Source organism: Terriglobus albidus (assembly GCF_008000815.1).
Lineage (GTDB): Bacteria > Acidobacteriota > Terriglobia > Terriglobales > Acidobacteriaceae > Terriglobus > Terriglobus albidus_A.
On record NZ_CP042806.1, the window covers coordinates 5,238,792 to 5,296,462 of the forward strand.

Consider the following 57,671-nt stretch of genomic DNA (forward strand, 5'->3'; position numbering starts at 1 on the left):
TGCAATGGAAAGACCTGGCGCAAGAAGCCGAGGCCGCGCCCGGGATCTACCCCATTCATGCTGGTGAAGTGATTCTCTACCAGCACCTGTCCGGGGCCGGCAGTTGGGACAGGTACTTCATCCAGGTGGAGAGCTGCCCCATAGTCGTTGATGCGCAGTGCTTTCATATACATCTCCCTTCGAATGGCGCCGCCAGGATCGCGGTCGCTTCGATAGAAGAGATTCTTTGGCATGAGTACACGAGTCAACATGTACTGGAAAACAGAATTGCAATTCTGGAACAAATCAAGAAGGCTCGGCGCCTACGACTTTCTACGGGAACTCAGATCATTCAGCGTAGTTTCGAAGTGTTCTTTGATGAAGCTAACGAGCTTTCGAACGCGGACAGATTGCATTTCCGCCGGCGTTACCGCAAAGATGTGGGCCGGAACGCCTTCCCAATCTTTGAGTAGCCTCGTCAGGCCATCGCCGAAACCCGGATGAATTGCCAGAAAATCGGAAAGGAGTGCGATCCCCATACCGTGTTTGGACAGCTTTGCCAGCATTCCAACAGAGTTTGCGCTAGCCGCGCCACCCACCGTCACAGTCCTACGTTCGTGCTCGCGGCGCAGTTCCCACTGGCTTAGGGCTTCGCCGTGAATAAGACGAAGGCACGAGTGTTGGGCCAGTTCCGCCGGGTCCTGGATCCTCTTGTGCTTAGCGAGATATTCCTGGGAGGCAAACAGGTAACGAGGAAAAGTGCCGACCCGCCGGGACCAGAAAGAAGAGTCAGGCAAACGCAACTGGTGACTTACCATGATGGCTAAATCGAGACTCTCCGTCAGGAGATTGGGATGGCCGCTTATGGAAAGCACCTCGATGGAAATATCAGAGTGGTCAAGCATGTAGCGGGCGAAAAGAGGAAGGAAGATGGTCTGCGCCAAATCGAATGGCACACCCACGCGGATATGTCCTGACGCCCTGGAGGCGATCCCGGCAACTTCCTCCTGAATGCGCTTCGCTTCCGCCACAAGAGTTTTGGACTGCTCGTAGCAAGCCTGGCCCGCATCGGTCAGCTGAAAGGCCCGCGTAGAACGATAAATGAGATGGAAGCCCAATTCTCGCTCGAGTGCGCTTATGCGACGCGAGAGCGTCGATACGGGCATTCCCAGCGCTGCTGCTGCCCGACTGAAGTTGCGTGTGTTGGCAACCTCAACGAAAAGCGCCAAATCAGCCAGGAAACGCATGGGGATCCTTTCTATTGCTCAGGCTCTGGATGAGGCTATCCATTATTTTGGAAGTCTCCGTCTAAGCATCCGCGATCACCGCCAGAATCGCATACATCTGGGTCTGGATTGGGCTTGGATCTCATTTGATGCTGACAAATGGTCCCGCATTTCGTCAGTGACTAGAGTATTTTCCCTGGCACTGGGTATCCCGGAAAGGGCGTGCAGTGGCGTTTTCATTGCGGAAAACGTCCATAGAAAGCGCGTGAGAGCATCGATAGAGCATTTCTCCTAAAGGTATAGAGCGGAGCTTTGACTGTTTGCGCCGTTTTCCTGCGAAGAAAACGGCATTCACAGATTTATCCAACACCACAGTATTAGGAGAATTGCTCTAGAGTCATTTACTCGCAGATGGAGAGCACCGGATATGGAGCAGCCATAATCATGCGGAATCCTGTAAGCGGAGCCATGTGAGTGGTCATCCCGCGGCCCTTGTGAACAAGGATCAGCAGGAGCTCTGCATGGACCATCTTCAGGTGACGCTCTACCGCTCGGGCAGGATCATCCCCTTCAACGTCGCCCCGGCATCCCCGAGCCGACAAACGTCCGCCCCTCCCCTGCCGGCGGCGTCTTCTTCTTCACCACCCACGTCGTCATGCATCGCTGCTCCTGCACCACGGTCGTCTTCAGTGGATCCACCAGCTCCCCATCCAGACCGCGCGTTAGTTCCATCAACAGCGCTTCATCCACCAGCAGCCACTCCACTCCATGCGACATCTTGAACCGCCGTCCTCCCATCGCCTCGAACGCCATCCCCTGCGTCGCTCCAATCGTCGACGCCAGCCGGCAGAACAGCATTCCACCCGGCCGCAGCACCCGCCACAGCCCTCGCACCATCGCCTTCAGTTGCGCCTCACCCTGCGCAAAGTGCAGCACCGAGTTGCACACCACCACGTCCGCAAACTCATCCGTGAAAGGCATCGCCTCTACGCCCGCCACCTGGAAGTTCTCAGCCGGAAGCCTCGGCGCCAGCTCACTTGCCATCTGCCGCACCTCCGCCACAGCGTCGGCGCTTATATCCACGCCAAACACTTCATACCCTTCACGCAGCAAATACTGAATATTCCGGCCGCCGCCGCACCCCGCGTCCAGCACCCGCCTGCCCGGCGAAATATTCCCGCGCAATATCTGGTCGAACAGGTAGATATCAATCTGCCCAAACTGCTGCTGCAGCGTCATCCAACCCCCTCTTCTTCACTCTGCCCGGGGGAGCACTTCACCCCGCTACTTTCATCGTAGCTGGGCTCCGTTCTGAGATGGATGATCTGCTAGAGCATTTTCCCTGTTTCTAGGTAGCCCGAAAGAGGAGTGCAGCGGCGTTTTCATTGCGGAAAACGCCCATAGATGCGGAAGCCCTATCCACACCTACAGGAAACATGTTCTATCGTTTCGCGCGCGCGGCCTCAATTGCGGCAATGTCGATCTTTCGCATCGTCATCATTGCGCTCATCGCACGCTTCGATGCAGCGCGATCCGGGTCCGCCATCGCCGCCAGCAGGGCGCGTGGCGTAATCTGCCATGAAAAACCCCAGCGGTCCTTACACCAGCCGCACATGCTCTCCTGGCCGCCGTTACTTACGATGGCGTTCCACAGGCGGTCCGTCTCAGCCTGGTCGTCGGTAAGAATTACAAAGCTGACCGCTTCGTTCGGGATAAAGTTCGGGCCGCCATTAAGGCCTATGAATTTGCGGCCGCAGACGGTGAACTCAACGATGAGCTCCTGGCCTTCGGGGCCGGATGGGGTATCGATGGGCGATATGCTTGTCTTCCCGACGTGGCTGTCGGGGAAGGTGGCGGCATAGAATTCGGCGGCTTCGCGTGCTTTCCCGTGGTCGAACCACAGGCAGGTGCTCATCTTCTCGGACATGTTGCTCTCTCCTCTGCACGTAAGTTCGGCAGCCACACTTCTGGAAGAGAAGAGCGGCTGCATCGGATGACGGACTTCGCGGTTACGATTTTGGTCCCTGCATCAAGGCAAAGTGGCCATCCTGATCATCCAGGGCCTGCATGATGCGTGAACCTCCGGGTACCTCCATGGGAGGCATAAGGACCTTACCTCCGGCATCGATCACACGTTGCTGCGCAGCTTCAATGTCATTGACAAGGAAGTAGTACTGCCAGTGCGGCGGAATTCCTTCGGGCATGCCCGGGCCTTTACGAGCCATCATTCCGCCGGTGTAGAGGGGCTTATCGGTCCGGAAGGTCTGGTAGATGCCCATGGGCCCCATGTCATGCGCATAGTCTTTCTGCCAGCCGTAGTGTTTCGAATAGTAGTCGAAGGCTTTCGCCGGATCATCGGTGAGCAGTTCATGCCAGCCCACGTTTCCCACTGCCATTTGATCCAGACGAGGTGGCGCCTCTTGCTTACCGGGTTCGAAGAGCAGGTATTTCACCTGCTGAGGGTCAAGCACGACGGCAAAACGGCCTACACCCGGGATCTCCTGGGCCGGCTTCACGATCGTGCCGCCATCGGCTGTAACAGACTTAAGCTCCTCGTCGAGCTTTGCGGTATGGATATGGCCCATCCACTGCGTGGGAAGCTCAGGAGCGCCTGCTCCGGCCCAGGTCATCATGCCACCGACATCTTTGCCGTCTTTGCCAAAGATCATGTAGGTGAAGCCAGGCATACCGGCATCCTTGATGTCCCACCCGACTACCTTCTTGTAGAAGTTCACTGCCTTGCCCATATCGTTGGTGACAAGTTCGTACCAGATGAAACCGTCTGCCATTTCATACCTTCCATTTGCGACGTATCGCTACGAAGTAAACATCGTCCACATACGCTATCACCGCAAGTGGACACTGTCCACTTTTACTCGTTACGCGCTACACTCTTCTTGAATACACCATGAAAAACAACGCTTCTCCTCAAAAGCGCAGGACCTTCCGCCACGGCGATCTGCGCAACGCATTGGTGACTGCCGGGCTCGAGATGGCCCGCGCCGGAGGGCCCAATGCGGTGATTCTCCGGGAGGCGACCCGGCAAGCGGGTGTCGCTCCGAATGCGGCTTACAGACATTTTGCCGGCCAGGCGGAGCTGCTGGATGCCGTACGTTCGGCATGTCTGTCGCGGGTCGCCGCGGCGATTGAAGATGAGATGAAGAAGCACAAAGCGGGACGCAACCCGCAGGCATTCGCGCGAAAGAGTCTGCACGCTGTGGGCATGGGCTACCTGGGGTTTGCGATGAGAGAGCCGGGAATGTTCCGCACAGCTTTCTCGGTACCGCCACCGGTTCATTCTCCTGACCCGGCGAATACGGCGTCTTTGGGCTTGAACCCCTTTCAGTTACTCTCACTAGCCCTGGATCGCATGCAGGAGAGCGGCTTGCTCAACAGGAAAGATCGCAAGGGTGCGGAATATCTGGCGTGGTCGACAGTGCACGGTCTGGCGCTGCTGGCGCTTGAGGGGCCGCTGCACAAGATGCCGCGGGAGATGGTGCTGGCGCTGGGAGAGAGACTAGTCGTCATGGTGGAGCGCGGACTCAGCTAGAGCCCAATCGTTCGAAATCGACGACTGCATTTCGAGACACTCTTCCGCTGAGAGGTCTCGCTGCGGGCGAAAAATCGGTATCCCGCGAGGTAACGTTCCTCCAGAAATACACGTACCCTGCACATGGAGAGATGATGCATACCGTTCAACCATTCCGCACAGGAATTCCAGGAATCGAGGCGTTCGGCCTCGCCTCGACGCGGCAGTTTCCGCGTCACTCGCACGACCAGTTCGGAATCGGCCTGATCCTATCAGGAGCTCATCGATCATGGAGCGGGTTTGGCTGGGTGGATGCCAGAGCAGGCGACATCATTATGGTGAATCCCGGAGAGATGCACGATGGCAGTTCGCAGGACAGCAACGGCCGTCGTTGGCAGATGATCTATTTTGCCCCGGAATTGATCTCCGAACTGTTTGACGGTGACGCGGCCGGGAGTGCCGCCGTTCTGCTGCCCCGAATCCGCGACTCACGCCAGGCGCTCCGCTTTTCACGCCTGTTCGGTGCACTCACAGAGCGCTGCCCAGACCCAGGACACACCGAAGAGTGTCTTCTGCATACAGTCGTTCATGCTTTCAGGCACCACAGTACGCGGCGTCCCGGGAAGCAGATACTTCCACCCAGCATCGACAAGGTGAAGAGGCAGATCGATCTGTCACCGGAACTGCCGCACTCTCTTCAGGAGATGGCGATCCTGGCCAATACGAGTCGATTTCAATTCCTTCGAGCTTTTGCTCACGCAACGGGCGCCACACCTCACGCCTACATGCTTCAGCAGCGAGTGCGGCTCGCGCGAAGACTGATTGCAAGCGGAAAAGAACTGGTTCAAGTGAGCTGCGAAGCAGGATTCGCGGACCAGAGCCATATGACCCGCGCCTTTGTGCGGCAATTCGGGGTAACCCCTTCCCGTTATCGGGCAACGGTTTGCACGAACCGGTCACGCGCAATTTCGTTCAAGACGAGATTCAGGCAATGAGCTGAGGATGAGGCATGATCCGACGCTGTGAAGAAGCCGACTTCGACCAAATCTGGACCGTCATCAACGATGGCGCCGAAGCCTACCGCGGCATCATCCCCGAAGACCGTTGGCACGAGCCATACATGACGCGGGAAGAGCTCCGTAACGAGCTCGCGAATGGTGTGGCGTTCTGGGGATACGAACAAAACGGGACACTTCAAGCTGTGATGGGGATGCAAAACGTACAGGATGTCACCTTGATCCGGCATGCATACGTTCGGACCAGAGTGCGGCGCTGTGGCATCGGAGGTCTCCTGCTGGATCACTTGAAAGCGTCGACCCAGCGCCCTCTACTCGTCGGCACCTGGGCAGATGCCGCCTGGGCGATTCGCTTTTATGAGAAACATGGGTTTCAGGTCGTCGAAGCAGGCGAGAAGAATCAGTTGTTGCGGAAATATTGGGACGTCCCCACACGTCAAATCGAAACCTCGGTTGTCTTGTGTCAGTGACTGGCTCATAGACAACATGGGAGCTGAACAGTTCTCGCCGGCCATCTAAAAGACTTTTTTACTGGACCGATTCGGTTGCCACCTTGGGATCGTCTTCATGGTGCGGGACAGAAAGCCACGTCCCAGGGTACTTTCCAAGGGTCGCAGCCCTGGCCGCGTTCGATAGCTTCGCCGGCGACGTTGTCTACAACCATCACGCCTGATACCCGCAGAAAGGAGGACACGATGAACATCATGACTAAGAGGAAGAACATCTATGTCGCTCTGGCGATCCGCGCGATAGCCTGGATCCCGGGTACATCCTTCCCTCAAACCACCCAGGCCGCTGTTAGCCCGCAATCGCGGGCTAACAGCCCGGCGCCCAGCGGGTAGCACGACTTTGACTTCCGCTTTGGCACCTGGAAGACGCACATCTCGCTGCTCGCACTTGGACCTGAAATCCAAGATGTCTAATCTGTATCTTCCCTATTCGCAGATGGAAAGCACCGCGCATGGAGCAGCCATAATCATGCGGAATCCTGTACGCGGCGACAGGTGAGCGGTCATTCCCCGGCCCTTATGCACGCCGATCAGCAGGAGATCTGCATGAACCGCCTTCAGGTGACGCTCGACAGCGCGGGCAGGATCATCGTCTTCCAGCGTCTTGAAGTCCACTCGACTCTCCAGTACGTCGGCGGGAAGAACACCGGCCAGGCTGTTGCGAACGGTGACCTCCCACCCCGCTGACGCCGGCGCGTGCGCCTGGTCTTCCCTGACATGAACCACTGAGAGCCTGGTATCTCCGGCCATCAGGAGAGGCAAAATCCGGAGCACGCCGAGTGAACGCGCGCTCAGATCGGTGGCATAGACCAGGGTTTGGATCTTACGGCGGCTATAGTCCTTGACGTGTGGCCCGACCACGATCACTGGCAGAACAGCATGGCGCAGCACTTCCTCCGCAGTAGACCCTACGAGAAACCGCTCCACTCCGTCCCGTGAATGTGTCCCCATCACGATGAGGGACGCGCCTTCGGAGACGGCGGTGTTGATGATCTGCCCAGGGATGTCTCCAGCACTATCGATCACCGAACAGCGAATGCCCGTACCGGCCGCAAGCACCTTCGCCTTTGCCGCCATGAGCCGGCGACGGCTTCGCGCACGCAGATCCGTCATCATCCAGCCGACCGGCGCTGCGTAGCGATGATGGGCCACGTAAGGAAAGATATGAATCAAGCTCAGATCGAAGCCGTACTGCTGAGCCAGGGACTGCGCAAATCCGAGGGCAATCTTCGATGCCTTCGAAAAATCCGTGGGGATGACAATTGTTCCGAGCTGCACCTTTCGCATCGCGGAGTCCTCCTGCAGATAGGAGCTTACAAAGCCTGTCCTGCCGGCTCAGTGATGGATGTCACAGGAGGAAGGATGGGAATCCGCCTAGTATCACGATCGGAAGGTGCTGTGTGTCCAGATCGATGTACTTCGACAAGAGGGCTCCGCATGCGGAATCCGCGGAAACAGTACTGCGCCGGCTGCGCACCGATCCCCATTCCGGCCTTTCGACAGTCGAGGCTGATGCCCGCCTCAGTAACGGCAGAAATGAGATTCAGACGAAACACGCCTACTCGGGCTGGCGGCTCTTTCTCAGACAATTCGCGGATCCGCAGATGTACCTGCTGCTCAGCGCAACGGTTCTGTCGCTCGTGGTTACTTTGTCGAAGCACGGTGGAGCTCCCTGGGAAGCATTACTGATCTTGTCCGTGGTGTTGTTGAACGCCATCCTCGGTTTCCTGCAGGAGGATCGGGCAGAGAAGGCGCTTGAACAGCTAAAAGTCATCTCGCCGGCACTTTCGCGTGTAATCCGGGACGGCACAGCGCAGGACGTTCTTTCGGCCACGCTTGTCCCCGGTGACATCCTCCTGCTGGAGGAGGGGAACATCGTGCCTGCCGATGCCCGAATCATTGAAGAAGATGGAATTCAGGTAACTGAGGCTCTCCTCACGGGAGAGAGCCTCAGCGTCTCGAAACAGCCGGCCCCTCTTCCGCTGACTACGCCCACAGCAGATCGAACCAATATGGTCTTCAGCGGTACCGGCATCCTCTCCGGGCATGCCAGAGCAGTGGTTGCTTCAACCGGGCCAGACACCGAAGTCGGGCACATCGCCTCCCTGCTGGCCAAAGCGGAGAAGGATGCGACCGCGTTACAGAACCGCCTCCACGGACTCAGCAAACAGATCGCCATTGGTGTCTTTCTAACTGGGTCGCTCTGCGTAATCACCTTCATTCTCCTTCTCCCTGAAAAGACGTTGGACACCCTCATCGAGATTGCTCTCTTTGGAGTCTCTCTTGGAGTTGCAGCAACACCGGAGGCGCTCGGCACACTCGTTACTCTCACTCTTGGCTTCGGCGTACTACGGCTCGCCCGGCGTGGCGCGATTGTCAGAAGACTCAACGTGATCGATACTCTGGGCGCGACAACCGTTGTGATGTCTGACAAGACGGGCACGCTGACGCAGAACCGGATTGAAGTTCATTCCTTCTTCACCGCGGCCGAAACGATCTCATCGCAGTCATCGACCGGACCTATCCACACCGGAAGCCCGATAGAAGCATGTCTTCTGAGTGCCGCGCTAGCGAATGCCGCCAATTACGTTCGGGAAGGGACCGCCTTTAAGTTTCATGGTGACCCGGTCGACACTGCCTTGTGGATGGCCACAACACATCGCGGAGTTTCACCCGATGCCATCGAGGCCAGATTCGTTCGCAAATGGCGATTTCCCTTCACCTCGGAACGCAAGATGCTCAGCGTAGCGGTACAGGATCGGCATCGACCGGACGCGATATTCCTCTATCTGAAGGGAGCGCCGGAGTCGGTTCTGTCTCGCAGCACGCATGAAATGGCTGGTAAAAGAGTCACGGAGATCACAGCAACCAGACGAGCCGAGTTGTCGGCCAAAATTGACGCCCTCGCCCTGGAGGGGTGGAAGATCATGGCCCTGGCACGCCGTATTCTGCCGGTATCAACCGACCAACCCGCAAAACCCGAGCTCGTGGAGAGCGGCCTCACCCTCACCGGTTTCGTCACGTTGTTCGATCCTCCAAGGACGGAGGCGAGCGAGACCATCCGGCAGATGACCGCCGCCCATATCCGCACAATTCTCGTCAGCGGCGACCACCCTAAAACTGCGGCTGCTATCGCAAGACAACTCGGCATCGAGTCTGGCGCCACCGTTCTAACCGGAGCAGAGATTGAGCGATCCAATGATGCTGAGCTCCAACAGCAGCTTCGCGGCACTACCATCTGCGCGAGAGTCACACCCGCGGATAAACTCAGGGTGGCACAGTTGCTGCAGCGGTCGGGAGAGGTCGTTGCGATGACCGGCGACGGCGTCAATGACGCGCCAGCATTGAAAGCTGCCGATGTCGGCATCGCAATGGGCAGTGGCACTGAGATCGCCAAAGATGCAGCCGATATTGTCCTTACCGATGACAGCCTTGCGACCATTCTGCACGCCATCCGCGAAGGCAGAATCATGGCGGCAAATATCCAGAAGGCCGTGATGTACCTCTTCACGACGAACCTGTCTGAGGTCGGCACGATCTTTCTCGCTGCAGTTGCTTCCATGGCGATGAAGCAGGCTGCACCTGCGGCGCTGCCCCTGACCGCGGCTCAGATTCTATGGCTGAACCTGATGACCGATGTCGCCCCGGCGATCGCATTGGCGCTTTCGCCTGCGCGTCCGAACGTGATGGAAGGAAGCGGCCATCGGAACCTTAAACAAATTCTTTCCAAAGGATCGGTGTACCAGATCCTGGGGAACAGTCTCGCGCTCACTGCCGTCACCCTGGGAGCATTCTTCCTGGTTTCAGGCGACCTGATCCACCGCCGGACCATGACGCTGACGGTCATCGCGCTTTGCCAGTGCGCCTATGCACTGACGCTGCAGTCAGAATCGGCCAGCATCTTCCGGTATCTTTCTGAACTGCGATGGCTGATACCTGCAATCGCATGGTCGATTGTCGCGCAAGTACTCATCGTAAGCTTTGCCTTTACGCGTGAGGTCTTCGGCTTGTCACAGCTCAATTGGCAAGATTGGCTGCTATGTTTTCTGGCGACCTCGTCTGTTCTTGTTCTGAGTGAATGCCGCAAGTTCCTTCTGAGAAGGCAAAGAAAACACAGCAATCTCGGAGTCGAAGGCACGGCTTCGATTCCCACTTCCCGAGCCACCTCTCATGCGAACTAGGTCCAAATCTCACACCGGGAGCAGCGCGATGGTGTTTGCGCTGACAGCAGGGTCTCTATTCCTGTGCGCTCTATTGTTGAAACCGTTCATCCCCGCTCTCACCGGTTCATTGCTCATTGTCACAATGACCCAACCGCTTGCGAAGCGGCTCAGACAGATCTTCTCGCACCGTACAACCGCGGCAGCCGTGGCGACCGTCATTGTCGCCCTATGCATTATTGTGCCCGCTGCATTCATTCTGCGTATGGTAGCGATGCAGGCGCTGGGCGGACTACAGCTTCTTCAGGACGCGGCCTGGCTCGATAAATTACAGCATCTTATCGATCAAATAAGGTCCTATCTCTCCCTGCGTGGAATCCCTCTCATGGGAAACGACCTCCCGCAGATCATCAAGACCGGCGCTGGTTTTTTGGGATCGACCTTTCTTACGCTCGTCTCTGGATCGGTCGAAGCCTTTACCCAGATCGTCGTCATGCTGTGTCTACTCTTCTTCTGGTATCGCGATTCCGACGACTTGTTAGCCCATCTGCGCAAAACCTCTCCCCTCAACTCCGGCGAGGAACGGCTTTTCGTGAAATATTTCAAGCGGACGATCCGGGCAAGTGTCGTCGGCAGGCTCTGGATCGCCGCCATTCAGGGGTTTCTTGCATGGATCGCATTCGCCGCCCTCGGCGTGCCGGGAGCGGTTCTCCTGGCTAACCTTACCTCGGTCTGCGCTCTGATCCCCGCCTTCGGTGCATTTCTTGTATGGCTGCCGGTTGTCGGTTATCTTCTGGCGATCCACGCGTGGACGAGAGCAGTGATCCTCTTCACCATCGGCTTCTTCCTCCTGAGCACCGTCGACAATCTTCTGTACCCATTTTTCGTCGGCGCACGAGCGCACCTGCACACCGCAAAGATGTTGCTATCGGTCTTTGGGGGGCTTTGGCTTTTCGGCATCAGCGGCCTGGTCCTTGGGCCGCTCGTGTGGGTAACAACTGAGCTGCTCGTCGCAATCTGTATGCGGCGGGCCTCTAGAGATGAATCGCGCAACGCCGGAGATACCTTATGAGCGGCGCTGCTCTATATCGAGAGGTGTCGCATGAACACCAGGTCTGGAGCGCTTGAAAACCCGGCGTTACACTTGTATCCACTGTCCATGGATAAGACGCCTAAAAGTAGCGGTACCCCCATCCCAGCAACCTGGGTCGATCCTGAACGCTGGCTCGCAGCGATTGTCGAATCATCCGATACGGCAATTATGGGCGAATCGCTCGACGGCATGATTACAAGCTGGAATCGCGCGGCCGTCCAGATGTTCGGATATTCAGCCGAAGAAGCGATCGGTAAACCGGTCTTCTTTCTTGCATGGCCCGGCGAAGACGAGAGAATGCATGAACTCCTCCGCATCGTGCGGAACGGTGAGCGCATTGATGGATTCGAGACAGCGCGCAGACACAAGGACGGCTCACAGGTCTTTGTCTCTCTCAGCATGTTTCCCGTTAAGGATGCTGACGGGACGATCGTAGGTATCGCCGAGATTGCCCGGAATATTACCGACCGCAGACTGGCCGAGGAGCAGATTGCGCGCTCTCATGCGGAAGTGCTTGCAGAACGCAAGTTCCGGGAGATGATCGAGGAGGCTCCTGATGCAATCCTCGAAGTGAATCAGACCGGGTACATCGTGATCGCCAATAAGACCTCCGAGACACTTTTCGGGTACACACGCGAGGAGTTGCTCGGCCAGCCGGTCGAGATTCTTGTGCCGATGCCCCATCGGGGCAATCATGCTGATAATGTCGCGAGGTTTGTACGGAGCGGCAAGACCCGTCCCATGGGACAGGGACTGGACCTGAATGCGCGGCGAAAGGACGGATCGGAGTTTCCTGTCGAGATCAGCCTGAGCCCTATCAGAAGCGCGCAGGAGGTTCTGATCGTTGTCGTCATCCGTGACGTATCGGAACGCCGTAAAGCCGAGCAGCAGCTGCGCGCGCTCCAGGAGGGTTACTTCAATGAGCTAGTGGCCCGCCAGCATGAGGCGGAGCGTCTGAATCGCCTGAAGAGCGAGTTCATGGCAAGCGTAAGCCACGAACTGCGAACTCCATTGCATACGATCATCGGGTTTACCGACCTTCTAAAAGAAGAGAGCAACGGGACTCTGAACGCGAAGCAAACCCGGTTTGTCGAGCATATCCAGCGGGATTCAGAGCATTTACTCGCCTTAATTAACGACGTGCTGGATCTCAGCCGTATTGAAGCCGGCGGACTTTCCCTGCAGACCGAACAGATCGACGTTACCGATCTGCTCCATCAGACAACGGAGTCAGTGCGAGGCCAGGCGGCTGCTAAAGGAATCATCCTTCAAACAGAGTACGAGGCGGACCTCTACGCCTCAGCAGACCGAACCCGGGTACGGCAGGTCCTCTTAAATCTCCTCAGCAATGCAATCAAGTTCACCCCTGCCGGCGGATCGGTAACCATCACAACCGCCATCGAGGATGAATGGATCCGAATCTCAGTCCGTGACACTGGAATCGGCATCGCACCTGAGGAACATGAGCTGATCTTCGATAAGTTCTATCAAGCCGCCGTTACCACCGGCGGCGTAAAAGAAGGAACTGGCCTGGGTCTGACCATTAGCCGGCAAATCGTGATGATGCACGGGGGACGGCTGGAGGTGAACAGTACCGAGGGAGCTGGAAGCGAATTTACCTTCACATTGCCACAATGGGTCCAGTGATTTGCATCACTGCTGCCCTTCGGCCTGCATCATAGACTTGTACTTGATTTGAGTCTCTCAAGGCTCATTTTGAGGTGATTCCAGTGAAGTGTCTGATAGCCGATGATGCAGACGGCGCAAGAGAGCTGCTTCGGTATGTTCTCGAAGGCCAGGAAATCGAAGTGATCGAAGCCCGCGACGGTCAGGAGGCCATTGATCTGGCTCTTGAGCATACGCCGGATTTCGTCATCCTCGATATCGGAATGCCCAAAGTTGATGGCTTCGGAGTTGTTTCAGCACTACGCGGTATGCAGATTTTCAACGCCACCCCAATTCTGGCACTCACGGCAGCCAGTGGTGACTTGAACCGCCGCGACTTCGAAAAAGCCGGGTTTACCGCGTGGCTTCCGAAACCCATTCGGCCGGCCATTATCCGGCAGGCGCTCGCGGATTTCACCTGCTGAGTGCAGGGCGGGAACCGAGCCCGTATTTTTTCATCTTGTATCGCAGGGCGTCCCGTCCAATGCCCAGCTTGCGGGCGGCCTCAGATTGATTCCAGTTTGTCTCGCGCAATATCCGCTCCACCACAGCACGTTCCTGACTATCGAGCACAGAAGCTCCCGGATCGTCTACAGCCCCGGCAAGCGCCTCACTGGAAGCACCGACAATGTTCTCAGAAAGATCTTTCACGTCGATCGTCACATTGTCTGTAAGCATGCAGGCGCGTCCAACCACGTGTTCAAGCTCACGGACATTTCCTGGCCACGAATACCGTTCCAGGACACGGAGAGCTCGCTGTGAGATGCCTTCCACCTTCTTTCCGAAGTCGCCGGCGAACCTTCGCAGAAAGAACGAAGACAGCAGAGAAATATCTTCCTTGCGCGCAGCGAGAGGCGGCAGCGTAAGCTCAACCATCGACAATCGGTAGTAGAAATCTTCGCGAAATCTCCCTTCCTTCACTGCCTGCCGTAGATTGCGATGGGTCGCGGCTACGATACGAACATTGACGCGCTTTGCATGTAGCGAACCGACCGGCATCACCTCCTGATTCTGAATAGCACGAAGCAATTTGGCCTGTGTATTGAGTGGCATGTCGCCGATCTCATCCAGAAAGAGGGTGCCGCCGTCAGCTAATTGAAAAAGCCCTGTCTTATCGCGGTCGGCGCCGGTGAAAGCTCCGCGGACATGACCGAATAGTTCACTTTCGAACAAAGTTTCCACCACGGCAGAGCAGTTAAGAACGACAAATTTACCCTTCAAGCCGCTTCGTTCGTGGAGCGCCCGGGCAATCAGGTCCTTGCCGGAGCCTGTCGGTCCCTGAATTAACAGCGACCGGAAATGGGGCGCGACTTTCTCCACCATAGCGAAGAGGTTCCACATCGCCTCGCTTTTGGCGACAAGTCCTTCAAAATGAAAATCCCCGGATTCGTCGCTTCCACTGCTCGCAATCCTTCGTTTTTCGGCGGCTTCCAAAAGGCGGCGGACACGCTCTCGCAGATCGGCGATCTTGACCGGCTTTTGCAGATAGTCCGCCGCACCGTTGCGGATGGCTTCCACCGCTGTTTCCGTCGTGTAATGTGCAGTCATCAGCAGCACATCGATGGTGGGGTCGATGTGCATCACCTGCCGCAGGACCTCCAGCCCGGTCATCCCCGGCATGACCAGGTCCGTAATAACCATGCGCGGGCGAAGCGAGCGTATGAGCTCCAGCCCCTCCCTCGGGTCATTGGCGGTGTGGATCGACAGCCCTTCCCGCTCCAAAGCGGTGCTAAGCAGCTCGAGGCTGCTCATGTTGTCGTCGATGATGACTATCCGGATAACACCACTCATGGCCGTAACTCTGCTGATGGTAATCCATTCAATGGCGTCCCGGGCACCTGCGTCAAATGACGCAGCCTGGGTGGGAAGACGCAGTCCAAATCGGCCGCGCAGGTTGCCAAGTGATTGAAATCACTGGACGCTATGTTTGGCATCACAGGTGCCCTAGAAGAAGCAGATCAGCGACCCTCAAGGAGCCACTATATGTCGAACTGCCAGAACTGCCCCCAAGCCGGAAAACATCCATTTTGTGGGCTTGGTTCTCAAGCCCGCGCCTTCCTCGACGCGAATTCGACAGTCGTAGATTATCCTCGCGGCGCTTCGCTCTTTCACGAAGGAACCTCCAGCGACTCCGTTTATATGCTCTGCTCCGGGCGCGTGAAGATCACAGCCAGCTCATCCGAAGGAAAAACGGCAATCCTCCGCATTGCCTCCGCCGGCGACGTCGTCGGACTTAGCGCGGCACTTAACAAAACTTCCTATGAGACCAGTGCGGAAGCGATCGAACCCTGCAAGATCAGAATTCTGCAGAACCGGCTGCTGATGCAACTACTCACTCAATTTGGCGACGCGTCGATGGCTGCCACAAGCATGATTGCCCAGCACTACCGGGCCGCGTTCCAGGAGATCCGGCGGATCGCCCTTCCTGACAGTCCGGCGGGCCGCGTTGCACGCCTCATTCTCGACTGGGCGGAGAGCGGACGTACGATGCCGGCGTCGACCATCACAATCCCTTTGACGCATGAGGAGCTGGCTTCCATGACCGCGACAACACGTGAGACCGTGACTCGCACCCTGAGCCGCTTCCGCAGGGAAAAGCTCATCGCAACCAAAGGAATCTCGCTTACGATTCTGCAGCCCGCCCAGCTCCGGCAACTCTGTGCATGCTGACGGAACGCGAGAAAGCAGATTCAAACCGGGTTATGCTCTTCCGGATTTTGCCAATTCTGGTTTGCCTGCTCCTGCCGGCGGCGAAAAGTGCCACTGCCTCCTGCGTACCTAACCTCACGCTTTCACTGCCCATCCAGCAGGAGCTGGTACACGGACTGGTAGCGGACACGCCTGTCGCCGCCTTCTACCGGCGATGCCAGTTTGCCCTGGCATGGAATCAGGGGGGACATCCCACCGTTCAGGCCCGGACACTTGCGGCTCAGATACAACGAGCACCTGAATATGGACTCAGGACCGCGGACTATCCACTGCCCACAAACGTTACCGTACCGGACCAGTTTGATGTGGAGTTCACAGCCGCGGTGCTTCGCTTTGCCCACGATCTTCGATGTGGCCGGCTCACACCTGCACGAGCTAAAGCCGATATCGCTGACACCTGCACGGGCTTCGATCTCATCGGATTTGTCTGGAATCTTGCCTGTTCGGACCAACCTGCGATGCAGATCGAAAGTCTGGAACCGGACGCACCTGGATATCGGCGAACCAAGGCTGCACTGCAACTGCTCCTTCAGAGAAGTGGCGTCAGCGTTGCTCTTTTGCCTCCGTTCTCTCGCACACTGGCTGCCGACGACACCCCCTCACTCCGAACAGCCCTTCTGCAAAGAATGACTCTGGAACTCGGCGACTTTGCTGAAGGTGCAGCCGCAGCCACTCCCTCCCTCTTTTCAGTGGCAATGCAGACCTACCAGGAACAGCACGGCCTCGCTACGACCGGCAAACTCGATCAACCGACATATACGGCGCTCTCCATCCCACTGTCGGAACGGGTGGAACAACTCGGCCTGACCCTCGAACGGTGGCGGTGGACAGCGCGGTCCTTCGATCGTCCTCCAATCGTGGTTAACATTCCTGAGTTCCGCCTCCGTGCCTACGATGACCGCATGAATATCCGTTTCTCGATGAAGGTCATCGTCGGAGGCGCATATCGGCGGCAGACACCGGTCTTTGAAAACAGAATCGCCGCGGTCGAGTTTCGCCCATACTGGAACGTTCCTCCGAGTATTCAGCGCAATGAGATTCTTCCTGCGGAAAAACGCAGCCCGGGATATCTGGCAAGGCACAACTTCGAAGTTGTGCGTAGCCCGAACGGATCCACTCGGATCCGTCAACGTCCCGGCGAAGAAAATGCCCTTGGACTCATCAAGTTCTCGCTGCCGAATGTTCACAACGTCTATCTGCACGACACGCCCAAGCCTGAATTATTCGAGAGAGTTCGCCGCGATTTCAGCCATGGGTGTATTCGCATTGAAAAACCGGATGAGCTGGCTGTCTGGGTTCTGCGCGACCAGGATAACTGGCCCCTGCAGCGGGTACAGGATGCGATGCACGGAAATACCAGTTTTTCGGTGAAGCTGTCGCAATCAATTCCGATTCTGATTGTTTATGGAACGGGCTTCGCGGCGGAGAATGGACGAGTTTACTTTCTCAACGATCTTTACGGCGAAGATAAGAGACTGATCCATCTTCTCCAGGATGTAACCGATCAACGTTTGGCGGAGAATTCCACTCTCTCGGCGATATTTGCCATGTGACAAACCAACATGACAGAAACAGACATCGAACACGAGTGGGCAGGCTTAACCAGCGCTGAAGCCGAGACACGCCTCGCACAGTATGGATTCAACGAGCCTGCAGGAGAGAAACAGCAGCATTGGGTTCTCCAGTTCCTCAAACTCTTCCTGCAGCCTCTCCCGCTCATTCTGCTGATAGCAGCTTGTATCTCTTCATTTATCGGACAATTGCTGGATGCTTCCATCATCGCCGTAATGGTCACGGCAAGCGCCATTGTTGACTTCTACCAGACATATCGATCCCAGGTCTCCATGGAAAAATTGCGCCGGCTGGTCGCACCGACGGGGACGGTCCTGCGCGATGGAGCGTGGGTTGAGCTGGATCGCCGAAACATTGTTCCAGGAGATGTAGTTAGGATGGCTGCCGGTGACCTGGTTCCCGCCGACTGCACGTTACTGGAAGTCTGTAATCTCTACGTGCAGGAGGCCGTCCTCACAGGCGAGTCGCTGCCTTCAGTAAAGGCAGCGGCATCCGACACCCGGAATAAACGACTCAATCAGGTTTATCTCGGGACCTCGATCGCGAGCGGGTCAGCCATCGCCTCTGTTGTAAAGACCGGGGCTGCCACTGAGTTTGGCGAAATAGCGCAACAATTGTCGGCAACGCAGGAAGAGACTGATTTTGATCGGGGCCTGCGGCAGTTTGCCCTGCTCATCAGCCGGGTTGTCCTCTTCCTCGTACTGTTTGTCTTGCTCGCGAATCTAGCCGTTCATCGCAGCGCTTTTGAGTCACTGCTCTTTGCCGTAGCCCTTGCGGTCGGGTTAACACCCGAGCTGCTTCCAGTACTCACGTCCATCACCCTGGCAAAGGCAGCGATACAGTTGGCGCAGAAAGATGTGATCGTAAAGCACCTCTCCGCCATTCAGAATCTGGGAAGTATCGACATTCTTTGCAGTGACAAGACCGGCACACTCACTCTCGGCGAGATGCATGTCTTTCAATCGCTTGACTACAGCGGAGTAGAAGCTCCGGAGCCGTTGCGCACCGCGAAGCTTAACAGCCTGTTTGAGGCAGGTGTTCATAGCCCGCTGGACGCAGCGATTCTGGAGGCGCCGCCCCCCGCCGGCGAGGCAGCAACAAACGAAGACTGGGAGAAGCTTGACGAGCTCCCCTTCGATTTCGAGCGCCGTCGCCTGTCGATCGTCCTCAGCAATCGTCAAGAGATCCGCCTCATCTGCAAAGGAGCCCCGGAGGGTCTACTTCCGCTCTGCACAAGCGTGGGCGTAGCAGGACATCCAGTCCCCTTAACTCCCGAGGCGCGAAAGACTGCAGAACGGACCCTCGTGAGACTGGCAGACGATGGCCTCCGGGTCCTCGCTGTCGCAGAACGAGGAATACCATCGAAGCCTCATTACGTCCCCTCCGACGAGTGCGATCTTACACTGGTCGGTTTCCTTACCTTCACAGATCCGGTCCGCCCGGACGCTGCAGGCGCCATTCAGGAACTCGCCGAAGATGGCGTCGCCGTAAAGATCATCACCGGTGACAACGCGGATGTCGCAAAACATCTATGTCAACAAATTGATTTCGATACAGGTGAGGTTCTCCTTGGAGACGATCTGGATCGCATGACCGATACGGCTCTCGCCATCCGGGCCGAAAAGTCGAACCTTTTTGCTCGTGTCTCACCCGCCCAAAAAAGCCGCATCCTCCGGGCGCTCCGCTCGCGAGGCCACGTGGTGGGGTTCATCGGGGACGGAATCAATGATGCGCCTTCCCTCCGCGCTGCAGACATTGGAATTGCCGCTCCTCACGCCGTCGACGTAGCCCGGGCTGCCGCTGACATCATTCTCCTCACCCCCGGTTACAGCATTCTGCACCAGGGAATCAGGTCAGGGCGCAACGCCTTCGGCAACGTCATGAAATACCTCATGATGGGCACCAGTTCCAACTTCGGCAACGTATTAAGCATGGCCGTCGCAGCCGTCATGCTGCCCTTCCTCCCCATGTCTCCTACCCAGGTATTGTTGAATAATTTCCTCTACGACATGTCCCAGATCCCAATCCCCACTGATAACGTAGATCCGGAATACTCCGCTGTTCCGCGGTCATGGGATATGACATTAATCCGCCGCTTCATGCTGCTGGCCGGTCCTATCAGCTCTATCTTCGATGTCGTGACCTTCTATGTGCTTCTGCACTTCATGCATGCAGGTGAAACAGAGTTTCACACGGGCTGGTTCATCGAATCTCTGTTTACCCAGATCATGGTGCTGCTTGTCATCAGAACTACCAAGGCTCCCTGGAGGAGCCGGCCGAGCCGGCCGTTGGCGATCAGCATGCTCGCAGTTCTGGTCATTGGATTTCTACTGCCGGTATCCCCTGCCGCTGGGTATCTAGGTTTTACGCCACTCCCGGGGGGATATTATCTCTTTCTGCTGGTGACGATTACGCTCTATCTGGGCATGGTCGAAGCCGCAAAGCGCTGGCTGCTCGCTCCGGCATCGCGGCGTCTGCCGCGAGCTGCAGTCTCTCAGGCCTGACAGTTCGAGGTGGCGCGACGAGGATTGATGCCTGTGTCTGCCTGTCACCATACCCGATTCGTCAGCAAGGACTGCATGCATGAAAGCATCGGTATGCAGACTTCCTTTCATCAGGGCTTCCGCTTCATCCCGGTGGCACCAACTCACATGCGAGAGCTGCCGCGCTCTCCGGGGTGTCGGCTTCGATGATTGCGAGGTCTTCCTCGTCGACTGATAGCTGAGCTGCCAGTTTCCGCAATGTGCAGCGAGGACCTATGAGTAATGGGCGGATCAGGCGTCTTCGCTCCGCCTCTAACGCTCCAGCCAGCGCCTCGAGACTGCAGGGCCAGCAGACCGCCATCGATAGAGGTTCCCGTTCCTGCGCACAGCGCAGGATTCTATCGAAGAAAACCGAGGTTGGAGAGAGCAACTCCGTAGTATTCATATACGCCATGTAGGATCGACCTCCTGCGATATTCATTGTTCGCTGGAGGCAATTTCCATGACGATACGGCCATCGATCTTACCTGCCTTCATTTGATCGAAGATGTTGTTGATGTCTTCGAGTGCTGCGGTCTTATAGGTAGCCTCGACCCTGCCCTCCGCGGCAAAGCTCAGGCTCTCGGCCAGATCGCTGCGAGTGCCTACGATGGAGCCGCGCAATGTCTTTCGATTGAGCACCAGGTCAAAGATCGATACCGGAAAATCCCCCGGCGGCAGGCCGGTGAGAGACATGATTCCCTTCCGTCTGAGCAGGCTCGTCGCAAACGAGAAGGCCTTTGGAGAGACCGCGGTAACGAGCACACCATGTGCTCCTCCGCCGGTTGCATCGATGATGCGCTCCGCGGCGCCTTCCGATCCTGCGTTGATCGCAAAATCAGCGCCCAGCTTCATCGCCAGATTCAGCTTGTCCTCGGCGACGTCAACCGCGGCAACATGTAACCCCATTGCTTTGGCATACTGCACTGCCATGTGACCCAACCCGCCAATGCCGGAGATCACCACCCACTGTCCAGGACGGGTCTCCGTTTCTTTCAGCCCCTTGTAAACCGTCACACCGGCGCAAAGAATTGGGGCAATGGAATTGAAGTCTATATTCGCCGGAAGATGAGCTGTGTAGCCTGGGTCAACGAGAACATATTCAGCGAAGCTTCCATTCACCGAATAGCCGGTATTCTTTTGCTGTTTGCAGAGAGTCTCCCATCCAGTCAGACAGAACTCACAGGCGCCACAGGCACTATGGAGCCAGGGAACGCCTACACGGTCGCCTTCTTTTACCGTTTTGACTCCGGCGCCCACTTTCACAATGACACCAGCGCCTTCGTGGCCAGGGATAAATGGAGGAGCAGGCTTAACAGGCCAATCGCCCATAGCGGCATGCAGATCGGTGTGACATACTCCCGTCGACATGACTTTCATCAACGCCTGTCCGGGACCGACCTCCGGTACCTGAACCTCTCGGATGTCAAGCGGCTTTCCAAACTCAGTGACGACCGCTGCTTTCATCTTTGCCATTGAGAACGCCTTTCCATGTATGGGGTCTCCCGAATACCACGGGCATTTTCAGCTTGCCTCTATCCAGCTAACATCGTGAACGCCAAACAATCCCGCTCGCCGCGATCGCCGGCCAGTAGAGGTATTGGGCGAAGAGCGACGAGCGGGCGATTGGATCTTCAATGGCCTTTATGGTGGGCATGTGCGGCCGGCTGGCTCTTTTCCATGTGTAGCCGATCGCCGGTTGGGCGGGAGTTCCAGATCCGCCGCGCTACTTCTATTGCATTCGATGCATTCTCCCGTGGATGCCGGCTTTCAGCAGCTACCCGGGGAGTTCTGTTGTTCGCTGGTGCCGGTTGCCAATACCAGGGCGTGTGCTGTGATGGTATGTGCTCCGGCATCACATATTCCGATATCTCTATGCGGGGCTGCACCTGTTCCCCAGTAGGACGCCAGCACTGAACCACATACTTCGGTGTGCAAGCACTACAGAACCAGATCATCTTTTTTGTCATCCGCTCTTCTTTGGCCGTATCAACAATTTGTAGAGTGCCAGACTGCAGGAACTTCTCCTGAGCGTCACACCCGGGAATCGCGCATTTCAGCATGGTCTCCTCCTCTCCATGAGAGCGTTACAGCAGTTGCCGGCAGAGGCAGTGATGGAGGTCACAGACCTCGATGGAGGTCACAGAGACCTCGATGGAGGTCACAGACCTCGATGGAGGTCACGGCCCCTTACGCCGGAGCCCCTTCTCCCAGGCGTCCATTGACGACAAGGATCGGGCACTCCGCATCGTGAATCAGCTTGCTCAATGTGCGCCAGGCTGCGTGATCTCCGAGGGCGCCGTTATGCCGACATCCGGTTAAGATGAGTTCGGTGCCGCCCAGGTTTGCCGCTCGAAGAATGCGCGGCGCCGCCTGGCCATGATCCACTTGCACGTGTGCCTTGAAGTACATAGCGGCATCGCGAGGCAGAAGATGCATCAAACGCTCTTCCAAATCTTTGCGAAGCTCCCGCTGAGGCGGACCGACACGATTCACAACATGCATCACGGTAAGCGTCGCCTGCATCGTCTTCCCCAGAGCGGCGGCATACTGTGCGGCTCGCAACGAACCGAGCTCAAGATCCGCTGCGAACAGGATCGACTGCAGTGAATCGACTCGCCTGGCGTTGGGACCAACAATCAACACGGGGCATGGCGCCCGGCGAATAAGAGATTCCGCTGAGGAGCCGAACAGCAGCTTATCCAGCCCCTGCGCTCCCCGCGAGCCTGCAACCACCAGATCGACATGATGCGACCGCACCACCTGTTCGACCTGCAGATCGAGCGGCCCTTCTTCGACACGCGTCATACATGGAATGCGGGCGAGATCGGGAATCGATTCGACCTCCCGCGCCATCGCCGTTTGAGCCGCTGCCATAGCCGCCTGCCGTGCTTCCATTCCGAGGACGTCGCCATACCGCACCTCCATGGACGGTAACGCATGCAGCACAAAGATCTCCCCGGCGAACAGCGTGGCCAACCGTACGGCATCCACCAGGGCCATATGCGCCTGTGCCGAAAAGTCAGTCGTCACGAGTATTCGGCGAAATGAGACGGGAGTTGTCTCCAGGTGGGCTGAGTCGAGGATCATAGTGGCCATGGCAGAGGAACCTCCTGCCCTTATGGTGTGGAATGAGGATAAATTCTGCGGTGACGCCCGTCACTTATGAGCTGCAAAACTAGCGTGGTGAATCTAGTGCCGGGTACCCATTCATGGGAACCCGAGTGGAACACTGGAGCAAAGCTCGAATCGGTAGGCGAGGTAGGCTTCAGCCCACGGTCTACACGCCTTAATAGAATCGGGCTTTAGCCCTGGGCCTTCTCAGTCCGTCAGAAAAGGCCCAGGGCTAAAGCCCATTTCTTGTTAGAGCTAACTACGGTGGACCGAAGCCACCTCTCCCAACCGGTTTTAAATCATTCCTCAGCCGCTACTTTTTTTCGGAGTCGGTAAAGATGTTCTTAGGACACATTGCGTGGACTCCCACGTTTCCGTCGACCAGTTCGGTGATGTCGAGATCGACAGCAACGCTGGAGAGCATGTAGGCATCGTCACGCTTCATATGCTTTTCCTCGACCAGAAAGTCGATCATGTCGCGCAGGGCGTGCTCTGTAGCTTCTTTCAGGTCGGGGCTGAAACCCATCGTGATGTAGTGGGTTGGCGTTTCCGCACGTGGCCAGTTCAGCTGCTCCTTCTTATGAACAACGAACCGGAAGGTCCCGGTCAGGAAAGTCTCCATTGCGGTGATATCGACCTCACCGTTTCCCTGGCCTGCGTGGCCGTCGCCTGCTTCGAACATGGCTCCCTTGGCCGCGACGGGAATATAGAGGGTGGTCCCGGCTACGAGTTCCTTGTTATCCATGTTGCCCGCGTGGGCAAACGGTTCGGTGCTGCCGACCTTTCCGGCCGATCCGGCGACTCCCATGCTTCCGAAGAACGGATGAAGCGGGATGTCGATGCCAGGGGCGAAGTGACCGATCATCTTCTCGCGATCCAGCGGAATGATCCGGTTGCGGCTGTAGGGGAACTCCATCGGCAGGAAGCCGCGGTGCAGACCGAAGCCGTTGCAGGCGAAGTTCGCATCGATATCCACCTTCAGGATCTGCACTTCGAGGACATCGCCCGGCTCTGCCTCTGCAATCTCTACGGGCCCGGTAAGGATGTGGCCACCCGGTCCTTTCTCGGCCGCCGGATAGTTCTGATAGACCTCATCGTTGTAGGCAGGAATATCTTCGCGCTTGACGCCGCGGGCAATCAGCCTGTCGGCCGGACCGCAAGTGGAGAGGGTCTGCATCACGACGGTATCTCCGCTATGAACGGTCGCGGCAGGATGCATGCTGCCGTAGTAACCCCACGAGACGGTCTTCGAGGTGGCCTTCACGACCACAGGCTGCTGACCGAACGCCGGAAGAAAAGCCAAAGGAACGATTGCTGCCAACGACGTACACCTGCGCATTGCATCTCCTGACCTGCGTTAGAAACACCTCTTCCCTTCCAGGAAGAGGTGTTGGTTAGAACTGATACTTCAATGCGAACTGGATCAAACGCGGAGCCACTGCAGAGGCCGTGATCTGAGAGTAGCTCGCGGCGCCGACCGTGGTGGAAGGATTCGCATACTGCGGATGGTTCCAGGCGTTGAAGAACTCTGTCCGGAAGACCAGCGTGCCGTCCTCATGCAGGCCGCCAACCCTGGTCTCCTTCGAGAGGGTCATATCCCAGTTGTCATTCCCTGGACCGCGGACGATACCGATTCCACTATTACCGTATTCTGTCGCATCCACACCGCCGACCTTCACGCTATACGGAACCGCCGGAGCAACGGCCCACGGTTGCGCCGCGCTGCCATTCAGGCCCGTATTCAGATAGGTGTTGGTCTTCACCCGGTTCAGCATAGTGCCTCCCTGGTTATTGAGGACGTCGTTATTTCCTTTTCCGGCGATGAACTGAGCGCGGCTCGCGGTGCGATACGCCGTGCCGTTACGGGTGTCGGTAAAGGTGAGCGGCTTGCCGGATTGGAAGGTAGAGACGCCGGAGAACTTCCAGCCGCTGGTCGCCACACGTGCGAAGCTGCCGCCATTCTTCCATCCCGGAATCTGCCAGGAGTAGGTCACCACCAGGCGATGGGTGCGGTCATAGCCTGCAAGACCATAACGCGCGTAGCGATTGTTGGGATCGTTGCTGTTGCCGCTGCCGCCGGAAAAGACTCCGTTATCGCCGTCGCCGCCGGTCACGGTCGTCATCACTTTGCTCCAGGTGTAGGCAGCCTGAACATACACACCCTTGCTGACCTGGCGACGGAGCGTGGTTTGGAGGCTGTGATACATCGAGGTGCCGTAGGTCTCAATCCGGTTCAGGCCTCCGGGGGCAACACCCTGATACGGAACGCGGGCAGCAATGTTTGCTGAGTCAAGCGAGTTTGTTGTGACGCCGTTGATCGGGTTGCTGGGGCTGGCGAGATAGGCACGGTTGATTGCACGCGATTCAGCAAGACGAGTGCCACGCGTACCGACATAGCCGACTTCGCCTACCAGGCGCTTCGGGAGCTCCTTCTGTACGTCGAGGTTGTACTGCTGCACGAAGGGCGAGTCGATGTTCTGGGCAACTGCCGTTACCGGCAAACCACTGGTGTTGGTTGACGAGTACGGCATGAGCGGGCGCCAGATACCAGGGGTCAGCACTGTCGTGAACGGTGTCTGGAAGGTCGCGGTAGCATTTGCCGTGCCGCTGATAGTTCCGGAGGAGCTGACGAAAGGCTGATTTCCCAGTGTCTGCAGCACCGAGTTCGCATTTGGCAGGGTGTAGAAGACTCCGTAGCCACCGCGAACTACGGTCGACGAGCTGGCGCCCAGGGGCTGCCAGGCAAAGCCGACACGGGGACCGAAGTTATGCAGGGGCAGGTCGTTCTCTCCCAGGCTCATACTTCCAAGACGCTTCACTCCTGCTGGAGGATTGGCGGAAGAATTAGCCGGCACGACAAAGCCCTGATAGGTTCCACCCACGGGAACCGGCCGGAAGGGTGTCACCAGGGACGGCCAGAAACTGGTCAGGACACCCTTGTTGGTGCTGACACCGCTGTTGATCTCCCAGCGGAGACCGGCATTGACGGTAAGGTTCGATGCCAGCTTGATGTCGTCCTGCAGGAACATCGCCATGCTGGTGCCGCGGTAGCCCTTGTAGTAGCTGCCCTGCTGGCTGCTGCTGGAGTTCACATTGCTGTAAGAGCTGTGATTCTGTGCCGCACTGAGACCGAGGACGAAGTCCTGAAAGGTCTGGAAGCTCAAAGCTCCACGCTTATTGTTTGGATCGTCGAAGTTGAACTGGTTCTTTTCACCGAGGAAACCGGCACGAATACTCTGTTTCCCATGCGTCCAGTTGATCTGGTCGCTGATCTCGAAAGTGTTGACCGCAGACATGGAGACGTCGTTGTTCACACCGCCCAGGCTGAAGTAACCCGTGACGGACATGATCGGCGTCAGCGGATATGCCGGATCGCTGGGAGCTGTCATTCCGATCTGGTCGAAGCGCAGGTTCGCCTGTGTCTGCAGATTGCCGGTATTGCGGACATAACCGATGAGCCCCTCGTTGAGCAGGTGCGCGTTCAACGCAGAGGTAAGCTTGAGCACCGCAACCTGGCTGTTGAACTTTGGCGTCACGCCGTTGCCGGGAGTATTCGAGGTGCTGCTGAAGGGCTTGTCCTGGGGCTGGTTCGAGTAGAAGTAGCGTTCTGCAAGGGTGTGCTTTTCTGACAGGACATAGTCGGTGTTCACCATGAACTGATCTTCACTGTAGTGAGAGGGCAGGCTGAAGGTGGAAAAGCCTACGGGATTTCCGTTGGCATCGGTCGACATGCGCTGCGGCGTCGGAATCAGATAGGTGCCGTTCGCGATCTTCTGATTCAGCAGGTTCAGCGCCACCGGGTTGATGTTGCTGCCATCGCAGGCAACTTCCGTCTGCGAACCCGTATTGCTGTAGTTGCCGCCGTTGAAGGGATGCCAGCGCGCATTTCCATTGGGACATGCAGCACGTCCGACGGCGCCTGCGGTGCGATCGTTGGTCAGCGGAAAGAGTGTGTTGGTAACCAGCGAGCCGGCGCTGAGACCGTTCACCTGCCGCGTGCCCTGATAGGAACCGAAGATAAAGAGCTTGTCCTTGAGGATGGGGCCGCCGAGCGTGCCACCGAACTGGTTCTGCTTCATGACCGCGCGCTTCTGGCCGTTCATCTTCAGAAAGGTGTCGTTCGCGTTCAAGACATCGTTGCGAAGAAACTCCCATGCCGATCCATGCAGAGTGTTGCTGCCCGATTTAGTAATGACGTCGACGTTCGCGCCGGCATCGCGTCCGAAGCCCGCATCATAGTTCGTCGTCTGGATCTTGAACTCCTGCAGCGAGTCAGGGTTCGGGACGGCGATTCCGGCCTGCTGCACGAAGTCACCGGCGCGGCCGGAGCCGAAGTTGTTGATGTCGGCGCCATCCATATGGAAGTTGTTGCTGATGCTGCTGGCGCCGTTCACGTAGACATCCTGCGTGCCCTTGCCCAGCGTCGCGGCATTGTTGACGTCTCCGGCTACTCCGGCGGACATCGTCAACACCTGCGTGTAGTTCCGATTGGTAAGAGGCACTTCGCGGATCGTCGTGCCGTCGACGACGGTTCCCAGAGTGGCATTCTCGACCTGCAGGGGAGCCGGAGTTGTGCTGACCTCTACCGTCTCTCCTTCACTGCCGGCGACCATCTGAGCATCAGCACGAGCCGTCTCCGTCACAATCACCGCGATGGGAGGAACGACCTGTGTCTTAAAACCGGGCGCAGTGATGCTGACCTTGTAGGTCTCCGGCGGCAGCAGGCCGACAGCAAATTGTCCATCGCCATCGGTCTTTACCGAGCGCACCTGCGAGGTCGCGTTCGACGTTACGGTCACGGTGGCATTCGGAATTACCGCACCGGTCGGATCAGTGACCGTACCACGAATGGCTCCGGTAGTTGACGTTTGCGACACACATGCCTGGGTAAGCAACAGTCCTGCAGCGACACTAAGGAGAGCACCCCTGAGGGAGTTTTTCCAGTTCATCGAAGAACCTCTTTTTCGTTGGGTGCTTTGATTGTGCGGAAACAATTGCCGTTTTGAAATTCGGTTAATTACGGAAAAATGGCGCGTGAATGCTCCGTAGTTCTACGTAACACCGGAAACAATCGACTGTTTCACGAGGTGCGAACAGGATAGGCCGCGCCATTTTTGTTAGAGTGTGGCAACACCTATACGGTACGGAGCTCTCTCGTCCTCATGCGTACGTTCGTAGTATCAGCATCATTTGTCTTTCTGACTCTATCCGCGTTGTCACAACGTCCAGCTACCGCGGTGGACACGTCGAGATACCTCTACGGAAAGAACTCCGCGACCAAGGTGCTGGAGCACGTACGCGTAATCGATGGCACAGGCGCAGCCGTGAAGGATGACCAGACCGTTGTGATCGAAGGGACGAAGATCGCAGCCATCGGGACATCGGTGAGTGTCCCTGCAAATGCGGAGGTCTTCGACCTGACGGGATACACCGTGCTTCCAGGCCTGGTCGGAATGCACGATCACATTTACTACCTGCAGCGGCCGAACACCGATGCACAGGGATCGGAGGGGCCTACATTGCTGCCGCAAATGACCTTCTCCGCACCGCGCATGTACCTGGCGAATGGCGTTACAACGATCCGGACGGCGGGCTCCGTGGAGCCGTTTGCGGATATCAACCTCCGCAAGCTGATCGACAGCGGACGCATGATCGGCCCTCACGTAGAGCCGACTGCACCCTACCTGCAGGGCGTGAGCGACATCTTCATGCAGATGCATACGCTCACTGGTCCTGAAGATGCCAGAGAGTTTGTGAGGTTCTGGGCGAATCAGGGCGCAAATAACTTCAAAGCGTATATGCACATCACGCGCGCGGAGCTGCAGGCAGCGATCGAGACAGCGCATTCCCTGCACCTGAAGGTTACGGGACATCTGTGCTCTATCAGCTATCCGGAGGCCGCGGAGCTCGGTATCGACAATCTGGAGCATGGATTCTTTGTGAATACCCAGCTCGATCCGGAGAAGAAGCCTGACACCTGTTCGCGGGAGACGGGTGCGGCCACTCTTGCGAAGATGACGCCTGAAAGCCCAGAAGCAGCGGAGTTGATCAAGCTACTCGTCGCCCATCATGTAGCAATCACAAGCACGCTTCCGGTATTCGAAGCCGGACTTCCTGGTAAACCCACTCTTCGGCCAAAGGCATTGGCGACACTCACGCCGCAGGCACTGGAGGCATATATGTACGGGCGCGATCGTCGCAGTACCGCGCCCGAGACCGAGCTCACGCGGCGTCAGGTACAGAACTATAAGAACGCGACGGCGCTGGAACACAAGTTTGTCGAGGCCGGTGGATTTCTGATGGCCGGGCTTGATCCGACCGGCAATGGAGCGACACTGCCCGGCTTTGGAGATCAGCATGAGGTGGAACTGCTGGTGAATGACGACCACTTCACCCCGATTGAAGCCGTCAGAATCGCTACGCTAAACGGCGCGATCTACCTGGGTGAGAGCGAACGCATTGGATCGATTGAGGCGGGGAAAGATGCGGACCTCGTGATCGTCAAGGGAGATCCTTCAAAGAACATCACCGATATCGAGAACGTCGAGATCGTATTGAAGGACGGCACGGCGTATGACTCGGCCAAGCTTCTGGAATCAGTCAAAGGCCGTTACGGGCAGTACTGACGCGGTCTGTATTGGAGGGATAACGACAGATTCGGATTGCCCATATACCGGGTGCCCCACATACGCGGAGCCTATGTGGGAGTATCGAGCGCAAGCTCGATCCGTCTTTTTGTTGTCATTTCGGAGCGGAGTCAAGAAATCTTCCAAGAGGCAAAAAGCAGATCCCTGCGGGATGACAAAAAAGGCGGTCGCGCGTAGCGCGATACCCCACGCTAAACCCCACCCTTCGCTACGCGAAGAATGGGGCAACAAAGCAGGTCCTTCACTTCTCTAACCCAACCAGCAAAGCTGGCCGGGAACTCCATTTGTTCAGGATGACAGCTCAGATAGCAGCGCGCCCTAAGAAGCATACCCATGTCTAATGGCGTAACGCACCAGGTCGGCGATGGAGTCCAGACCGAGTTTCCGATTAATGCGGATGCGGTGTGATTCCACCGTACGTACGCTGATGCCGAGCCTGGCTGCGGCCTCTTTACTTGTTGTGCCTTCGGCAAGCAGACATAGCACCTGCTCTTCACGCGCGGAGAGAGAAGGCTCTGTTTTTGCGGACGTCTTCTCCGTTCCGTTCTTGCCCAGAATGCCCCGCATCAGAAGATTAGTTGCGGTCTTGGTGAAGAAGTGCTCACTTCTTGATACAGCGCTGACAGCTTCGATCAGATTGTGGTCTGCATCGGATTTCAAAACAAAGCCCTTCGCTCCCGATTGCAGCACTTGATATGCAATGCGTTCAGAGTCATGCATCGTCAACACGATGACGGAGGTCTTCGGAGAACACTGCGTCGATCGTGACGCTACTGCCGAACCATCCAAGAGCGGCATGGAGAAATCCACAATAGCAACGTCGGGCTGCAGTTGCTCGATCTTCTCTGCCGCCTCGAGGCCATTGGAGGCTTCAGCGATCACGTTCCACCCTTCCCGTGCCGCCAGAAGATTCCGCACACCGCGACGAATGAGTTCATGATCGTCCGCAATCAGGATCCGCAGGTTATCCATTGGTTCGTGCCTCCGCAGGCAATGATGCAATCAAGGTCGTGCCGTTCGTACTGCGTTCCAGACGCAGGGAGCCGCCGAGCTGTTCCAGCCGCTCGCTCATGCTGCTCAAACCAACGCCGGCGGGAAGAGTCCCATTGACCTCACAGTGATATCGTTTGCCCTCGTCGAAGACAGTGAGAATCAGGGACTCACCGATTCTTGCCAGAGTGATATGCACAATGGGGCTGCCAGAGTGGCGAAGGACGTTCGCCAGTGCCTCCTGCACCACGCGAAAAACAGTAATCTCCGCCTCATCTGAGAATCGGCCGAGATCAAACTGAAGGTTGAGGTCGACCGCGATTCCGCTTCGCACCTCAAACTCTTTCGAGAGACGTTCGATCACCGGGTAAAGGCCCTCTTCGCCAAGAAGAGGAGGATGCAGCAGGTACGATGCCGTCCGAATGCGCGACGAGCACTGCAATGCAATCTCCTTCGTCTGCGCGACCATATCGCGGAGAACAGGATCGGCGTTTGCTGTCATCCCCTTGAGCAGCGTCAAATTCCAGTTCAGAACCGCCAGCTCCTGCGACATGGAGTCATGCAGATCGCGTGCGATTCTCCGGCGCTCTTCCAACTGCAGCGTGTCGATGGTGTTTGCCATCCGCCGCACCGCATTCTCGGCGCGATTACGCTCTGTGATGTCCTGATACAGGCCGTAGACACCTTCGAGCACCCCGTCGACGATCAGGGGAATGCCATAGATCTCGACGTCGACCATCATGCCGTCCTTGCGCCGGCGCTGCGCGACCGTGTGGACCTTTTCCCCGCGCAGAACGGCCATGCTCAAGGCCTGCGCATCCTCGGTCGTATCAGGCCCGGTGATGAGCTCGTCCAACGTGGTTGCGTGCAGTTCCTCCGTCGAGAACTGAAAGAGCGTGTGGAACGCACGGTTGCACATGACAAAGTCATGCCGAGCGTCGAGGGCAACGATCGCTACGGGACTGTCTTCAAACAAAGCTCTCAGGTGTGCGCCCGTCGTCGTTGCCTCAAAGACTGGAGATACATGTTCCGCCAGATACAACCAATCACACTCACTCATGCTGCCCTCTCGGAAGTCAGGATCAGGGTGATGCGTGTTTTCAATATGTTGGAGGACCCCAGCGAGTCCTCTTACGGTAGATCCACGATGGAGATTTGCTCCTCTGGCTCAGTGAGTGTCTCTGAGTCTCGCAGCCGGCAGGGCGGCCAGTGAGGAGCAGGGATCAGGTTCTTTAGCATCTCGAAATAAATTGCGATACGGATGTAGCTCTCCCCTGGGCATCGATGATGTTTGCCCGGATCGTTCCCATCGCAACGAGCGCCTAGAAATTGTTCGAAATAGAAACGAAGACCGCCGATACAACTGCCCAGGCGGTAACGCTCAGCGAGTGCGTTCCTGGAAAAATTGACCGATTAACATCTGATATATCACATTCCTGTAATTCGTATCCAGCTGTTCTTCCGAGTTCTCACCGTTGCCCTGAGAGCAAACGGTACGCCGTCTGCCGGGCGGATGGATCGTCACTCTTTAGCGCCAGTTCGAGCTGTTGCCTGGCTTCTACCGTCGAGCCTCTGCGAAGTGCGAGATCGGCGAGCGCGAGATGAACCTCTCCGTTTTGCGGACTAGCCGCTGCGGCAGATCGATACTCCTCTTCCGCGGCGGCGGGCTTGTTCTGCGCCATGAGGATGGATGCAAGCTCTAGATGCGCCTTCAGCTGGCCGGAGTCGAGCGCGATCGCCTGACGATACTGCGAGACTGCAGCATCGATCTTTCCGGCAGCAACAGAGATATCTCCAAGGTCTGCATAAAGAGCCGCGGAGCGTGGATCGATATGAATGGCCTGCTGCATCTGCTCCATCGCCTTCACCCACTGCTTGTTCGAGGCGAGCACGAGGGCATAACGATGATGGAGATCCGCAGACTCCGGGTTCGTGCGCAGCAGCGATTGCATGGCTGCTTCCGCCTTCTCCATATCGCCCTGGTCCGCGAGCAGCACCGCGAGATTGATCCTTGCCTCGGTCAAGCCAGGGTCGATCTGCAACGCTCTACGAAAGTTGCGTGCCGCATCGTCCGGTTTGGAAAGCCGTGTGAAGGTCAGCCCCATCAGGTTTTGTGCGTCGGCCATCTCAGGGTCCAGTGACAGCGCACGCTCGAGCGCTTGTTGGGCCTGCTGCACGTTCCCTAACTGAAGCTGGATGTTTCCCAACGTCGTGTATGCGACAGCGTCGTTCGGAGCTGCAGCAACAGCCTTCCCTGCAACCTGCAACGCTTGCGGTAGCTGATGCAACCGAGCGAGCGCCGCCGCCTGCTCCCGCAGCATTGCCGATGTGTGATCGGGCTGTTTGATTGCCTGCTCATACCAGTTAATCGCTTCAGCGTCGTTCCCCGCCCTTGCCTGGGCTGCCGCCAGGGCAAAGTAGAAGCCGGCGTGTTGAGGCTTCTGCTCTTCCAGGGCGCGCTGCAACAGAGAAATTCCTTGCTTAAGATTGGACCCTGCCGCAACCTGAGCGACTGCGTAGTACAGGTTCCCTTCTGGCATCTCCGATAACAGCCGCGGATCATACGCAACGACCTCGCCCTGGTAGGCTGGAATCGTCTCCTGGATAGGCGCCAGCAGATCATCCTTCGGCTTAAACCGCTGGATGAAATGGTCGGTCATCACAACATGAACGGCATCTTCGGTCCGACGCTTCCACATATGGCAGCCAAGGCAGTCAGAGTCGCGAGTCACCGTTGTTGCCGCGAGCCTGGGATGCTCGGCCTGATGGCATCCCTGGCAGACGGCGCGATATTGTGCGGCTCCGGCTTCTCCACGCTGCGGCCGGTGAGGGTTATGGCAAGTGATGCAGGTCATGTCGCTCTTCAGATAGCACTTCGACTTTTGCAGCCGGTATGCCTGATGAGCCACTTCAAACCGGTCCTTCAACGCGGAGCCAGGCGCGTGGTCGAAGGCGATCTCGAAGTCCTGAAGCGGCTCTCCGGGTTTGAATGAGTATGCCGCGCGGTCATAACGACGGACCGAGTTCGGCAATGGAAGGCTCGTCGTTTCCAGGTGACACTGACGGCAGACATCCATCTGGCGCTCACGCGGCAGGTGCGCCGGATTCACAATGGTGGCGCGTACCTTCTCTTTATTCGGGAACCAGGCGCTGGCTGCCTTGACATGTGCTGCCCCGGGACCATGACAGCGCTGGCAGTCGATCCCCTCCGGAAGCTGCTCAGCGAAGGTGGCTCCATCGGACAGACTTCCGCTGCCGGGGTCTGACGATGGATAGCCATTGTGGCAGAACATGCAATCTTTCCCGATGGCACGATGGACATCCATCTGTGTGGCCTGATCGTAGCCGGGACTCATCGCCCAGTAGCCACCCAGTTCGGTGTACCAGCTCACCGGCAGCTCGATGAGCTTGCCATCCGTTGTGCGATGAAGATAGGTACGGGCATGGTTTCCGGAGCCGATCGCGTAGTCCATGCTCTGGACATAGCTCTCAATCTCCTGCGCCGAATCCTGATTGAGCACGCTTCTCCGCAGATAGAGCGCGCCGTCCTGCTGCACCATCTCGTAGCGCTTTCCAGAGGGTTCATGCGTGATGGTATTCCGAGTTTTGAAGTCAGCAGTTTCGGTCTGCGGAGAGACCCGATGGAATGACCGTCCCATGCCGGTCTGCTTATATGTCTCGGCAATCCTGGCATGACAGCGGTTACAGCTCTGCGGAGGCGCATACCCGTTGGCATAGTGCTGATCGTCGCGGGAAGAGATTGCGCGGTGCAGCAGAATTCCAGTGGCGCCCGCCAGCAGGGCGAGCACTGCAGCGGCGATTCGCCATCGTGAGTGCTCAAACCGGAAGAAGGATCGTGGATTCACCAGTATTCACTCTATTGCGTATTATGCATTGCCGTTTGACTATTCTGCATAGAAATTTGTATGGTGGCTGCACACGTCAAAGGGGTATGCTTTCCCCGACGAATCGAGGTTCAGCAATGGCATCCACAGCGATCGCACCCGATCATACAGCCGCCTCAACAAGGCTGCGCGAGATCACACATTGGATTGGCGGAGCAGAGCGGGCAGGGACATCCGGCCGTTTCGGCGACGTGTATAACCCGGCTACCGGCCACGTGCAAGCCAAAGTTCCGCTGGCTAACCGGCAGGAGCTGGAAGCAGCCGTTGCTGCAGCACGGGAGGCCTTCCCTGGCTGGTCCGCACAGCCCCCGCTGCGGCGGGCACGCGTGCTCTTCCGCTTCCGCGAGCTCTTCGAGAAGAATATGGACCGGTTTGCCGAGATCATTACCTCGGAGCATGGGAAGGTGCTTTCGGACGCCAAAGGCGAGGCGACCCGCGGCATGGAAGTGATCGAGTTCGCCACCGGCATTCCACACCTGATCAAGGGCGAGTTCTCTGAGATGGTGGGCTCCGATGTGGATAGCTGGTCGATGCGGCAGCCGCTCGGTGTGGTCGCCGGCATTACTCCCTTCAACTTTCCCGCGATGGTTCCTATGTGGATGTTTCCCATTGCACTGGCATGCGGAAATACCTTCGTCCTGAAGCCGAGTGAGCGCGATCCCAGCGCTTCCATCCTGATTGCCCAACTCCTCAAGGAAGCTGGACTTCCGGACGGTGTATTCAACGTGCTGCATGGGGATAAGGAGTCCGTCGACGGATTACTGGAGCATCCTGACGTCAAAGCGATCAGCTTTGTTGGATCGACCCCGATCGCACAGTACGTCTACACCAAGGGAACCTCGCACGGAAAGCGCGTTCAGGCTCTGGGCGGAGCGAAAAACCACATGATCGTCATGCCCGACGCCGATATGGATCAGGCGGCCGATGCCCTGGTGGGCGCAGCCTATGGATCTGCCGGTGAGCGCTGCATGGCTATCTCGATTGCCGTCACGGTCGGCCATGAGACTGCCGACATCCTGCGGGACAAGGTCATCGAACGCATCGAAAAGCTCAAGGTCCTTCCCGGTACCGACCGTGACGCCGACATGGGGCCGCTCGTTACCAAGACTCATCTTGAGCGGGTCAGCGGATATCTCGATACAGGAACGCAGGAAGGCGCCGAGCTGGTCGTGGATGGACGGAAGAGCGCGCTGCCCAAGGGCGAAGGCTTCTTCATGGGAGCTACCATCTTCGACCATGTGAAGCCGGAGATGAATATCTATAAGGATGAGATCTTCGGGCCGGTGCTGGGACTGGTCCGCGCCAGCAACTTCAAGACAGCGCTGGAGCTGATCAACGAACACGAGTTCGGCAACGGCGCCTCCATCTTCACGCGCGATGGCGACACGGCTCGCGAGTTTGCACGCTCGGTACAGGCCGGCATGGTGGGCATCAATATTCCGATCCCGGTGCCGATGGCCTTCCACAGCTTCGGTGGATGGAAGCGGTCTCTGTTTGGCGACCATGCAATCTATGGCATGGAAGGGGTTCGTTTCTATACGCGGCTGAAGACCATTACGGCACGGTGGCCAACGGGCATTCGCGAGGGTGTGGATACGAAGATGCCTACGTTGGGGTAGTGGATATTGGGTGGGAGCAGCGGTTTGAGTCTGCTGCTATGAAGGATATAAAACGATGGGCTTTAGCTCTGGGCTTTCCTGGCCATCAGGAAAAGCCCACGGTTAAAGCCCCTCTCTTCTGGAGCTATATCTCTTTCCCGCATAGCTTAACCAGAGAAACTGCAACTGTTGCGCGCGGCGCAACCATTTCGCACCGCAGGTGCGAATGCCTTGCTTAAGGGGACGGCTTCAGCCGTCCCATCCCTGCCAGTAAGAGATGGCGGCTTTAGCCGCTGAGGGCTTCGTATTTTGAAAAGCAGATTTCTCCGCTAGCGCTACGAAATGACAAAAGTTGGAGCCCGAGGTTGTACTTCCGCGTGGATGAATTTGACCTCAGCGGCTAAAGCCGCAGTCTTTGTACGACCTTGTGCGGGACGGCTGAAGCCGTCCCCTTAAGCAAAACAATCGCGCGAGGCGCGATACCATTCTTCGCTTTCGGCGAAGAATGGACCAAGCAGGTCCTTCGCTAATCACCCAGCGAACAAGTTCGCTGGGGTCCGAATGCTCAGTATGACAAATCTAGAGAGTATGGGCTCCGGAATTTGGCGCTGCACACGGTCACGTCCCCCCAACAAAAAATAGCCGTGCCGCTTTCGCGGCACGGCATTACAGGGGGCGTACAACGTCTTAGAAGTTGATACGGGCGGCGAGCTGCAGCAGCCTTGGCTCGTTTACCTGGGTTGTGATCTGTCCCTGCTGCGCCGAGCCAATAGAGGTATTTGGCGCGCCGAACTGGACACGGTTGAACAGGTTGAACGATTCGACGCGAAGCTGCAGGATCACTTGCTCGGTCATGTGCGTGTCCTTGAACAAAGCGAGATCGAAGTTCGCTATGCCTGGAGCACGCAGAGTGCCATCGGTACGGGATTCGTTGCCGAACTTGAAGTTGCCTGGAGCAACGAAACATGAGGTGTTGAAGTATCCGCTGTTGGAAAACTTATCTCCTAACCGCGACTGCACACGTCCTCCGATGCCCTTATTGCAACCCTGAACCACGTTCGGACGTGTCGTACCGCCCAGCGAGTAGGTGCTGACGGTGTTTGAGGCCATGGAGAGTCCCAGCGGGTAGCCCTTCTGGAAGGTCGTTACACCATTGAAGCCCCAGCCGGAGACTAACTTATCCATCACGCCACTGACGCCGGCGGCAAAGTGCTGCCCACGGCCGAATGGCAGTGAGTAGACATAGCTGACGGTAAGACGCTGGCGCGAATCATAGCCGGAGAGCGCGTACTCTCCACCCAGATCGTTGTTGTTTTGATAGCCGGGAGCTCCGGTTGCCTCTAGCCAGGAGGTCAGCGACTCCGTGTTGGCCAGCAGCTTCGAGAAGGTATACGAGCCGAGCAGCACTCCGCCCGAAGTGAAGCGCTTCTCCATCTTCATCTGCAACGCGTTGTAGTTGCTGACGCCCACATAGTTACCCGTGTTGGAGATGGCTCCATACTGCGGGAACGGACGATAGAGCTGCGTGGAGTTGATGGTGGCATACTGCTGCGAGCCCTGATTGAACGCTGCTCGGTTGAACGGATTCGGAACCGTCTTGGTGAGGAAGCACGCGCTCGACAGGTTTGCAGTTGAGCCCACGCAGTTGGGGTCACTCGCCGCCTGATTCAGATACGAGGCCGCGACCTGGTTGATGCTGTGGCTGTTCGGCAGGTGAGAACCATGCAGACCGGCATAAGCAGCTTCGAGTGCAACTCCGAGCGGGAGTTGACGCTGGATGGCGAAGTTCCACTGGTAGGTGGCGCCGTTCTCTTCATCCTTCTGCAGCGCATTTGCGGAGCCGCCGAGCAGCAGGTTCTGGTAGTTGGCTCCGCGGCCGGGAGCGGGCGTAATGCCGCTCGGCAACGGATTATCCAGCGTAGCGTTCGGAGTCTTGCCCGAGTCCAACGTGGTAACCGGATTGTTGGTGATGTAGGAGAGCGGCGACTGCACCGGCGACTCCGGGAACTGCAGGATTGCGGGGATCACAAACTTACCCCAGCCGGCACGAACGACCGTCTTATCATCCGGTCTCCATGCCAAACCGAGACGCCCCGAGAAGTTGGCGAAGTGCTCGTTGCGGGTTCCCTGCCCCGGAGACACAAGATCATAGGCTCCGGTCACTGCCCGGCCGTTGATCGTAATGTTGCCGAGAACCGGATTCACCTCGTTGGGATTGAAGGTGGCGATCAGGTTGTTGGTCTCGCGGAACGTACCCGGAATCTCATACCGCAGACCGACGTTCAGAGTCAGCCGTGGGGTCAGGTTCCAGTTGTCCTGCACGTAGTAGCCCTGGTAGTAGATGGTGCTGAACGTCGGCGGCGCAATCTGCACCACACTTGCAGACGACGCCTGATCGACCATGTAGCCCATCAGAAATGAGGCGAAGGGATGTCCACCCGCCGCGTTGTTTCCAAACGAGGACATGAAGGTGTTGAACTGGAACGATCCGCCGGGGCTGTTGTTCTGGAAGTACTTCATCTCCATGCGGCGCAGATCCACACCCGCCTTGATGGTGTGGGTTCTGATGGTCTTCGTAATGGTCGGAGCAATGACGTAGTTGTTGTTGACTGAGAAGATATAGCCGGTACCAATTCCGTTGACCGTCGGGTTCGACAACGCAATTGCGGGCACCGTGGTCGAGCTCGGCACATTGTTCAGGCCGGAGATAGTTCCCATGTACGAGGGGAAACCGAGTTTGGTCTCGTCATACCCCAGGGTTCCAGGCGTACGAACGTAGTTCCAGCGGGTGAAGGAGAGCCGCAGATCGCCTACCAGAGTCGGGCTGAACATGTACGAGTCACCGACAACGGTCTGGTAAGTCTTGAACGACTCGGGCGAAATGGGATCGCCGGAACGGAGACCATTCTTGTACGGATCCGATGCGGCGTTGTTTGAGTTCCACTGCGTATAACGGCCGAAGAGATTCTGCTTATCGCCGATCTTGAAATCGACGCGGCCGTTGTACTGGTCGTTCGTGCCACCGGAACCGGCATAGGCTACGAAGTTATTGGTCACACCGGCACGTGTGGGCTGCGCATAGTACGGGAAGGCCAGCAAGTTGGTGGCGACCTTACTCCAGCGAGCCTGCGGAATGATGTTGTTCGGATACGGTGTGCGCGGGCCGGTATAACCAGGGCATCCCTGGCCTGCCGATGCAGTGCCGCCGCATGCATCGTAGATTTGCCCCGCGGTGGCTACCGAAGCCGGGCTGCCTGACGCATTGGTGCAGAAGCCGGTCGATGAGTTGAGGGTGCACAGTTCACTGAAGTCGCCTGTGCGCATCTTTACCGTCGGTACCGTGTAGTTATAGAGGCGCTTCTGCGCCTGCCGGTAGCCCTGGTAGTCGAAAAATCCAAAGACCTTATCCTTGAAGATCGGGAAGCCGATATTCCCACCGAACTGGTTCTGGTGGTACGGATTCTTGCCCAGAACGTTTGCCGGAACATCTGTATGCTTCGCGAAGTACGGGGTCGAGTTGAAGATCGTGTTGCGGACGTACTCGTATACCGTTCCGTGAATCTTATTCGAACCTGACTTGCTGGCGATGTTGACGACGCCGCCGGTGTACATACCGTACTCAGCCGTGTTGTTGCTGGTCTGAACGCGGAATTCCTGTACAGCGTCCTGCGACGGCACGAGGATAGTGGCGTTGCCATAGGACACATTCACCGGAGCACCGTCATAGAGCGTGGAGCTTTGATTGGCGCTGCCGCCGCCGATCTGATAGTTGCCGGCAGCGAATACATTCTGGCCGGTCAGGTTACCTGACGAACTGCCCTGCGGAACCACGCCGGGGACAAGGCCGACCAGCGCCAGAACGTTTCTTCCATTAAGCGGAATCTCGGTCACGGCCTTGCCCTGAACGACCTGGCCGAGAGATGCATTCTCCGACTGAATGATCGGCGCCTGCGAGGTGATGGTGACCTCTTCCGTCGTCTCACCAATTGCGAGCTCTACATTCTCGCGGGTTGCCAGGGCGACCTGCACCTCGACGGGGTTGTGGGTGTAGCGTTTGAAGCCGCTTCTCTCTACCGAAAGCGTGTACTCGCCTGGGATCAGAGACAGGAACTGGAAGTCGCCGTTGTCAGCAGTGGCAACGACCTTCTTGTCTCCGGTTGCATTGTTTGTCAGTGTCACCTGGGCGCCCGGCATTACCGATCCACTCGTGTCAGTGACCGTCCCCACCACAGATCCGGCAGCGCTCTGCGCCCATGCGTGAGGAGCGATCCCCACCAGACACAAAAGGAGCGTGCACAGGAGTGCTAATTTGATACCTTTCATTGCGTTCCTCCGAAATGGCCGTATCCGTTGCGGCCCCGGTTTGTTCTTTCAACTGCCTTGCTACAAGCGCCGGTTGCTCAATTGCTCTTGCGATGTCGCACCAGAAAATGAATCAATGCTTCCGATCGCCGGGTTACTGGCTGCCGGTCTTCTTCTGCTTTCTTGTCCCCCAGAAGATGTAAGTGCCACTCCGCGTGGAGGTGACGAGGTCGATATTTCCGTCGCCTTTCAGGTCGACGGCCAGAACATCCGATCCTCCGCCGGAGAAGTTGTGAACCAGCTCCGGCTCAAAGCGCGCTCCACCGGGACTCTTCTTGTCGCGGACGGTGCGATACACGTACAGCACCGGAGGACCATAGGGATCGGGATCGTAGAAGTCATCCAGATGTGACCAGTAGCGCTTGGCCACAACAAAGTCGGGTATGCCGTCTCCGTCCACGTCCGCAATCGTGGAGGCATGCGGCTCGGTGAAGACCACACCGCCTGCACTCTCCGATGGGAGATGTCCCATCACCTGGTGCGGGATAAAGGTAATCTCGCCGGAGGAGGACTTCTTCTGCTCGAACCAACTGATGCCCCATCCATGTGCCTGCATGGAGGTGACAACGTCGGGGAGTCCGTCACCGTTGATGTCGTAGACACCGATCTTCGCGCCGCCGGCAGAGGTGCGTCCCCACTTGCCGAAGGGAGCGGGATGATAGGTCCACTTCGTCTCGGCATCGTTCTGAGCAGGTTGCTCCCACCAGCCGTACGCGCCGACGATATCGACACGCCCATCGCCGTTTACATCACCGGCGCCGACGCCATGCGCGGGCCAGGGGCCATGTTCGCTGACCTTGTGAACGGTCCACTTGCCGGTGGGGTTCGAAGAATCCGGCTTGGCGTAGCACATGTAGCCGCCGCCCATATACACCAGCTCCGGCTTGCCGTCCTTGTCGACATCTGCGAGCACGGTCTCTTCACTGTCGATGGGAGCAACGACGGTGAACTTCTCCCAGCGGCGCGACTCTCCCTTCGGATTGACATAGAGCACGGCTCCCGTCTTGCCACCGTCGGCATGACTGGTGGTCACCACATCGGGCCAGCCATCACCGGTGAAGTCCGCGGCGTGCTGCACCCAGTCCTCCATCGAGTAGTTGGTGGAGGCATTCACGATCTGCGCGGGATAGATCTCGCGCGACTGGGTGAAGTCAGGTCCGAAGTAGATGAACGGGCCGGAGACGATATCGAGCTTGCCGTCGTGATTGAAGTCAGCGGCCGCGGCCGACCAGCCGTAGTAGAACTCGTTGATCCTCTGCATGCGGAAGTTGGGACTGACCTGCTCTTTGGGCAGCGTCTTGACCGCAATGTCCTTGTAGGCGATGGCACGGAAGTGAACGGTTCCACTCCCGACGTAGAGCGCGAACGGACCATAGCCATTCATGTTCTCGGTCGCAACGCTTACGGCGTCTCCGCCATCGTTGAAGAAGGCTCGCAGGATATCGGCATCCAGAAGCACCTCGACGTCATTCCATTCGCCAGTGCGCAGGCCATGCAACGGACGCTGCAGGGGCGCCGTTGCGCCGGCGGGCATTGGCAAGGGCTCAGGGGGAGTGAAACGACGAGCGGGCGCACCAGCGGCCGACGGTGGAGGCGCAAAACGGATCTGACCTCCGGCGAGGCGAAGCTGAGTGTGCTCTGCAAGTTTGCCGGACTCATCAAAGGTCGCGCGGTAGCCGGCCAGCTCCTGCGGCCGGATCGAGAGCATGTCTCCGCTCATACCGCTTGCGCTTTTCGCTGTGCGCATCACGATGCCCGCATTGCATTCACCTTCGCAGCGGAACTGCAGATAAACGGCGCTGTCCTGTGCAGGCTTATTGAAGACCAGCAGGCCGGTACCTGTACCGGTGATCTCACCATTGGAGGCGGACCATTGTGCGCTACCCATCTGCTGCCATCCAGACAGAGACGAGCCTGCAAAGGCGCCGTCAGGAGCAAAGCTTGGGGATTGCGCGACAAGCGCGGGAGACACGCTGACGAACAATGCGGAAGCTGCTGCAAACAGGGACAACCGTCTCATTTATGTCGAGCCTCGAAAAATATGGGCTGCCGCAGCATAAGCCGCAATCTATATTGCGTATTATGCAAACGTCATTTTTGAAACGGAGCCATCCTAGCACCCTGATGTGCCATTGTCGAGAGGCGAATTTATGCGATTTTTTGAGAGCTGGAATTTCGCAAAAACGCACGCCAGCGCGCTGTTCAGAGGCTTTGGACCATGCGGGACACACCCATGCAACAGCGCACTTCAGCCCGTCGCTTGACGGTAGTTGGGTGGGAGCAGCGGGCTGATAAGGCACAAAATGAAGAATGGGCTTGAGCCCTGGGCTTTGTCCTGATCCTAGAGAAAAGGCCCAGCGTAGACCGTGGGCTGAAGCCCACGGCTCCCACCGATTCGAGCTACGCTCGAATATCCCACGCCATCGCCGCAACGGATGGGCTCGCGCAGGTTTTACTACCGCCACAAAACCAATCTCGATGTCGTGTTTGAGGCGCTAGAAAGCAGATTCAACCTGCATCTGGGAAGTCAACGTCTTCAAAGAAGGCGTAGTTTTTGAGGCTTGCCGGTGGAGCAAAGAAACAAGCGACCTTCATCTCAACCTCAGAGAGGTTCTGCAGCATATGGATCTCTCCCTGCGGGAAGAGAACCGCGGAGCCAGTCTGCACCTCCGCAACCTCTCCATTGACCAGCACGCGGCCGTGGCCGCTGAGGATGTAGATCACCTCTTCGCCGTCAGGATGCGAGTGGGCCGGGCGCACCTTTTCTCCGGGAGCGACGCGAATGACCGCCATCGAACAGTACTTCGCGTCAGTGTTCTTCGGCGTCACTACCCAGCGCAGGTTTCTACCAGGAAGATCAAGCTCTTCGACCGTGCTCTCATGAATCACTTTGACTGCCATACGTCTCCTCTATCCGTGCGCAACGGCCTGCTGTACTGTCGCCGCAATCTTTGCAGGCGTCAGGCCGAAGACTTCGACGAGTTCCTCGTAGGTGGCCGAGTGGATGAACTGTTTATTGCCGTCTGCATCCAGCGTGTTCACCGTGAAAACCCGGTTGAGCGAATCAAGCCTGGCGGAACTGCGATGGCGATACAGCACCTTGAGGAAGTTCTGCCAGAGATATCCGTTGTTCTGCTCTGCGAAGAAGATGGGAAGGCCGGTCTCATACAACCGCAGCAAAAGGTCGTCATCGACCGATGGCATGTCGACCACCATCACGTTCACGCCCGCCTTCTCGCATAGATCGGCAGCTGCAAGAGCCTCATGCACTCCCCTTCCGGAGCTGATTACGATGGCGCGATCACTTTCGCTCTGCCGCAGGACGTTGCCCTTGCCATACTCGAACTCGTAGTCGCCGTCGTAGAGTACTGCCGAGGGCGTACGCATCACACGTACATACACCAGGCCCTTATTCCCTTCCATCACCCACTTCATGATGGAGAGCATCTGCTGCGGACACGAGACGTCGATGATCTTCAGATGTGCGACCGCGTCGAAGGTCGTGGCATCATCGTTGCCCATGTGGGTTGCGCCGTTGGTGCGGGTCTCAAAGTTGGCGGCAGTTGCAAGGAAGGTGATATCGAGGCCGTGCCCCTCGCTCAGCCAGCCATCGGCGGCCTCCATCGCTTCCAGGCGTTCCTGATGCCCGACCGCAATACGGCGAAGCACCTGCCAGTTGAAGAAGGGGCAGAAGGTGCTGCACCAGGTGTTGTAGCCCAGTGCCGCAAATCCCTCCGACATCAACATCATGTTTGCTTCGGCAACGCCGGCGTTGAGCGCACGCGCCTGGTCGACGGCGGCAATGCCGCTCTCCAGACCGCTGGTTGAAGCCAGGTCCGAGTCGATCGACACAACGCGCGGATCGCGTGCAAAGACCTTCATTCCGGCCGTCACCATCTCAGCGGCGCTGTAGCTCTTGTTCCGATCGAGTTTAGGAAGCGCGGCAGCGTCGTAGCGGATCTGCTTATCGCGCCGCGGAACACGCCTGGTCTGGACCGGGCCGATGACCTGCCTGAGGAAGTCGCTGCTGTCATCCACTGCCAGATTCATGCCGGCAGCGGCCTGCAACAGCAATTCATGGAGTGACTCATCGCCCGCGACTCGATTGAGCAGTTCCAGGAATTCCGTCACTCTTGCCGTGCGCTGCTTCTGCTGCATCTCCACTTCCTGCGCGAACAAAGCGTCGGGAACTGTCACCTTATGCTTATTCAGGAAGTCGGAGAACGCTCCAAAGCCTTTCTTCGAGTTGCAGACGATCACTGTGGGCCTGCCATTCCGCGGGCCGTAGCGGAAGGCGGTCAGTGCATCGAAGACTCCGTCAAAGCTGGTGGCATCCACATTGAAGGCATTCCATCCGAACGACCGGAAGACATCGGCGAGCGGCGGCATGGGATAAAGCATGCGGTCGTGGATATCTAGCTGGCCGTTGTTGCGATCGACCAAAACACACAGATTCTCGAGGTTATGCTGCGAGGCATACATGATGACCTCCCAGCAGGAGCCCTCCTGTAACTCTCCATCGCCCACCATGCAGTAGGAGTCGAAGCGCGGGCTGCGTTTGCCGGCGACGGCGAAGCCCTCCGCAACGCCAATTCCCTGCCCCATGGGGCCGGTGGCGATGTGGACGCCGGGGAGAACCGGACCCGGGTGACCGTTGAGCAGACTGCTGTGCGAGCGGGAGTTCTTCAGAACGTCGGCGGAGAAGTAGCCCAGCTCCGCATAGATCGACGCCATCGCAGCGACGGCATGTCCCTTGCTGAGGGTGAAGATGTCCTGCCCGCGGCGTGTGGGGTCTTCGACGTCGAGGCGCAGAAACCCGCCATAGAAGAGAGTCACCATGGGCAGAATGGCCGAGAAAGCTCCTCCGGAGTGCAGCCCCTTATCCACCGCATCGCGACTCTGTTCAAGCGTGAGGATACGGATGTCGGAGTCCTTGATGGCAAGCAGCTTCAGCATGCCCTCGCGATACATCGACTCGCGGTGCAGGGAGAGATCTCCTGAGGCGGATCTGAAGACAGCAGTTGACAGTACGGGCATGCTCATTGCCTGGACCTTCCATGCAAGATTATTTGCATAATACGCAATATTCATTGCGTTATGTGAGGCAAAGTATATGGAGTGGTTCCTGCGATCGTCAAGCAGTCTCCAGGGTGTGTCATCAAACTCCGGCCGTCAACGCCGGGAGCAGATTTTTCTGAGATCGAGGAGTGAGGAGAGAACTGTAGCCGGCCTACTGGAACGACGAGTGACGAAGAGATCGGGAAATCGGGGTCCCCAGTCAGCTTTGCTGGCTGGGGTGAAGAAAATCTGCCCCGGCCGTCAGCGTTGCGGCGCAAATTCGCCCATACTTCGTTGTCGTCCTCGACTGTGGGCCCGCCACAGCCTTCGGCCTCCGCCTCGTATGGACAAATTTGCGCTCGCAACGCTGACGGCCGGAGTTTGATGACACACCCTAGCACTCGGAAAACGGAGACAATTGTTCTATGCGCATTGTGATCATCGGCGGTTCCGGCCATATTGGCAGCTATCTGACACCCAGGCTTGCAACTGCGGGGCACGACGTTCTCTGTGTTAGCCGCGGCGTAAAGAATCCCTATCGGCCCGATCAGGCATGGAAGCAGGTCAAGCATGTCGTACTGGACCGTGACGCGGAAGAGGCCGCCGGCAACTTCGGCGAGCGCATCGCGGAGCTGGACGGACAGGCCGTGATCGACCTTACCTGCTACACCCCGGCTAGCGCCGCTCAGCTCGCCGAGGCGCTCCTGGGCCGCGTGGAGCATTTCCTGCACTGCGGCACCATCTGGATCCACGGCCATAGCTGCCAGGTGCCTACGACCGAAGACGCACCACGGTCACCGTTCGGCGAATACGGAGTCCGAAAGGTCGCCATTGAGGACTACCTGCTGCGGCTGGCGCGGACCAAGGGCTTCCCCGCGACCCTGCTGCATCCCGGTCACCTGGTCGGTACCGGATGGAACCCGATCAACCCCCAGGGCAACTTCAACCCGGCTGTCTTTACCGCTCTCGCGCAGGGAACCACAATCGCTCTGCCGAACCTTGGCCTGGAAACGGTGCACCATGTGCATGCCGACGACGTGGCGCAAGCGTTTCAACAGGCGTTGACGCATCGGAGTGTCGCGCTCGGTGAGAGCTTCCACGTCGTCTCGGCTGCAGCTCTGACGCTTCGAGGCTTTGCCGAAGGCATGTCTCGCTGGTTCGGGCAGGAGCCAAAGCTGGAGTTCCACTCCTGGGAGAAGTGGCGGTCCCTCGTCAGCGAGAAAGATGCCCTATCGACATGGGATCACATCGCTCACTCCCCGAACTGCAGTATCGAGAAGGCGAAGACGCTCCTTGGCTATCAGCCGCGCTATAGCTCGTTTGAAGCGGTACAGGAGGCGGTAGCTGATATGCAGAGGCGAGGGGTGATTGAGGGAAATTGAATGATTGAAGGATTAAAGAGGAATTGAATGATGGAATAAATGAAGGATTGAATAAGGTTCAAGCGGACATCCGAGCAAAGCTCGAATCCCTTATTCAATTATTCAATCCTCCAATCATTCCATTATTTCCAGTGCACCATCGGCAGCCCTGCGACCGGGCTCTGGAAATACGGGATACTGTGCGCCCGTAGTGAGCCGATGTAGACGGTCTTCAGATCGGGTCCGCCGAAGGTGACGCTGGCCATCCATGGAGCGATGCCGCGGCCAGTGGCAAACAGCACATCTTCGGTCACCGCGCCGGCGCGGAACTGATCTTCGAGAGCCTTCACCTTGACCGGGTCTCCTTCATCCAGAAGGACACGCTGATCTCCCTGCGGTGTAAGCACGAAGAGCTTGTCCGAGTAGACGCAGGTGCCCCAGAGATTGCCGATACTGTCGAAGGCGATGCCATCGGGCCAGGCGCCGGTTCCGAGGCTGCTGGGACCGAAGATCTCGCGCTCGCCCAACGTACCGTCGTCGTGAACGCGTAGCCGGCTGATGCAGCCGCCCGTCGTCTCAACGACGTACATATATTCTTCCTTCCCATCCATGCGGATCTCGTTGGTGAAGTGGAAGCCCTCGGCCATGATGCGGAACTTACCGTCAATGTAACGGGCGATGTAGCCATCGGGAAGATCGGGACGCAGAGCATGCATCCAGTTCTTGATCTTCGTCGAAATCGTGATCCAGATGCGGCCCTTCGAGTCACGCAGGACGAAGTTGACCTTGCCGATGGCCTCTCCCTCGATACTGTCGGCCAACACCTTGGATTCTCCCGTGCGCGTCATGATCTCCAGGCGGTCGGTGCCGAAGTTCGAGATCAGAATGTCGCCGTTCTCAGCAAAGGCAAGACCGTTCGGCAATGTTCCTGTCAGATAGCGAGTTGCCTCGCTGTCGGCCTGTGCGAAGTACGCCGAGATCTTCTGTGTGATGATCTGCTGGCTGCCGTCATGCCGCAGGCGCACCACGCCACCGCGCGAGTCAGCCGACCACAGAGTCCCATCTTTCTCCGCCAGGATGCACTCCGGGCGTTGCAACCCCTCCCCGATGTACTGCAGCTTCGACGTATCGATCCCGAAATCCAGGATTGGATTCATTCTTCCTCCGTTGCTTATAACGCAATCAATATTGCGATATACACAGCAGCCTGCGCAAGACCTGAAGGCTACAGATTCCATGAAAAACGCGCCCCGCAATAGGGCGCGTTTCGTGAATCGAGGGTATAGGAGATCTATTCCTCGTCGGTCGTCTCCTCAGTGATGCTGAGCCGTTCGCCGATCTTCTTTGCGCACTGCACCACGCGCTTCGAATGGGCGGCATAGTGCTCTTTCAGGAAGCGGGTTGCGGGCGCAGAGATGCCGATGGAGCCGACGATGGAGCCGTCGTGGAGCCGGATAGGAGCGGCGATGCAGCGCATGCCTTCCATATATTCGGCCTCATCCGTGGCATATCCCCGCTGCCGGATCGCCTGGCACTCCTTGAGCAACGCTGGAAAGGAAGTGATGGTTGTCTTCGTGAACTTCTGCAGTGACGAGCCGAAGATATCCTTCAACTCTTCGTCGTCGAAGTCGGCGAGAAGCGCCTTTCCGTGGGCGGTGGCATGCATCGGAACCAGCTCGCCGGTCTGTCCGGCGACGGCGATCACGCGCCGGGCGTGGACTGAATCGATGAAGAGTGCGCTCTTTCCTTCGCGAACGGCGAGGTGGGCGGTCTCATTCAGACCACCGGCCAGATCCTTGAGCTCCTGGTGGGCCACGCGGACGAGCATCTTGCTCCAGTCATACTGGCGCGAGAGCGTCCAGATCGCGGAGCCGAGGATATAGTCCTTTCGGCCCGCAGGCGTGGAGAGGAAGCCGCGGCGCCTGAGGGTCTGCGCCAGCCGAAATGCACTGCTGCGGTCAACGTCGAGCAACTCTGCCAGCTCACCCAGATTTACCGGGTGATTTGACGTGGCGACGGCCTGCAGAATCGTCAGACCGCGGTCGAGACTTTGAATGAATGGGACCTGTGCAGCTTTTTTCGGCATGTACCTACTGTACTCAACCCCTAAATCCAACTCCTATCGACTTCAGGTAGTCCCTGCTTTGCTTTGCCAGGGCAGCGGAAGGGGTCGAGGATGGATTCTTGAAATCGTTATCTAACTCGACCATAACCATACCACTAATCTTTCTGCCGTCCATCAGCTTCAGGATGGCGGGTACATCGACCTTCCCCCGGCCCAGAGGGCAATATCCCAGCAGGTGGTCGTCGTTCCCGTCAAAGTCCTTCAGGTGCATGTGCTGCACGATGGGAAGGAAGTCCTTGACGACCTTGACGGCGTCCTGTCCCCCCTTGGTCAACTGGCCCACATCGGGGCCGAACTTCAGGTGGCGGGTGTCCACCGCCTCCAGCACCGCGTAGGTCTCGTCCCGGGATTCGATGCAGGTTCCGGTGTGCTGGTGCAGCACCGGAGTGAGCCCCTCCTGCTCCACCGTCTTCGCCAGCTCGTTGAGCATGCTGACAATACCGCTCTTGCTGGCGCCAAAGTCGTAAGTATCCCGCTTCACCGGGTTGGGGCCGACAACAAAGATGCGTCCGCCGCACTCCTTAATAAGACCGCACCACTCCTTCGCCTTGGCGAGCTGCTCTTCTTTCCGCGATGCATCCGTCAGGTTCACGGTGCAATAGCCTGAGATCAGCGGAAGGTTCTTTGCCTTCAACACCGGCGCCAGCCCGCCACGGGCCTTCCACTTCGACAGCACGTCACCGAAGGTCTCAAAGCCGTAAAATCTCAGCGAGGAGACCGAATCAACAGCCTGCTCGATCTGGTCGTTCATCCAGGTGATGCCTGTGTATCCCACATGGACCTGCAGCTTTCTGACGGGAGCGGCAAAAAGCGGTGGACACACGGCGGCAGCCGTCATGCCGGCTGCTCCAAGCAACAGCTCACGGCGCGTAAAAGGGCGAGTCATGCAGGCCTCCCTGGCAAATCTTTCCGATTGCACATCACGCAATTCTATTTGCGTGAAACGCAACTACTCTGCCCTGCCGGAGATATGCCTGTCAAGGATTCCCCCGACCGGAGAGAATACAAAGCATAGGCCACCGGAAAGAAAAACGGTGCAAAATTTAGGCTTTGCGATATTGCACTATACGCAATATACTTCTCTCGTTACGCAATCAACCCGGACCTGATCGAAGACAGCTTTGAGGCTGAAGTGCTGTAACTCTGCGGAAGGAGCCGCCTTGCCAGATTATTCAAGCTTTCAACTGACGGACAAAATCGCTGTTGTCACCGGCGCCTCTCAGGGAATCGGCCGCGCCATCGCCATCGGTCTGGCCCAGGCGGGCGCGCACCTTGTGCTGGCCAAGTATCCCGGCCCCCGCATGGAAGAGATCGAAGCGGTGAAGCGTGAGATCGAAGGCCTGGGGCGAAGGGCGGAGATCGTCATCACCGACGTCAACAAGGTCGCGGACTGCCAGGCACTCATCCAAAAGACAGTGGATCACTTTGGAGGTGTCGACATTCTGGTGAACAATGCCAGCTGGACCGGAACGGGCGATGCCGTGGATGTCACCGAAGAAGAGTACGACAAGACCTTCGACGCCACGGTCAAGAGCGTCTTCTTTGCCTCGCAGGCCGCAGGCAGGGTGATGCTGCAGCAGCCGGAGGGCGGACGCATCATCCATATTGGGTCCAACTTCGGTGAAATTGCGTTCAAGAAACGCGCGGTCTACGCCGCGGCGAAGGCGGCAGTGCATCACATGGCCAAGGCGCTCTCTCTGGAGTGGGCGGGCAAAGGAGTTCTGGTGAACACCGTCGCTCCCTGTATTACAGAGACGGAATCGCGGAAGAACATCCTCGAACGCCCTGGGTATAAGGAGTGGGCAACGCAGGAGATGATTCCCCGCGGACGCTGGAATCAGCCGGAGGACCTGGTCGGCGCTGTACTCTTCCTCTCCAGCCCTTTTGCCGACATGATCGCAGGTCACACCCTGATGGTCGATGGCGGATGGACCATTCACTAAAACACAAACAGCTATCCCAGGCAGAGATTGGGAAGGGTCACTCATTATGAAGCTTCAAAAGAAGATTGCGATCGTTACCGGAGCGGGCCAGGGTATTGGGCGCGGTATCGTAGAAACGTTTGCGCGGGAAGGCGCTGATGTCGTCATCAATGATCTGCACATTGATTCGCGGACCGAAGAGGTGAAGCAATATGTCGAGTCCAGGGGCAGCCGATGCATCGTCGTTGCCGGCGATGTCTCGCAGCGTTGCCATGTGGAGCGTCTCTTCGAAGAGACCTGGGCACAGCTCGGCCCAGCAGACATCCTGGTGAACAATGCGGGCATTGAGACCATTGTTCCCTTCACGGAACTCACCGATGAACAATGGGATGCGGTAACGCAGACCAACCTGAAGAGCGAGTGGATGTGTGCCCAGACCTTCTGCAAACGTCTTATCGCCGAAGGCCGCAAGGGCGCCATCATCAATATCGGCTCCATTCAGGCCGCACGTGTGCTGCCGGGACGCACACACTATGCTCCCAGCAAACTGGCGGTGGAGGCGTTGACCCGCAATATCTCCGCGGAGATGGGCCCTCACGGCATTCGGGTGAACTGTATCCATCCCGGCTTGATCGATACACCGATGATTCGCTGGGTCCTGGAAAGTCCGGAGATTCTGCCGCAGGTGGTCGCGCAGATCTCTCTTGGACGTCCGGGCAAGCCGTGCGAGATCGGCTCCGTCGCAGCATTTCTTGCCTCAGAAGAAGCAGCCTATGTCACCGGCCAGGCTCTGTACGTCGATGGCGGCTGGGTAGGCAAGTAAAGCTGTATTAGAGATCCAGTGTGGTGTCCCAGAAGCCCAAAACCTGGGGCGTTGCCCAAGGCTGATATAGAGCGCATCTCCACCCCAACGAACACGTTCGTTGGGGACCCCGGCCCTTCAGCGCTTTCGTTAGGGCTGCCTTTTGTTTGTCATTTCGGAGGGAGCGGAGAAATCTGCTTTCTCTTATTTTCTTTGCCCGGGTGCCCCGCCCTCGCAACGCTAGGGTGGGTTAGGAATACCCGAGGTTCCTAAATAAAACTCAATTCGAGTTTGTCGATACGCCCTGGTTTTTGATCCATTCGAGACTCCATTCCTCTGCGCCTTCCCATAGAAGTTCGAGTGGTGTACCATTCCTTCCAATAGAACTTCGAGGGGAAAAAGTTATGCCGGGAAAGACCCAGCCACAGAGTGAGATGCTGAAGGGTACGTTGGACATGATGATTCTGCGGACGCTTGTCGGCGGAGACGCGCACGGGCACACTATCGCGAAGGTCATTGAGCACACTTCAGAGAATCTCCTGGAGGTGGAGCAGGGTTCCCTGTATCCGGCGCTGCATCGGCTCGAAGACCGGAAATGGGTCTCCTCCTACTGGGGCGCGAGCGAAAACAATCGCAAGGCAAAGTTCTACCGGCTGACGGCGGAAGGCCGTAAACAACTGGTTCGCGAGACCAGCCGCTGGCGCCAGATGACGCGGGCCATCGGTCTTGTGATGGGCGAGGAGGGAGGCGCGCAATGAGCTGGCTGCGATTTTTTCGCCGCAAACGCAAGGATGCCGAGTTGCAGGACGAGCTCGATTCCTTTCTGTCAGAAGAGATCGCCGGCAATGTCGCGCGCGGTATGTCGCCGGGAGAGGCACGCCGGCGGGCGCGGGTGAAGCTCGGTAACTCGCAGCAGGTGCGCGAGTCGTTATGGATGCAGAACTCTCCCATGCCATTGACGCATCTCTTCCGCGACCTGAAGTACGCTTTTCGCACGCTGCGCCGCACGCCCGGGTTCTCGGTCATCGCGATTGTGGTTATGGCTCTGTGCATGGGCGCCGCCATATCCCTTTTCACCATTGTGCGTTCGGTGCTGCTAAGGCCCCTTCCCTTCCGGGATCCAGCCCGGTTGGTAGTTGTCTACGAACACCGCCGAGCAAACGGGGCGGCAGCTGATAGCCGCACTCAGGTTGCGCCCGCGGACTTCTACGATTGGCGCGCCAAAACCCACGGCTTTGAAGATATGGCCATCATTCGTTACGCCGGGTACAACCTGACCGGCGAACGGAATGAACTGCCGGAGTCAGTCCGCGCTGCCACAGGTTCATGGAACCTGTTCCAGCTTCTGGGAGTGAAGCCGGCGTTTGGCCGGGCATTCAGTGAGCAGGAAGACCGGCCCGGCAGCACTGCCGTCATGTTGAGCTGGAGCGTCTTTGAGCGGCGCTTTGCCGGTGATCCGGCGATTGTGGGCCGTCAGATCCATCTCGACGGCCGGCCTGCCACCGTAGTCGGGGTGCTACCGTCCTGGTTTGCCTATCCCGATGCCGGTATCCAGCTATGGCGTCCCTATCAAGCCGATGCCACGCCGGAGTTCCTGCAGCATCACGATTTCCACCAGAGCCTGGTCATCGCGCGGCTGCGCCCCGGTGTAAGCCTTGCGAGCGCCCTGGAAGAGGTGGGCGCAGTTCAGTACCAGCTCCATCTGCAATATCCGCATGATCCGGTAGCGGAAGATGTTGTTCCACGTTCGCTCAACGAAGACCTCGCCGGAAACGTGAAGAAACCTCTGAACCTGATGATGAGCGCCGTAGGCTGCATGCTATTAATCGGCTGCCTCAACGTCTCAAATCTTCTGGTGGCACGGGGTGCGGCGCGACAGAAGGAAGTAGCCATTCGCAGCGCACTCGGAGCGCGGCGAGGGACATTGATTCGTGAGCAGTTGGCCGAGAGTGTGCTGATCTGCGCCGCCGGGTGCATGGGTGGCATTGCACTATCAGTGGCTGCTACGCGGTCGCTGGCGCATGCATGGAAAGATCTGCCCACCGCGCAAGGTATCTATATCGACGGAACCGTGATCGGATTTGCATGTCTGCTCATGATCACAGCGACTCTGATCGCAGGCCTGCTGCCCGCGCTCTCAACAACGGGCAAGGCGATGATGAATGCGCTGCAGGCTTCCGCGCGCACCGGAGCCAGCAGTGTTTCACGGACGGTACTACGCAAAACGCTGCTCACAACCGAGATTGGAATCACGGTGGTCCTGCTGGTCTCCGCAGGTCTGCTGCTCAAGAGCTTTCTACGGCTGCGCTCTACCGATGTGGGCTGCATCACCCAGAACATGCTCACGCTGAGCTACAGCCTTCCAGAGAAGAAATACGATACGCCGGAGAAGCGAAACGCGTTCAATGAAGCGCTGCTGGAGCGCGTGAGAAACATTCCCGGAGTACATGCTGCCGCGTTGGGAAACACTCTTCCAGGTGCGGGCTATTGGGGTGACTTCATCTTTACGGTGAAAGAGCACCCTCCAGTCAACGCCAGTGCAAACCTGCCGGAGGCACTGACGCGCTGGGCCGATCCGGGATATTTCAGCGCACTCGGGATTCCGCTCGTGAGAGGCCGGTTCTTCACGGATGATGAACGCGGTGATCGCTCCTACAAAGTGATTGTGAACAGCCAACTGGTACGGAAGTACTTCCCCGGTGAGGACCCCATTGGGCGACACCTTCACGTTCCGGCGCATCCTCATGATGGAGCGCCCGGCATCGTCGACTACGAGATCGTAGGCGTTGTCGGCGATACCTTGTACCAGGTTGGAAAAGAGCCAAAGGCGGCCATGTACTTCCCGATGCTCGAAGGCACCGGTTCCCAGATGCTCGCGGTGCACACAACATCGGCGCCGCTACAGTTCTCGATTCCGATACAGCGGCAGATTGCAGCGCTCGATCCGGAGCTTCCGGTTTCAGATGTGCGCACCATGGACGAGGTCATCGGCGCGTCGTTGGTGAACGCCAGCCTTAGCGCAAGGCTGGTGCTTATCTTCGCCGTTCTCTCGCTGCTGCTGGCTGCGGTGGGACTGTACGGAGTGCTGTCGTACCTGGCCACACAACGGACCACGGAACTGGGCATCCGCATGGCGCTCGGCGCGCAGCGCGATCAGCTTTTGCGATTGATGCTCGGCGATGGCATGCGTCCGGCGCTGCTGGGGCTGGGGCTTGGCCTGGCGGTAAGCTTCGTGGCGACGCGGCTCTTTGAATCGATGCTCTTCGGAACCAAGCCTCTCGATCCCGTCGTTATCTCCTGCGTTGTTGGCACACTGTTTGCGGTAGCAGTTCTGGCCTGTCTCGCTCCAGCATGGCGAGCTTCCCGGCTGGATCCGATGCAGGCGCTCCGGACCGATTAGGATGCTTACTTTCGAATCACAGGCAGGGCGAAGACGTAGTAGCCCTGCGTTGTCTTCCCACCGGCAGGCTCAGCGCTTCCCTGGTTGGGCTCTGAAGGCTGCTGATCGCCAACGGGGATTCGCTCCGGATTGGGACGAGCACTAATCGCAATGTATTCTCTGCCTGCAACCTCGTAGACCGTGGGAATGCCCTCCGGTCCTGCGGGCACGGAGAGCTCGCCGAGCTGCTTGCCTGTGTCCTTGTCGTAGAAGTGCAACTTACCGTCAGACTTGGTCGGCACGATGATCAGGCCGCCTGCGGTGACCGTAGCTCCTCCACGAGGCCAAAAGCTGCCCGTCCCGGTGATGCCCTTCTCCGCCAGCGCGGCTACTTCTCCCATGGGAATCCGCCATTTGATCTCGCCCTTGTTCATGTCATAGGCCGTCAAGGATGACCAGGGCGGGCTGATCGCCGGCAGACCATCCGAAGAGTTCATGTAACCGTAGCCGGTCCAGTAGCGTATTCCCCCGGGGCCGAGCTTGCTTGCTGTCGCCGGTGGCGGAGCCATGAGCCGGGTCAGCACGTCCGGCGCGATCTTTGCCTTCTCCGGCGACTTCAGATAGGCGATGAGACGGTCGATGTCGTTGTCATCAAGATCGGGGAACGCCGGCATCGGAGCCAGCCCCGTCTTGACCGCAGTGCGCACCCGATCCGCACCCGCCCGCTGGATCACGCCATCGAGCGAAGGAATCGCCGGCGGTTGCCCTTTGCGGTCGACGCCATGACAGGCGCGGCAGTTCTGCAGATAGGTCACCATCCCGGAATTCTCCGGTGGACCGGTGACGACGCGCTTCGGAGGTTTGGCTTCGAGGTGCAGCAGCGACGGCGCATCTTTCGACATGACATAGAAGGTCGAGGTTGAGGCATCCACCGCTCCCGATCCCCAGTTGGCGCCGCCGTTGTTTCCCGGCGTCTCCATGGTGGTGCCCAGGGTGGGTGGAGTATAGATGCCCTCCTGGCGCGCCTCCGCGACCTGTTTGCGAATTGCTTCTCGCTCCTTCGGGTCGGCGATATAGGGGTTCACCATCTCTGGAGTAAAGGCCTGCCGGGCGAACGGAGGAACATGCGTGGGAATGGGCTGAGTCGGCCAGGGCTCCTCTCCCGGCACATCGGACTTAGGCACAGGCCGTTCTTCGATCGGCCAGATCGCTGTACCGCTGGTTCGATCGAGTACGTAGACGAAGCCGTTCTTTCCGGCCTGCACAACGACATCCACATTCTTGCCGTCGTGTTGGATAGTCAACAGCTTCGGCCCCGTCATCAGGTCGTAGTCCCAGAGATCGTGATGCGTCGTCTGGAAGTGCCAGAGATATTTGCCGGTGCGAACGTCGAGCGCCAGGATGCAATCTGAGAAGAGGTTTGCGCCCTTGCGGTCGGCGCCGTAGAAATCATAGGTCGGCGATCCCAATGGGAAGTACGCAATGCCGCGCTTTTCGTCGATGGAGAACTCTCCCCAGTTATTCACGCCGCCAACGTACTTGTAGGCATCCTTGGGCCAGGTGTCATAGCCCATCTCGCCGGGATGGGGAACGGTATGGAACTGCCATACGAGCTTTCCGGTGACAACATCGAAGGCACGAAGATCGCCCGGCGGCGATTCATACTCTTCCCCCGTCGCTGATCCGGTGATGTAGAGATTCTCAAAGACGCGTCCGGGCGTTCCGGACTCGATCTGGCGGATCGACTTTGGATCGCGGCCCAGGCCCTCGCGCAGATCCACGGCTCCGTTCTTCCCGAAGGTCGCGATCTCCTTTCCGGTACGCGGATCCAACTCGTGGATCTCGTTGTTCATGTGAAAGATCAGGCGGCGGTCTGAGCGATCTTTGCTCTCCCAATACGCCATGCCGCGATGCGAGATCAGACGCGGATTGTAGGTGTGATGACACCAGATCTCACTGCCGTTCGTGGCATCCAGCGCGGCGATGTCGTTGTCTTTCCCATAGACAAACATCACGCCATCTACCACCAGCGGGTTGGATCCGTACCGGAAGCCGTTGTTCCCGGAGGGATAGAACCACACCTGCTGCAACTGCCCCACATTCGAGCGATTGACCTGTTTCAGGCTCGAGTACTGCGCATCCGCGTTGGAGCCGCCATACGCGAGCCAGGAGCTGGAAGCCGCAGATTGAGGCGGCCCGGAGGCGGCGGCGGCCTCAACCTCCGGAGTAGAGTGGCGCCCATACAGGAAGCCAACGCCTGCAACCAATGCTCCGAGAACTGCGACGGACTTTACCTTCGAACCGAATTGCATCGATCAGCCCTCTTATTACAGCCACAGACACATGGGAGGTGCGGGTACCGTCGGAACGGCAGCCGCACTTGCGGGATAATTTACGGGATCAAAATATTGCGTATTATGCAATTTAT

At 57.8% G+C, this 57,671-nt stretch carries 40 protein-coding genes and 1 pseudogene (1 of these 41 only partly in view); 18 read left to right on the forward strand and 23 right to left on the reverse strand.

What is annotated here, in order from left to right:
- From FTW19_RS21045 to FTW19_RS21070, 5 genes are all read right to left on the reverse strand, one after another.
- Positions 1-167: the start of an NADP-dependent oxidoreductase gene (locus FTW19_RS21045; RefSeq protein WP_187143088.1), read on the reverse strand. 745 nt of this gene lie to the left of the window's left edge; only the first 167 of its 912 coding nucleotides appear in the window; its start codon is at positions 165-167; the stop codon falls past the left edge of the window.
- 135 nt (positions 168-302) lie between these two features.
- Positions 303-1,226: a LysR family transcriptional regulator gene (locus FTW19_RS21050; protein WP_147649516.1), complete on the reverse strand. Its 924-nt coding sequence runs from the start codon at positions 1,224-1,226 to the stop codon at positions 303-305.
- A gap of 549 nt (positions 1,227-1,775) precedes the next feature.
- Positions 1,776-2,444: a class I SAM-dependent methyltransferase gene (locus FTW19_RS21060; RefSeq protein ID WP_147649518.1), complete on the reverse strand. Its 669-nt coding sequence runs from the start codon at positions 2,442-2,444 to the stop codon at positions 1,776-1,778.
- Positions 2,445-2,646: 202 nt separating this feature from the next.
- Positions 2,647-3,132: a VOC family protein gene (locus tag FTW19_RS21065; protein ID WP_147649519.1), complete on the reverse strand. Its 486-nt coding sequence runs from the start codon at positions 3,130-3,132 to the stop codon at positions 2,647-2,649.
- Between the two features lie 82 nt (positions 3,133-3,214).
- On the reverse strand, positions 3,215-3,994 hold the full coding sequence (locus FTW19_RS21070; protein WP_147649520.1) for a VOC family protein: 780 nt from the start codon (positions 3,992-3,994) through the stop codon (positions 3,215-3,217).
- Between the two features lie 119 nt (positions 3,995-4,113).
- Between FTW19_RS21070 and FTW19_RS21075 the strand changes: the two genes are divergently transcribed.
- From FTW19_RS21075 to FTW19_RS25930, 4 genes are all read left to right on the forward strand, one after another.
- Positions 4,114-4,755: a TetR/AcrR family transcriptional regulator gene (locus tag FTW19_RS21075; RefSeq protein ID WP_147649521.1), complete on the forward strand. Its 642-nt coding sequence runs from the start codon at positions 4,114-4,116 to the stop codon at positions 4,753-4,755.
- Positions 4,756-4,886: 131 nt separating this feature from the next.
- Positions 4,887-5,729, forward strand: coding sequence for an AraC family transcriptional regulator (locus FTW19_RS21080; protein ID WP_222705486.1), 843 nt, complete (start codon positions 4,887-4,889; stop codon positions 5,727-5,729).
- 14 nt (positions 5,730-5,743) lie between these two features.
- Positions 5,744-6,220, forward strand: coding sequence for a GNAT family N-acetyltransferase (locus FTW19_RS21085; protein WP_147649522.1), 477 nt, complete (start codon positions 5,744-5,746; stop codon positions 6,218-6,220).
- A 225-nt stretch (positions 6,221-6,445) separates the two neighbouring features.
- Positions 6,446-6,592 (forward strand): hypothetical protein, encoded by a 147-nt coding sequence (locus FTW19_RS25930; RefSeq protein WP_187143089.1) that lies wholly within the window; start codon positions 6,446-6,448, stop codon positions 6,590-6,592.
- 93 nt (positions 6,593-6,685) lie between these two features.
- Here the strand turns inward: FTW19_RS25930 and FTW19_RS21090 are convergent, their stop codons facing one another.
- A complete protein-coding gene (locus FTW19_RS21090; RefSeq protein WP_147649523.1) occupies positions 6,686-7,546 on the reverse strand; it encodes a universal stress protein in 861 nt (286 codons plus the stop codon).
- A 113-nt stretch (positions 7,547-7,659) separates the two neighbouring features.
- Between FTW19_RS21090 and FTW19_RS21095 the strand changes: the two genes are divergently transcribed.
- The 4 genes from FTW19_RS21095 to FTW19_RS21110 all read left to right on the forward strand — a co-directional run bounded on the left by FTW19_RS21095 (position 7,660) and on the right by FTW19_RS21110 (position 13,602).
- On the forward strand, positions 7,660-10,440 hold the full coding sequence (locus FTW19_RS21095) for a cation-translocating P-type ATPase (RefSeq protein WP_147649524.1): 2,781 nt from the start codon (positions 7,660-7,662) through the stop codon (positions 10,438-10,440).
- Positions 10,441-10,468: 28 nt separating this feature from the next.
- Positions 10,469-11,491, forward strand: a complete 1,023-nt coding sequence (locus FTW19_RS21100) for an AI-2E family transporter (RefSeq protein WP_187143090.1) — start codon at positions 10,469-10,471, stop codon at positions 11,489-11,491.
- Between the two features lie 30 nt (positions 11,492-11,521).
- Positions 11,522-13,159 carry a sensor histidine kinase gene (locus FTW19_RS21105; protein ID WP_246153429.1) on the forward strand — a complete coding sequence of 546 codons (1,638 nt, stop codon included), beginning with the start codon at positions 11,522-11,524 and terminating at the stop codon, positions 13,157-13,159.
- Positions 13,160-13,233: 74 nt separating this feature from the next.
- Complete coding sequence (locus FTW19_RS21110; RefSeq protein WP_147649526.1) at positions 13,234-13,602, forward strand: response regulator; 369 nt, start codon at positions 13,234-13,236, stop codon at positions 13,600-13,602.
- On the opposite strand, the gene FTW19_RS21115 is transcribed toward FTW19_RS21110, so the two are convergent.
- Entirely contained in the window at positions 13,592-14,968 is a 1,377-nt protein-coding gene (locus tag FTW19_RS21115; protein WP_147649527.1) for a sigma-54-dependent transcriptional regulator, read from the reverse strand. The genes FTW19_RS21110 and FTW19_RS21115 overlap by 11 nt on opposite strands.
- Before the next feature lie 192 nt (positions 14,969-15,160).
- On the opposite strand from FTW19_RS21115, the gene FTW19_RS21120 reads away from it, so the two are divergent.
- The 3 genes from FTW19_RS21120 to mgtA are packed head-to-tail and all read left to right on the forward strand — an operon-like array spanning position 15,161 to position 19,962.
- Positions 15,161-15,847, forward strand: coding sequence for a Crp/Fnr family transcriptional regulator (locus FTW19_RS21120; protein WP_147649528.1), 687 nt, complete (start codon positions 15,161-15,163; stop codon positions 15,845-15,847).
- A 32-nt stretch (positions 15,848-15,879) separates the two neighbouring features.
- Complete coding sequence (locus FTW19_RS21125; RefSeq protein WP_187143091.1) at positions 15,880-17,439, forward strand: L,D-transpeptidase family protein; 1,560 nt, start codon at positions 15,880-15,882, stop codon at positions 17,437-17,439.
- 9 nt (positions 17,440-17,448) lie between these two features.
- Positions 17,449-19,962, forward strand: a complete 2,514-nt coding sequence (mgtA, locus tag FTW19_RS21130) for a magnesium-translocating P-type ATPase (protein ID WP_147649530.1) — start codon at positions 17,449-17,451, stop codon at positions 19,960-19,962.
- 124 nt (positions 19,963-20,086) lie between these two features.
- Here mgtA and FTW19_RS21135 read toward each other — a convergent pair whose 3' ends face one another.
- The 5 genes and pseudogenes from FTW19_RS21135 to FTW19_RS26495 form a co-directional block, all read right to left on the reverse strand.
- Positions 20,087-20,395 carry a hypothetical protein gene (locus tag FTW19_RS21135; protein WP_147649531.1) on the reverse strand — a complete coding sequence of 103 codons (309 nt, stop codon included), beginning with the start codon at positions 20,393-20,395 and terminating at the stop codon, positions 20,087-20,089.
- A gap of 23 nt (positions 20,396-20,418) precedes the next feature.
- On the reverse strand, positions 20,419-21,456 hold the full coding sequence (gene adhP, locus FTW19_RS21140; protein ID WP_147649532.1) for an alcohol dehydrogenase AdhP: 1,038 nt from the start codon (positions 21,454-21,456) through the stop codon (positions 20,419-20,421).
- Positions 21,457-22,170: 714 nt separating this feature from the next.
- The gene (locus tag FTW19_RS21145) at positions 22,171-23,079 is read right to left on the reverse strand and encodes a universal stress protein (RefSeq protein WP_147649533.1); all 909 of its coding nucleotides are present in this window, start codon (positions 23,077-23,079) and stop codon (positions 22,171-22,173) included.
- 328 nt (positions 23,080-23,407) lie between these two features.
- Entirely contained in the window at positions 23,408-24,433 is a 1,026-nt protein-coding gene (locus FTW19_RS21150; protein WP_147649534.1) for an acetamidase/formamidase family protein, read from the reverse strand.
- Positions 24,434-27,716: 3,283 nt separating this feature from the next.
- Positions 27,717-28,043 (reverse strand): annotated as a pseudogene (locus FTW19_RS26495) (carboxypeptidase-like regulatory domain-containing protein); the annotation flags it as partial.
- A gap of 213 nt (positions 28,044-28,256) precedes the next feature.
- Between FTW19_RS26495 and FTW19_RS21160 the strand changes: the two are divergent.
- Positions 28,257-29,720 carry an amidohydrolase family protein gene (locus FTW19_RS21160; protein ID WP_147649536.1) on the forward strand — a complete coding sequence of 488 codons (1,464 nt, stop codon included), beginning with the start codon at positions 28,257-28,259 and terminating at the stop codon, positions 29,718-29,720.
- Positions 29,721-30,059: 339 nt separating this feature from the next.
- On the opposite strand, the gene FTW19_RS21165 is transcribed toward FTW19_RS21160, so the two are convergent.
- The 3 genes from FTW19_RS21165 to FTW19_RS21175 form a co-directional block, all read right to left on the reverse strand.
- The gene (locus FTW19_RS21165; protein ID WP_147649537.1) at positions 30,060-30,713 is read right to left on the reverse strand and encodes a response regulator; all 654 of its coding nucleotides are present in this window, start codon (positions 30,711-30,713) and stop codon (positions 30,060-30,062) included.
- Positions 30,706-31,791: a PAS domain-containing sensor histidine kinase gene (locus tag FTW19_RS21170; RefSeq protein ID WP_147649538.1), complete on the reverse strand. Its 1,086-nt coding sequence runs from the start codon at positions 31,789-31,791 to the stop codon at positions 30,706-30,708. Before FTW19_RS21170 ends, FTW19_RS21165 begins: the two co-directional genes overlap by 8 nt.
- Before the next feature lie 409 nt (positions 31,792-32,200).
- Positions 32,201-34,597 carry a tetratricopeptide repeat protein gene (locus FTW19_RS21175; RefSeq protein ID WP_147649539.1) on the reverse strand — a complete coding sequence of 799 codons (2,397 nt, stop codon included), beginning with the start codon at positions 34,595-34,597 and terminating at the stop codon, positions 32,201-32,203.
- A 116-nt stretch (positions 34,598-34,713) separates the two neighbouring features.
- Here FTW19_RS21175 and FTW19_RS21180 point away from each other — a divergent pair, with 116 nt between their 5' ends.
- Complete coding sequence (locus FTW19_RS21180) at positions 34,714-36,255, forward strand: CoA-acylating methylmalonate-semialdehyde dehydrogenase (RefSeq protein ID WP_147649540.1); 1,542 nt, start codon at positions 34,714-34,716, stop codon at positions 36,253-36,255.
- Positions 36,256-36,921: 666 nt separating this feature from the next.
- On the opposite strand, the gene FTW19_RS21185 is transcribed toward FTW19_RS21180, so the two are convergent.
- From FTW19_RS21185 to FTW19_RS21200, 4 genes are all read right to left on the reverse strand, one after another.
- Positions 36,922-40,557: a TonB-dependent receptor gene (locus tag FTW19_RS21185; RefSeq protein WP_147649541.1), complete on the reverse strand. Its 3,636-nt coding sequence runs from the start codon at positions 40,555-40,557 to the stop codon at positions 36,922-36,924.
- Between the two features lie 133 nt (positions 40,558-40,690).
- Complete coding sequence (locus FTW19_RS21190; RefSeq protein ID WP_147649542.1) at positions 40,691-42,616, reverse strand: FG-GAP-like repeat-containing protein; 1,926 nt, start codon at positions 42,614-42,616, stop codon at positions 40,691-40,693.
- A gap of 488 nt (positions 42,617-43,104) precedes the next feature.
- The gene (locus tag FTW19_RS21195) at positions 43,105-43,497 is read right to left on the reverse strand and encodes a cupin domain-containing protein (protein ID WP_147649543.1); all 393 of its coding nucleotides are present in this window, start codon (positions 43,495-43,497) and stop codon (positions 43,105-43,107) included.
- 9 nt (positions 43,498-43,506) lie between these two features.
- The gene (locus FTW19_RS21200) at positions 43,507-45,639 is read right to left on the reverse strand and encodes a transketolase C-terminal domain-containing protein (RefSeq protein ID WP_147649544.1); all 2,133 of its coding nucleotides are present in this window, start codon (positions 45,637-45,639) and stop codon (positions 43,507-43,509) included.
- Between the two features lie 440 nt (positions 45,640-46,079).
- Here FTW19_RS21200 and FTW19_RS21205 point away from each other — a divergent pair, with 440 nt between their 5' ends.
- Entirely contained in the window at positions 46,080-47,036 is a 957-nt protein-coding gene (locus FTW19_RS21205; RefSeq protein WP_147649545.1) for an NAD-dependent epimerase/dehydratase family protein, read from the forward strand.
- Between the two features lie 122 nt (positions 47,037-47,158).
- Here the strand turns inward: FTW19_RS21205 and FTW19_RS21210 are convergent, their stop codons facing one another.
- From FTW19_RS21210 to FTW19_RS21220, 3 genes are all read right to left on the reverse strand, one after another.
- Positions 47,159-48,172 carry an SMP-30/gluconolactonase/LRE family protein gene (locus FTW19_RS21210; RefSeq protein WP_147649546.1) on the reverse strand — a complete coding sequence of 338 codons (1,014 nt, stop codon included), beginning with the start codon at positions 48,170-48,172 and terminating at the stop codon, positions 47,159-47,161.
- 134 nt (positions 48,173-48,306) lie between these two features.
- Positions 48,307-49,101 (reverse strand): IclR family transcriptional regulator, encoded by a 795-nt coding sequence (locus FTW19_RS21215; protein WP_147649547.1) that lies wholly within the window; start codon positions 49,099-49,101, stop codon positions 48,307-48,309.
- 13 nt (positions 49,102-49,114) lie between these two features.
- Positions 49,115-50,026 (reverse strand): sugar phosphate isomerase/epimerase family protein, encoded by a 912-nt coding sequence (locus FTW19_RS21220; protein ID WP_147649548.1) that lies wholly within the window; start codon positions 50,024-50,026, stop codon positions 49,115-49,117.
- Positions 50,027-50,300: 274 nt separating this feature from the next.
- On the opposite strand from FTW19_RS21220, the gene FTW19_RS21225 reads away from it, so the two are divergent.
- The 4 genes from FTW19_RS21225 to FTW19_RS21240 all read left to right on the forward strand — a co-directional run bounded on the left by FTW19_RS21225 (position 50,301) and on the right by FTW19_RS21240 (position 55,264).
- On the forward strand, positions 50,301-51,083 hold the full coding sequence (locus FTW19_RS21225; protein WP_187143092.1) for an SDR family NAD(P)-dependent oxidoreductase: 783 nt from the start codon (positions 50,301-50,303) through the stop codon (positions 51,081-51,083).
- A 46-nt stretch (positions 51,084-51,129) separates the two neighbouring features.
- Positions 51,130-51,885 (forward strand): SDR family NAD(P)-dependent oxidoreductase, encoded by a 756-nt coding sequence (locus FTW19_RS21230; RefSeq protein ID WP_187143093.1) that lies wholly within the window; start codon positions 51,130-51,132, stop codon positions 51,883-51,885.
- A gap of 383 nt (positions 51,886-52,268) precedes the next feature.
- On the forward strand, positions 52,269-52,622 hold the full coding sequence (locus FTW19_RS21235) for a PadR family transcriptional regulator (protein WP_222705487.1): 354 nt from the start codon (positions 52,269-52,271) through the stop codon (positions 52,620-52,622).
- The gene (locus FTW19_RS21240) at positions 52,619-55,264 is read left to right on the forward strand and encodes an ABC transporter permease (protein ID WP_147649551.1); all 2,646 of its coding nucleotides are present in this window, start codon (positions 52,619-52,621) and stop codon (positions 55,262-55,264) included. Before FTW19_RS21235 ends, FTW19_RS21240 begins: the two co-directional genes overlap by 4 nt.
- Positions 55,265-55,269: 5 nt before the next feature.
- Here the strand turns inward: FTW19_RS21240 and FTW19_RS21245 are convergent, their stop codons facing one another.
- Positions 55,270-57,555 (reverse strand): PQQ-binding-like beta-propeller repeat protein, encoded by a 2,286-nt coding sequence (locus FTW19_RS21245; protein WP_147649552.1) that lies wholly within the window; start codon positions 57,553-57,555, stop codon positions 55,270-55,272.
- Between the last annotated feature and the right edge of the window lie 116 nt (positions 57,556-57,671).

Coding starts and splice junctions, on each gene's coding strand:
- FTW19_RS21100 (WP_187143090.1), top strand. CDS start 10,469: ATGGTGTTTGCGCTGACAGCAGGGTCTCTATTCCTGTGCGCTCTATTG.
- FTW19_RS21195 (WP_147649543.1), bottom strand. CDS start 43,497: ATGGCAGTCAAAGTGATTCATGAGAGCACGGTCGAAGAGCTTGATCTT.
- adhP (WP_147649532.1), bottom strand. CDS start 21,456: ATGGCAAAGATGAAAGCAGCGGTCGTCACTGAGTTTGGAAAGCCGCTT.
- FTW19_RS21085 (WP_147649522.1), top strand. CDS start 5,744: ATGATCCGACGCTGTGAAGAAGCCGACTTCGACCAAATCTGGACCGTC.
- FTW19_RS25930 (WP_187143089.1), top strand. CDS start 6,446: ATGAACATCATGACTAAGAGGAAGAACATCTATGTCGCTCTGGCGATC.
- FTW19_RS21120 (WP_147649528.1), top strand. CDS start 15,161: ATGTCGAACTGCCAGAACTGCCCCCAAGCCGGAAAACATCCATTTTGT.
- FTW19_RS21075 (WP_147649521.1), top strand. CDS start 4,114: ATGAAAAACAACGCTTCTCCTCAAAAGCGCAGGACCTTCCGCCACGGC.
- FTW19_RS21205 (WP_147649545.1), top strand. CDS start 46,080: ATGCGCATTGTGATCATCGGCGGTTCCGGCCATATTGGCAGCTATCTG.
- FTW19_RS21145 (WP_147649533.1), bottom strand. CDS start 23,079: ATGGCCACTATGATCCTCGACTCAGCCCACCTGGAGACAACTCCCGTC.
- FTW19_RS21170 (WP_147649538.1), bottom strand. CDS start 31,791: ATGAGTGAGTGTGATTGGTTGTATCTGGCGGAACATGTATCTCCAGTC.
- FTW19_RS21220 (WP_147649548.1), bottom strand. CDS start 50,026: ATGACTCGCCCTTTTACGCGCCGTGAGCTGTTGCTTGGAGCAGCCGGC.
- FTW19_RS21235 (WP_222705487.1), top strand. CDS start 52,269: ATGCCGGGAAAGACCCAGCCACAGAGTGAGATGCTGAAGGGTACGTTG.
- FTW19_RS21215 (WP_147649547.1), bottom strand. CDS start 49,101: ATGCCGAAAAAAGCTGCACAGGTCCCATTCATTCAAAGTCTCGACCGC.
- FTW19_RS21160 (WP_147649536.1), top strand. CDS start 28,257: ATGCGTACGTTCGTAGTATCAGCATCATTTGTCTTTCTGACTCTATCC.
- FTW19_RS21065 (WP_147649519.1), bottom strand. CDS start 3,132: ATGTCCGAGAAGATGAGCACCTGCCTGTGGTTCGACCACGGGAAAGCA.
- FTW19_RS21185 (WP_147649541.1), bottom strand. CDS start 40,557: ATGAAAGGTATCAAATTAGCACTCCTGTGCACGCTCCTTTTGTGTCTG.
- FTW19_RS21180 (WP_147649540.1), top strand. CDS start 34,714: ATGGCATCCACAGCGATCGCACCCGATCATACAGCCGCCTCAACAAGG.
- FTW19_RS21240 (WP_147649551.1), top strand. CDS start 52,619: ATGAGCTGGCTGCGATTTTTTCGCCGCAAACGCAAGGATGCCGAGTTG.
- FTW19_RS21245 (WP_147649552.1), bottom strand. CDS start 57,555: ATGCAATTCGGTTCGAAGGTAAAGTCCGTCGCAGTTCTCGGAGCATTG.
- FTW19_RS21105 (WP_246153429.1), top strand. CDS start 11,522: ATGAACACCAGGTCTGGAGCGCTTGAAAACCCGGCGTTACACTTGTAT.
- FTW19_RS21210 (WP_147649546.1), bottom strand. CDS start 48,172: ATGAATCCAATCCTGGATTTCGGGATCGATACGTCGAAGCTGCAGTAC.
- FTW19_RS21060 (WP_147649518.1), bottom strand. CDS start 2,444: ATGACGCTGCAGCAGCAGTTTGGGCAGATTGATATCTACCTGTTCGAC.
- FTW19_RS21190 (WP_147649542.1), bottom strand. CDS start 42,616: ATGAGACGGTTGTCCCTGTTTGCAGCAGCTTCCGCATTGTTCGTCAGC.
- FTW19_RS21050 (WP_147649516.1), bottom strand. CDS start 1,226: ATGCGTTTCCTGGCTGATTTGGCGCTTTTCGTTGAGGTTGCCAACACA.
- mgtA (WP_147649530.1), top strand. CDS start 17,449: ATGACAGAAACAGACATCGAACACGAGTGGGCAGGCTTAACCAGCGCT.
- FTW19_RS21230 (WP_187143093.1), top strand. CDS start 51,130: ATGAAGCTTCAAAAGAAGATTGCGATCGTTACCGGAGCGGGCCAGGGT.
- FTW19_RS21150 (WP_147649534.1), bottom strand. CDS start 24,433: ATGCGCAGGTGTACGTCGTTGGCAGCAATCGTTCCTTTGGCTTTTCTT.
- FTW19_RS21115 (WP_147649527.1), bottom strand. CDS start 14,968: ATGAGTGGTGTTATCCGGATAGTCATCATCGACGACAACATGAGCAGC.
- FTW19_RS21135 (WP_147649531.1), bottom strand. CDS start 20,395: ATGGCGTATATGAATACTACGGAGTTGCTCTCTCCAACCTCGGTTTTC.
- FTW19_RS21165 (WP_147649537.1), bottom strand. CDS start 30,713: ATGGATAACCTGCGGATCCTGATTGCGGACGATCATGAACTCATTCGT.
- FTW19_RS21090 (WP_147649523.1), bottom strand. CDS start 7,546: ATGCGAAAGGTGCAGCTCGGAACAATTGTCATCCCCACGGATTTTTCG.
- FTW19_RS21070 (WP_147649520.1), bottom strand. CDS start 3,994: ATGGCAGACGGTTTCATCTGGTACGAACTTGTCACCAACGATATGGGC.
- FTW19_RS21200 (WP_147649544.1), bottom strand. CDS start 45,639: ATGAGCATGCCCGTACTGTCAACTGCTGTCTTCAGATCCGCCTCAGGA.
- FTW19_RS21125 (WP_187143091.1), top strand. CDS start 15,880: ATGCTCTTCCGGATTTTGCCAATTCTGGTTTGCCTGCTCCTGCCGGCG.
- FTW19_RS21080 (WP_222705486.1), top strand. CDS start 4,887: ATGATGCATACCGTTCAACCATTCCGCACAGGAATTCCAGGAATCGAG.